At 75.2% G+C, this 57072-nt stretch carries 54 protein-coding genes and 1 pseudogene (1 of these 55 only partly in view); 11 read left to right on the top strand and 44 right to left on the bottom strand.

Annotation, left to right across the window (positions count from 1 at the left end; all coding sequences use genetic code 11):
• Positions 1–32: the final stretch of an NUDIX hydrolase gene (locus GYH36_RS06270; protein ID WP_162289398.1), read on the top strand. It extends 673 nt beyond the left edge of the window; only the last 32 of its 705 coding nucleotides appear in the window; its start codon lies beyond the left edge, outside the window; its stop codon occupies positions 30–32.
• 32 nt (positions 33–64) lie between these two features.
• On the opposite strand, the gene GYH36_RS06265 is transcribed toward GYH36_RS06270, so the two are convergent.
• The 5 genes from GYH36_RS06265 to GYH36_RS06250 all read right to left on the bottom strand — a co-directional run bounded on the left by GYH36_RS06265 (position 65) and on the right by GYH36_RS06250 (position 7635).
• The gene (locus GYH36_RS06265) at positions 65–529 is read right to left on the bottom strand and encodes a DUF1801 domain-containing protein (protein ID WP_155098933.1); all 465 of its coding nucleotides are present in this window, start codon (positions 527–529) and stop codon (positions 65–67) included.
• A 283-nt stretch (positions 530–812) separates the two neighbouring features.
• Entirely contained in the window at positions 813–3632 is a 2820-nt protein-coding gene (locus GYH36_RS06260; RefSeq protein ID WP_162289397.1) for an aconitate hydratase, read from the bottom strand.
• 269 nt (positions 3633–3901) lie between these two features.
• Complete coding sequence (locus GYH36_RS19270; protein ID WP_155098932.1) at positions 3902–4078, bottom strand: hypothetical protein; 177 nt, start codon at positions 4076–4078, stop codon at positions 3902–3904.
• 146 nt (positions 4079–4224) lie between these two features.
• The gene (locus tag GYH36_RS06255; protein WP_155098931.1) at positions 4225–5589 is read right to left on the bottom strand and encodes a class I SAM-dependent RNA methyltransferase; all 1365 of its coding nucleotides are present in this window, start codon (positions 5587–5589) and stop codon (positions 4225–4227) included.
• Between the two features lie 39 nt (positions 5590–5628).
• Positions 5629–7635: an APC family permease gene (locus tag GYH36_RS06250; protein ID WP_162289396.1), complete on the bottom strand. Its 2007-nt coding sequence runs from the start codon at positions 7633–7635 to the stop codon at positions 5629–5631.
• A gap of 94 nt (positions 7636–7729) precedes the next feature.
• Between GYH36_RS06250 and GYH36_RS06245 the strand changes: the two genes are divergently transcribed.
• On the top strand, positions 7730–8383 hold the full coding sequence (locus GYH36_RS06245; protein WP_024839526.1) for a potassium channel family protein: 654 nt from the start codon (positions 7730–7732) through the stop codon (positions 8381–8383).
• Positions 8383–9168 (top strand): potassium channel family protein, encoded by a 786-nt coding sequence (locus GYH36_RS06240; protein ID WP_162289395.1) that lies wholly within the window; start codon positions 8383–8385, stop codon positions 9166–9168. Before GYH36_RS06245 ends, GYH36_RS06240 begins: the two co-directional genes overlap by 1 nt.
• A 27-nt stretch (positions 9169–9195) precedes the next feature.
• Here the strand turns inward: GYH36_RS06240 and GYH36_RS06235 are convergent, their stop codons facing one another.
• From GYH36_RS06235 to dut, 4 genes are all read right to left on the bottom strand, one after another.
• The gene (locus tag GYH36_RS06235; RefSeq protein WP_115942458.1) at positions 9196–10104 is read right to left on the bottom strand and encodes a DUF3159 domain-containing protein; all 909 of its coding nucleotides are present in this window, start codon (positions 10102–10104) and stop codon (positions 9196–9198) included.
• A 126-nt stretch (positions 10105–10230) separates the two neighbouring features.
• Entirely contained in the window at positions 10231–10605 is a 375-nt protein-coding gene (locus GYH36_RS06230; RefSeq protein WP_024839523.1) for an OB-fold nucleic acid binding domain-containing protein, read from the bottom strand.
• A gap of 1 nt (position 10606) precedes the next feature.
• The gene (locus GYH36_RS06225) at positions 10607–11347 is read right to left on the bottom strand and encodes a DUF3710 domain-containing protein (protein WP_115942457.1); all 741 of its coding nucleotides are present in this window, start codon (positions 11345–11347) and stop codon (positions 10607–10609) included.
• Between the two features lie 106 nt (positions 11348–11453).
• Positions 11454–11930, bottom strand: a complete 477-nt coding sequence (gene dut / locus GYH36_RS06220) for a dUTP diphosphatase (RefSeq protein WP_312028526.1) — start codon at positions 11928–11930, stop codon at positions 11454–11456.
• A 76-nt stretch (positions 11931–12006) separates the two neighbouring features.
• On the opposite strand from dut, the gene GYH36_RS06215 reads away from it, so the two are divergent.
• The gene (locus tag GYH36_RS06215; RefSeq protein WP_162289394.1) at positions 12007–12519 is read left to right on the top strand and encodes a DUF3093 domain-containing protein; all 513 of its coding nucleotides are present in this window, start codon (positions 12007–12009) and stop codon (positions 12517–12519) included.
• 121 nt (positions 12520–12640) lie between these two features.
• Here GYH36_RS06215 and GYH36_RS06210 read toward each other — a convergent pair whose 3' ends face one another.
• From GYH36_RS06210 to GYH36_RS06200, 3 genes are all read right to left on the bottom strand, one after another.
• Complete coding sequence (locus GYH36_RS06210; protein WP_021483601.1) at positions 12641–12940, bottom strand: DUF4193 domain-containing protein; 300 nt, start codon at positions 12938–12940, stop codon at positions 12641–12643.
• 322 nt (positions 12941–13262) lie between these two features.
• Entirely contained in the window at positions 13263–14114 is an 852-nt protein-coding gene (locus tag GYH36_RS06205) for an inositol monophosphatase family protein (RefSeq protein WP_312028525.1), read from the bottom strand.
• 3 nt (positions 14115–14117) lie between these two features.
• Positions 14118–14771, bottom strand: coding sequence for a trimeric intracellular cation channel family protein (locus GYH36_RS06200; RefSeq protein WP_024839518.1), 654 nt, complete (start codon positions 14769–14771; stop codon positions 14118–14120).
• 228 nt (positions 14772–14999) lie between these two features.
• Here GYH36_RS06200 and sepH point away from each other — a divergent pair, with 228 nt between their 5' ends.
• Positions 15000–16115: a septation protein SepH gene (gene sepH, locus GYH36_RS06195; RefSeq protein WP_162289393.1), complete on the top strand. Its 1116-nt coding sequence runs from the start codon at positions 15000–15002 to the stop codon at positions 16113–16115.
• A gap of 77 nt (positions 16116–16192) precedes the next feature.
• Here sepH and GYH36_RS06190 read toward each other — a convergent pair whose 3' ends face one another.
• From GYH36_RS06190 to GYH36_RS06175, 4 genes are all read right to left on the bottom strand, one after another.
• Complete coding sequence (locus GYH36_RS06190) at positions 16193–16834, bottom strand: thymidine kinase (protein WP_024839516.1); 642 nt, start codon at positions 16832–16834, stop codon at positions 16193–16195.
• Positions 16835–16891: 57 nt separating this feature from the next.
• Entirely contained in the window at positions 16892–18094 is a 1203-nt protein-coding gene (locus tag GYH36_RS06185) for an alkaline phosphatase family protein (RefSeq protein ID WP_312028524.1), read from the bottom strand.
• Positions 18091–18684 carry a DUF5998 family protein gene (locus tag GYH36_RS06180; RefSeq protein WP_024839514.1) on the bottom strand — a complete coding sequence of 198 codons (594 nt, stop codon included), beginning with the start codon at positions 18682–18684 and terminating at the stop codon, positions 18091–18093. Before GYH36_RS06180 ends, GYH36_RS06185 begins: the two co-directional genes overlap by 4 nt.
• An 83-nt stretch (positions 18685–18767) precedes the next feature.
• On the bottom strand, positions 18768–21575 hold the full coding sequence (locus GYH36_RS06175) for a GNAT family N-acetyltransferase (protein WP_162289392.1): 2808 nt from the start codon (positions 21573–21575) through the stop codon (positions 18768–18770).
• A 212-nt stretch (positions 21576–21787) separates the two neighbouring features.
• Between GYH36_RS06175 and GYH36_RS06170 the strand changes: the two genes are divergently transcribed.
• Complete coding sequence (locus tag GYH36_RS06170; RefSeq protein ID WP_024839512.1) at positions 21788–24238, top strand: DNA gyrase/topoisomerase IV subunit A; 2451 nt, start codon at positions 21788–21790, stop codon at positions 24236–24238.
• A gap of 81 nt (positions 24239–24319) precedes the next feature.
• Here GYH36_RS06170 and GYH36_RS06165 read toward each other — a convergent pair whose 3' ends face one another.
• Together GYH36_RS06165 and GYH36_RS06160 are read right to left on the bottom strand one after the other, a co-directional pair.
• Positions 24320–25018, bottom strand: a complete 699-nt coding sequence (locus GYH36_RS06165) for a lysoplasmalogenase (RefSeq protein WP_162289391.1) — start codon at positions 25016–25018, stop codon at positions 24320–24322.
• Between the two features lie 251 nt (positions 25019–25269).
• Positions 25270–26034 carry an SDR family oxidoreductase gene (locus tag GYH36_RS06160; RefSeq protein WP_115942450.1) on the bottom strand — a complete coding sequence of 255 codons (765 nt, stop codon included), beginning with the start codon at positions 26032–26034 and terminating at the stop codon, positions 25270–25272.
• 177 nt (positions 26035–26211) lie between these two features.
• On the opposite strand from GYH36_RS06160, the gene GYH36_RS06155 reads away from it, so the two are divergent.
• Positions 26212–26772, top strand: coding sequence for a DinB family protein (locus GYH36_RS06155; protein WP_024839509.1), 561 nt, complete (start codon positions 26212–26214; stop codon positions 26770–26772).
• A gap of 13 nt (positions 26773–26785) precedes the next feature.
• Here GYH36_RS06155 and GYH36_RS06150 read toward each other — a convergent pair whose 3' ends face one another.
• From GYH36_RS06150 to GYH36_RS06100, 11 genes are all read right to left on the bottom strand, one after another.
• Complete coding sequence (locus tag GYH36_RS06150) at positions 26786–27460, bottom strand: lysophospholipid acyltransferase family protein (protein WP_162289390.1); 675 nt, start codon at positions 27458–27460, stop codon at positions 26786–26788.
• Positions 27450–28694, bottom strand: a complete 1245-nt coding sequence (locus tag GYH36_RS06145) for a glycosyltransferase (RefSeq protein WP_203231629.1) — start codon at positions 28692–28694, stop codon at positions 27450–27452. The genes GYH36_RS06150 and GYH36_RS06145 overlap by 11 nt, the downstream gene beginning before the upstream one ends.
• A gap of 187 nt (positions 28695–28881) precedes the next feature.
• Positions 28882–30273, bottom strand: a complete 1392-nt coding sequence (locus tag GYH36_RS06140) for a helix-turn-helix domain-containing protein (protein ID WP_155098925.1) — start codon at positions 30271–30273, stop codon at positions 28882–28884.
• A gap of 281 nt (positions 30274–30554) precedes the next feature.
• Entirely contained in the window at positions 30555–30908 is a 354-nt protein-coding gene (locus GYH36_RS06135) for a metal-sulfur cluster assembly factor (protein WP_024839505.1), read from the bottom strand.
• Positions 30905–31432: a Fe-S cluster assembly sulfur transfer protein SufU gene (gene sufU, locus GYH36_RS06130; protein WP_024839504.1), complete on the bottom strand. Its 528-nt coding sequence runs from the start codon at positions 31430–31432 to the stop codon at positions 30905–30907. The genes GYH36_RS06135 and sufU overlap by 4 nt, the downstream gene beginning before the upstream one ends.
• Positions 31433–31443: 11 nt before the next feature.
• Complete coding sequence (locus GYH36_RS06125; RefSeq protein WP_162289389.1) at positions 31444–32739, bottom strand: cysteine desulfurase; 1296 nt, start codon at positions 32737–32739, stop codon at positions 31444–31446.
• 26 nt (positions 32740–32765) lie between these two features.
• Positions 32766–33548, bottom strand: a complete 783-nt coding sequence (sufC, locus tag GYH36_RS06120) for a Fe-S cluster assembly ATPase SufC (RefSeq protein WP_024839502.1) — start codon at positions 33546–33548, stop codon at positions 32766–32768.
• 69 nt (positions 33549–33617) lie between these two features.
• A complete protein-coding gene (locus tag GYH36_RS06115) occupies positions 33618–33962 on the bottom strand; it encodes a non-heme iron oxygenase ferredoxin subunit (protein ID WP_021480875.1) in 345 nt (114 codons plus the stop codon).
• On the bottom strand, positions 33959–35212 hold the full coding sequence (sufD, locus tag GYH36_RS06110) for a Fe-S cluster assembly protein SufD (RefSeq protein ID WP_024839501.1): 1254 nt from the start codon (positions 35210–35212) through the stop codon (positions 33959–33961). Before sufD ends, GYH36_RS06115 begins: the two co-directional genes overlap by 4 nt.
• A gap of 1 nt (position 35213) precedes the next feature.
• Positions 35214–36674, bottom strand: a complete 1461-nt coding sequence (sufB, locus tag GYH36_RS06105) for a Fe-S cluster assembly protein SufB (protein ID WP_024839500.1) — start codon at positions 36672–36674, stop codon at positions 35214–35216.
• 97 nt (positions 36675–36771) lie between these two features.
• The gene (locus GYH36_RS06100; RefSeq protein WP_115942446.1) at positions 36772–37572 is read right to left on the bottom strand and encodes a helix-turn-helix transcriptional regulator; all 801 of its coding nucleotides are present in this window, start codon (positions 37570–37572) and stop codon (positions 36772–36774) included.
• 192 nt (positions 37573–37764) lie between these two features.
• Between GYH36_RS06100 and GYH36_RS06095 the strand changes: the two genes are divergently transcribed.
• From GYH36_RS06095 to GYH36_RS06085, 3 genes are all read left to right on the top strand, one after another.
• A complete protein-coding gene (locus GYH36_RS06095; protein ID WP_162289388.1) occupies positions 37765–38727 on the top strand; it encodes an ABC transporter ATP-binding protein in 963 nt (320 codons plus the stop codon).
• The gene (locus GYH36_RS06090; RefSeq protein ID WP_115942444.1) at positions 38724–39524 is read left to right on the top strand and encodes an ABC transporter permease; all 801 of its coding nucleotides are present in this window, start codon (positions 38724–38726) and stop codon (positions 39522–39524) included. The genes GYH36_RS06095 and GYH36_RS06090 overlap by 4 nt, the downstream gene beginning before the upstream one ends.
• A gap of 67 nt (positions 39525–39591) precedes the next feature.
• Positions 39592–40530 carry a COX15/CtaA family protein gene (locus tag GYH36_RS06085; RefSeq protein ID WP_162289387.1) on the top strand — a complete coding sequence of 313 codons (939 nt, stop codon included), beginning with the start codon at positions 39592–39594 and terminating at the stop codon, positions 40528–40530.
• A gap of 70 nt (positions 40531–40600) precedes the next feature.
• On the opposite strand, the gene GYH36_RS06080 is transcribed toward GYH36_RS06085, so the two are convergent.
• The 15 genes and pseudogenes from GYH36_RS06080 to GYH36_RS06010 form a co-directional block, all read right to left on the bottom strand.
• Positions 40601–41569: a patatin-like phospholipase family protein gene (locus GYH36_RS06080; protein WP_246209233.1), complete on the bottom strand. Its 969-nt coding sequence runs from the start codon at positions 41567–41569 to the stop codon at positions 40601–40603.
• A 245-nt stretch (positions 41570–41814) separates the two neighbouring features.
• Entirely contained in the window at positions 41815–42411 is a 597-nt protein-coding gene (locus GYH36_RS06075) for a formylglycine-generating enzyme family protein (protein WP_051471458.1), read from the bottom strand.
• Between the two features lie 73 nt (positions 42412–42484).
• A pseudogene (locus GYH36_RS20510) lies at positions 42485–42688 on the bottom strand (hypothetical protein); the annotation flags it as partial.
• 66 nt (positions 42689–42754) lie between these two features.
• The gene (locus GYH36_RS06065; protein ID WP_376739806.1) at positions 42755–43426 is read right to left on the bottom strand and encodes an NUDIX domain-containing protein; all 672 of its coding nucleotides are present in this window, start codon (positions 43424–43426) and stop codon (positions 42755–42757) included.
• Positions 43427–45112, bottom strand: a complete 1686-nt coding sequence (gene pyrG, locus GYH36_RS06060) for a CTP synthase (RefSeq protein ID WP_024839492.1) — start codon at positions 45110–45112, stop codon at positions 43427–43429.
• 99 nt (positions 45113–45211) lie between these two features.
• Positions 45212–46888: a murein biosynthesis integral membrane protein MurJ gene (murJ, locus tag GYH36_RS06055; RefSeq protein WP_312028523.1), complete on the bottom strand. Its 1677-nt coding sequence runs from the start codon at positions 46886–46888 to the stop codon at positions 45212–45214.
• Positions 46885–47715, bottom strand: coding sequence for a hypothetical protein (locus tag GYH36_RS06050; RefSeq protein ID WP_115943629.1), 831 nt, complete (start codon positions 47713–47715; stop codon positions 46885–46887). Before GYH36_RS06050 ends, murJ begins: the two co-directional genes overlap by 4 nt.
• Before the next feature lie 10 nt (positions 47716–47725).
• Positions 47726–48790 (bottom strand): copper transporter, encoded by a 1065-nt coding sequence (locus GYH36_RS06045; protein ID WP_162289385.1) that lies wholly within the window; start codon positions 48788–48790, stop codon positions 47726–47728.
• A gap of 118 nt (positions 48791–48908) precedes the next feature.
• Entirely contained in the window at positions 48909–50096 is a 1188-nt protein-coding gene (steA, locus tag GYH36_RS06040; protein ID WP_024839488.1) for a putative cytokinetic ring protein SteA, read from the bottom strand.
• A gap of 6 nt (positions 50097–50102) precedes the next feature.
• Positions 50103–51845 (bottom strand): DNA repair protein RecN, encoded by a 1743-nt coding sequence (gene recN / locus GYH36_RS06035; RefSeq protein WP_162289408.1) that lies wholly within the window; start codon positions 51843–51845, stop codon positions 50103–50105.
• Between the two features lie 2 nt (positions 51846–51847).
• On the bottom strand, positions 51848–52834 hold the full coding sequence (locus GYH36_RS06030; RefSeq protein WP_024839486.1) for an NAD kinase: 987 nt from the start codon (positions 52832–52834) through the stop codon (positions 51848–51850).
• Positions 52831–53856 (bottom strand): TlyA family RNA methyltransferase, encoded by a 1026-nt coding sequence (locus GYH36_RS06025; RefSeq protein WP_162289384.1) that lies wholly within the window; start codon positions 53854–53856, stop codon positions 52831–52833. The genes GYH36_RS06030 and GYH36_RS06025 overlap by 4 nt, the downstream gene beginning before the upstream one ends.
• Before the next feature lie 2 nt (positions 53857–53858).
• The gene (locus tag GYH36_RS06020) at positions 53859–54062 is read right to left on the bottom strand and encodes a hypothetical protein (RefSeq protein WP_024839484.1); all 204 of its coding nucleotides are present in this window, start codon (positions 54060–54062) and stop codon (positions 53859–53861) included.
• A gap of 136 nt (positions 54063–54198) precedes the next feature.
• Complete coding sequence (locus GYH36_RS06015; protein WP_162289383.1) at positions 54199–55221, bottom strand: HAD-IIA family hydrolase; 1023 nt, start codon at positions 55219–55221, stop codon at positions 54199–54201.
• On the bottom strand, positions 55218–55997 hold the full coding sequence (locus GYH36_RS06010; RefSeq protein ID WP_246209232.1) for a tetratricopeptide repeat protein: 780 nt from the start codon (positions 55995–55997) through the stop codon (positions 55218–55220). The genes GYH36_RS06015 and GYH36_RS06010 overlap by 4 nt, the downstream gene beginning before the upstream one ends.
• A 180-nt stretch (positions 55998–56177) precedes the next feature.
• Here GYH36_RS06010 and GYH36_RS06005 point away from each other — a divergent pair, with 180 nt between their 5' ends.
• Positions 56178–56939 (top strand): hypothetical protein, encoded by a 762-nt coding sequence (locus tag GYH36_RS06005; protein ID WP_162289382.1) that lies wholly within the window; start codon positions 56178–56180, stop codon positions 56937–56939.
• Positions 56940–57072 lie beyond the last annotated feature (133 nt).

The following is a 57072-nucleotide window of genomic DNA, read 5'->3' as shown; positions in this document are numbered from 1 at the left end:
ACCGCACGCGCACGGTCCCCGCCCCGCTCTGAGCCACCCTGCGTCGCGCCCGCGCGGCCGTGCGTCAGGAGCCGTCCGGCTCCGACCTTCCCGCGAGCCGCGTGCCGAACGCGGGCGTGCCCGTGAGCGTCGCGTACGAGCGCCGCACGACCTCCTCGAGCACGGCGAGGTCGACGGCGTCGAGGTCCTTGAGGTAGAGGCACCCCTTGCCGACCGTGTGCGGCCCGAGCCGGGCCAGCAGGTCGGTGTGGGCGTCCACGCCGTCCATGAGGTAGACCGTCGTCGCGGCCTTGCGCGGCGAGAAGCCGGCCGCCGCGGTGTCACCCTCGCGCCCGCTCGCGTAGCGGTAGTGGTACGAGCCGAACCCGACGATCGACGGCCCCCACAGGCGCGGCCGCTCTCCCGTGACGCGCGACAGCATCTCCACGAGCCGCCGGGCGTCGCGTCGGCGCACCGGGTGCTCGACCGACGCGAGGTACGCCTCCACGTCCGCGTCGGTCGGCTGGGTCTTGTTCTCGCTCGCGGCCATGGCACCAGTCTCTCGTGGCACGACGCCGTCGTGGCGAGATCGGCAGTCACATGCCGGCTCGGCACGTGCGACCGCCGATCTCGCCACGACCTGCCGATCTCGCGTCGGCCGCGCGCGGAACCCCGGAGACGACGGCGGGGCGCCCACCTCGAGAGGTGAGCGCCCCGCCGGGGCGTGCGTCCCGCTGGCTCAGGCGACGAGTCCAGCCGGTCGCCCGAGTCCTGCGTTCCGCTGCGGGCGAGTGCCTCGTTCCTCGGCCCTCACCCTGCGCTGCACTCCGGACTCAGGCGACGAGCGAGCGGAGCACGTACTGCAGGATGCCGCCGTTGCGGTAGTAGTCCGCCTCGCCGGGGGTGTCGATGCGCACGACGGCGTCGAACTCGACCGTCGTCCCGTCGCCCTTCGTCGCGGTGACCTTCACGGTCGACGGCGTGGTGCCGTCGTTGAGCGCCGTGATGCCCGCGATGTCGAACGTCTCGGTGCCGTCGAGGCCGAGCGACTCGGCGTTCTCACCCGCCGGGAACTGCAGCGGGAGCACGCCCATGCCGATGAGGTTCGAGCGGTGGATGCGCTCGAAGCTCTCGGTGATGACCGCCTTGACGCCCAGGAGCGCGGTGCCCTTGGCCGCCCAGTCGCGCGACGAGCCGGAGCCGTACTCCTTGCCGCCGAGGATGACGAGCGGGGTGCCCTGCGCGGCGTAGTCCTGCGCGGCGTCGTAGATCGTGTCCTGCGCGTTCTTCACGAAGTTGAACGTGTACCCGCCCTCGACGTTGTCGAGGAGCTGGTTGCGCAGGCGGATGTTCGCGAACGTGCCGCGGATCATGACCTCGTGGTTCCCGCGGCGCGAGCCGTAGGAGTTGAAGTCTCGGCGCGCGACGCCGTGCTCCGCGAGGTACTTGCCGGCGGGCGAGTCCACCTTGATGGCGCCCGCGGGGCTGATGTGGTCGGTCGTGACCGAGTCGCCGAGCTTGGCGAGCACGCGCGCACCCGAGATGTCCGTGACCGGCGACGGCTCCATGCCCATGCCGTCGAAGTACGGGGGCTTGCGCACGTAGGTCGACTCGGCGTCCCACGCGAACGTGTCGCCCTCGGGGGTCTCGAGCGCACGCCAGCGCTCGTCGCCCGAGAAGACGTCCGCGTAGTCCTTGGTGAACATGTCGCGGTCGATCGACGCGTCGATCGTCGCCTGCACCTCCTCCGGCGACGGCCAGATGTCCTGGAGGAACACCGGCTCGCCGTGCGGGTCCGTGCCGAGCGGCTCGCTGTCGAAGTCGAAGTCCATCGTGCCCGCGAGCGCGTACGCGATGACCAGCGGCGGCGACGCGAGGTAGTTCATCTTCACGTCGGGGTTGATGCGGCCCTCGAAGTTGCGGTTGCCCGACAGGACCGAGACGACCGACAGGTCGTGCTCGTTGACCGTCGCCGAGATCTCCTCGGCGAGCGGGCCCGAGTTGCCGATGCACGTGGCGCAGCCGTAGCCGACCAGGTGGAAGCCGAGCTTCTCGAGGTACGGCCAGAGGCCGGCCTTCTCGTAGTAGTTCGTCACGACCTGCGAGCCCGGCGCCATCGACGTCTTGACCCACGGCTTCGACGCGAGGCCGCGGTCGACGGCCTTCTTGGCGAGCAGAGCCGCCGCGAGCATGACCGACGGGTTCGACGTGTTGGTGCACGACGTGATCGAGGCGATGACGACGTGGCCGTGGTCGAGCTCGGTCTGCGTGCCGTCCTCGAGCGTCACGGGGACGACCTTGTGCGGGCGCTTCGCGCTGTCGGCGTGGCCCGGGGCGACCGGGTGGTCGGACTCGTTGTCGTGCGCGGCCGCCGCGATCGGGTCGGACGCGGGGAACGTCTCCTCGACCGACTCGTCGAGACCGGTGAACGGCGCGGCCTCGTGCGCGTCGACGTAGTCGAGGATCGCGGACGCGAACGACTCCTTCGCCTCGCCGAGCTCGATGCGGTCCTGCGGGCGCTTCGGGCCGGCGATGGACGGGACGACCGTCGACAGGTCGAGCTCGAGGTACTCCGAGAACACGGGCTCGACGTAGCCGTCGGCCTCCGGGTCGAGCCACAGGCCCTGCTCCTTGGCGTACGCCTCGACGAGCGCGAGCTGCTCGTCGCTGCGGCCCGTGAGGCGCAGGTAGTCGATCGTCACGCCGTCGATCGGGAAGATCGCGGCGGTCGAGCCGAACTCGGGGCTCATGTTGCCGATGGTCGCGCGGTTCGCGAGCGGCACCTGGGCCACGCCCGCGCCGTAGAACTCGACGAACTTCCCGACGACGCCGTGCTGGCGCAGCATCTGGGTGATGGTGAGCACGACGTCGGTCGCGGTCACGCCCGCGGGGATCGAGCCCGAGAGCTTGAAGCCGACGACGCGCGGGATGAGCATCGAGACGGGCTGGCCGAGCATGGCCGCCTCGGCCTCGATGCCGCCGACGCCCCAGCCGAGCACGCCGAGGCCGTTGACCATCGTCGTGTGCGAGTCGGTGCCGACGCACGTGTCGGGGTACGCGCGGAGCACGCCGTCGACCTCGCGGGTCATGACGGTGCGCGCGAGGTACTCGATGTTGACCTGGTGCACGATGCCGGTGCCCGGGGGGACGACCTTGAAGTCGTCGAACGCCGTCTGGCCCCAGCGCAGGAACTGGTAGCGCTCGTGGTTGCGCTGGTACTCGTACTCGACGTTGCGCTCGAACGCGTCGGCGCGGCCGGCGACGTCGATCTGGACGGAGTGGTCGATGACCATCTCGGCCGGCGCGAGCGGGTTGATGCGCGACGGGTCGCCGCCGAGCTCGGCGACGGCCTCGCGCATCGTGGCGAGGTCGACGACGCACGGGACGCCCGTGAAGTCCTGCATGATCACGCGCGCCGGCGTGAACTGGATCTCGGTGTCGGGCTGCGCGTCCGGGTCCCAGGACGCGAGCGCGCGGACGTGGTCCGCGGTGATGTTGGCGCCGTCCTCCGTGCGCAGGAGGTTCTCGGCGAGGATCTTCAGGCTGTACGGGAGGCGCTCGACACCCTCGACGGCGGAGAGGCGGAAGATCTCGTACGAGTTCTCACCGACCTCCAGCGTTCCCTTCGACCCGAACGTGTCGACGCTGCTCACTCGTAGCTCCTTCGTGGCGAGACGGTGGCACGGATGCCATGGTTCAGGGGGCTTCGCCCAGCCTACGCCGGGCCGGCGCGCCGCCCCCGCCAGGCCCCGGAGGGCTGCTGGGGCGGTGGTCGGCGGCTCGTCCACGACCCGCTGCGACCTGCACCGCGACCAGCATACCCCATATATCTTGACGTCAAGATATATGGCTCGCACCCGTGTGCACGGCCCCGCGCCGCTCGTCGGCCGGGCGCCCGCCCGGAGGCCCGGGAGCGCCGTCGTCAGAGGTCGCAGTCGCAGAGCAGGTTGAGCTCGACGACCTGCTCCCCCTCCTCCGGGCGCGCCCACGCCTCCGCCTCGGCGCGCGTCGCGAAGCTCCGTCCCGCGAGCCGTCCGTTCGCCAGCAGGACGCTCACGCCCACGACGTCCCGGACGTCGTCCGTCTCTCCCGTCGTCACCCTCGGTCCTCTCCGCCCGCCGCCCTCGCGCGGGCCACCTGGTCGTTCCGCCCCTCTCCCGGGGAACGCGCGGGGAGGCGCGTTCATGCCCGGCGCGCGCACCGCTGCGACCCGACGGACCGAGGCCCGCCGAGCCCGGGCGAGGCTCAGCGCGTGAGGACGGCGACCGCCTCGAGGTGGTGCGTCATGGGGAAGAGGTCGAACGCGCGCAGCGCGGAGAGCCCGTAGCCGTGGTCGGCGAGGTAGGCGACGTCGCGCGCGAGGGCCGCCGGGTCGCACGCCACGTACACGACGCGCGACGGGCGACGGGCGGCGATCGCCTCGACCACGGCGCGCCCGGCGCCGACGCGCGGCGGGTCCAGCACGACGACGTCGGCGTCGGCCGGCTCGTCCGCGAGGACGCGCTCGACCGGCCCGTGGTGCAGCGTGACCCGGTCGATCCCGTGCGCGTTGCGTCGTGCGTCGCGCACCGCGCGGTCGTCCCCCTCGACCGCGACGACCGAGCCCGCGCTCCCGACCGCCTCGGCGAGCGGGGTCGTGAAGAGACCGGCGCCCGAGTAGAGGTCGAGCACGCGCGCGCCGTCGACGTCGCCCACCCCGTCGAGGACCGCGCGGGTCAGCGTGGCGGGCGCCTCGCGGTGCACCTGCCAGAACCCGGCGGCCGCGACGCGGTAGACGTGCTCCTGGTCGCCGAGGGCGACGCGCTCGACGACGCTGCGGCGCGCGTTGGGTCGCTGGTCGGGCGACCCGCCGCGCCAGGGCGTGCCGTCCACGAGGAGCACGGGCGCCGAGCCGACGGGGGCGACGAGCTCGATGCGCGTGCCGGGGCGCCACGTGCGCGTGAAGACCTTCTCGTGCACGGCGAGGTCCGCGGCGTCCTCGCTCGCGAGCGGCATCGACTCGAGCGGGACGACGTCGTGCGAGCGGAAGCGGTGCATGCCGGCCCGTCCCCCGCCGTCGGCCACGAGGTCCACGCGCGTGCGGTAGGCGAGGCCGCCGCGCTCGTCGTCGCCGGGCAGACCCTCGACCTCGACCTGAGGGTGAGACTCATCGAGGTCGATCCCCGCGATCCGGCGCAGCTGCTCGGCGAGGACGTCGCGCTTCCAGCGCCGCTGCGCGGGGAGGGCCACGTGCGCGAGCTCCCCGCCGCCCACCCCGCCGGGACCGGCCTCCGGCCACACCGACGGCACCCGGTCGGCCGACGCCTCGAGGACCTCGACCGCGTCCGCGCGCCAGAACTTCGCGGCGTCGCCGCCCTCCGTGACGCGCGCGCGGACGCGCTCGCCGGGCAGCGCGTGGCGCACGAAGACGACGCGGCCGTCGTGCCGCGCGACGCAGTGCCCGCCGTGCGCGACCGGGCCGACCTCGAGCTCGACCTCGACCTCAGGTCGAGGCTCGACGCGCGGCGACCGCCGGGTCTGGCGCCCCGAGCGCCGGCCCGGACGGCGCGGGACGTGCCGGGGCTCGAACGGGTCGGAGGGCACGGCGGGACCACGCGAGGAGGACGGCATGCCCCCAGTATCCCGGACGCGGCCGTCGCTCGCCGCCCGTCAGTAGCCGGTGAAGCGCTGGCGGAACCCCTCGCCCTCGAGGCCCGTCTGGCCCTGCGACGAGGAGAGCTGCCACGGCACGGACGCCACGACGACGCCGGGCGTGAAGAGCAGGCGACCCTTGAGTCGCAGCGCGCTCTGGTTGTGCAGCAGCTGCTCCCACCAGTGCCCCACCACGTACTCGGGGATGTAGACCACCACGAGGTCGCGCGGCGACTCGCGCCGCACCGAACGCACGTAGGACAGCACGGGTCGCGTGATCTCCCGGAAGGGCGAGTCGAGCACGCGGAGCGGCACCGGGAGGTCGAGCGCCTCCCACTGGCGCATGAGCTCGTCGACGTCGTCCGGGTCGACGCCGACGGTGACGGCCTCCAGCACCGACGGGCGCGACGCGCGCGCGTACGCGAGCGCGCGCATCGTCGGCCGGTGGATCTTCGACACGAGCACGATCGCGTGCACGCGGCTCGGCAGGGCGCGCGCCGCGGTGGCCTCGTCGTCGCCGAGCGCGAGCTCGTCGCGCACCGTGTCGTAGTGCTTGCGGATCGACCGCATGAGCACGAACACGAGGCCCATGGCGAGGATCGCGATCCAGGCGCCGTGCGTGAACTTCGTGACGAGCACGATGACGAGCACCGTCGCGGTCATCGCGAGGCCGACCGCGTTCACCGCGCGCGAGCGGCGCATCCGCGAGCGCTCGCGCGGCTGGTGCTCGGTGCGCAGCGCGCGCGTCCAGTGCCGCACCATCCCGAGCTGGGAGAGCGTGAACGAGACGAACACGCCCACGATGTAGAGCTGGATGAGGCGCGTGACCTGCGCGTCGAACGCCCAGATGAGCACGATCGCGGCGACGGCGAGCGTGATGATGCCGTTCGAGAACGCGAGCCGGTCGCCGCGCGTGTGCAGCTGCCGGGGCAGGTAGCCGTCCTTGGCGAGGATCGAGCCGAGCACCGGGAAACCGTTGAACGCGGTGTTGGCCGCGAGGACGAGGATGATCCCCGTCACCGCCGAGACGACGTAGAACAGCACCGGCACGCCGCTGAACACCGTCTCCGCGAGCTGCCCGAGCACCGGGTGCTGCACGTAGTCGGCGGGCAGCGGCTCGCCGTCGAGCGCGAGCTGCGTGTGCGGGTCCTCCGCGTAGTGCACGCCCGTCGCGCGCGCGAGGAAGAGGATGGACAGCATCATCACGGCGGAGATGCCGCCGAGCAGCGCGAGCGTCGTCGCCGCGTTGCGCGACTTCGGCTTGCGGAACGCGGGGACGCCGTTGCTGATCGCCTCGACGCCCGTGAGCGCCGCGCACCCGGACGCGAACGCGCGCGCGACGAGGAACGCGCCCGCGATCCCGATCAGCCCCTGGTCGAACCCGCTCTCGGCCGTGAGCTCGAACCGCGCGCTCTCCGCCTGCCCCAGCGAGCCGGTGACGTACCGGAAGAACCCGACGACCGCCGTCGTGCCGATGGCCGCCATGAACAGGTAGACCGGCACCGCGAAGAACGTGCCGGACTCCTTGACCCCGCGCAGGTTGACGAGCGTGAGCAGCACGACGAGACCGATCGCGAACGCCGCCTCGTGGTCGCGCAGCGCGGGGATCGCGCTCGCCGCGTACTGCGCTCCCGAGGAGATCGACACGGCGACCGTGAGCACGTAGTCGACCATGAGCGCCGACGCGACGCCGACGCCCGCGGTCGGTCCGAGGTTGACCGTCGCGACCTCGTAGTCGCCGCCGCCCGACGGGTAGGCGCGCACGTTCTGGCGGTAGGACGCGACGACCGTGAGGAGCACGACCACGACGGCGAGCCCCACCCACGGGGAGATCATCGTGGCGCTGAGGCCCGCGATCGCGAGGGTCAGGAGGATCTCGTCGGGCGCGTACGCCACGGACGAGAGCGCGTCCGACGCGAAGACGGGCAGGGCCACGCGCTTGGGGAGCAGCGTGTGGCCCAGGTGCTCGCTGCGGACCGGCCGCCCGAGCAGCAGCCGCTTCGCGGCATCAGCGATCTCCGACACGAGGCCTCATGCTATGCCCGCCGTCGCCCGGCCGCGCTGGTGCGCGCCGGGCGGGCCGCCGGACGGTAGCGTTCGACTCGTGCACTTCGTGATCATGGGCTGCGGCCGGGTCGGCGCGACCCTCGCCCAGTCCCTCGAGTCGAGCGGGCACTCGGTCGCCGTCGTCGACCAGAACCCTGACGCGTTCCGCCGCCTCTCCTCCGAGTTCACCGGGAAGAAGGTCACGGGCGTCGGGTTCGACCGCGACACGCTCGTGCAGGCCGGCATCGAGGACGCGTACGCCTTCGCCGCGGTCTCCGACGGCGACAACTCGAACATCCTCTCCGCGCGCGTCGTGCGCGAGACGTTCGGCGTCGAGAAGGTCGTCGCGCGCATCTACGACCCGCAGCGCGCGGAGATCTACCAGCGCCTCGGCATCCCGACCGTCGCGACCGTGCGGTGGACCGCGGACCAGGTGCTGCGCCGCATGCTGCCGTTCGGCGCGACGGACGAGTACCGCGACCCGTCGGGCCGGGTGCGGCTCGCGCAGGTGGACTTCCACCCGGGCTGGATCGGGCGGACCGTGCGGGCCATCGAGGACGCGACCGGCGCGCGCGTCGCGTTCGTCAGCCGGTTCGGCGACGGGACCGTCGTCACCGAGCGCACCGTCCTGCAGGAGAACGACGTGCTGCACGTGATCATGGAGGACGAGCGCGCGGCCGCCGTCGAGCGCCTGCTCACCCACGCACCGAAGGTCGAGGCCGAGTGATGCGCGTCGTCATCGCGGGAGCGGGCTCGGTCGGCCGCTCGATCGCCCGGGAGCTCCTCAGCCACGACCACGAGGTCATGCTGATCGACAAGCAGCCGGCGGCGATGCGCGTCGCCCAGGTCGCCGAGGCGGACTGGCTGCTCGCGGACGCGTGCGAGCTGTCGTCGCTCGCGGACGCGAAGGTCGACGAGTGCGACGTCATCGTGGCCGCGACGGGCGACGACAAGGTCAACCTCGTCGTGTCCCTGCTCGCGAAGACGGAGTTCGGCGTGCCGCGCACGGTCGCGCGCGTCAACAACCCGAAGAACGAGTGGATGTTCGACGAGTCGTGGGGCGTGGACGTCGCCGTCTCGACGCCGCGCATCATGACGGCGATGGTCGAGGAGGCCGTCGCCGTGGGCGACCTCGTCCGCATCTTCACGTTCCACCAGTCGGGCGCGGACATCCTCGAGGTGACGCTCCCGCCGGGGTCCCCGCTCGTCGGTCGCCGCGTCGGTGCCGTCCCGTGGCCGCCGGACACCGTGCTCGCCGCGATCGTCCGCGGCGCGCGCCCCATCGCGCCCAGCCCGGACGACACGCTGGAGGTCGGCGACGAGCTCCTGCTCGTCACCGGGAGCGAGGCGGACGAGGACGCGCTGCGCCGGCTCCTCGCCGACGCGCCGGACGAGCGGACGGCGACGCCGGACGACGAGCCGCAGCAGGCCGTCGAGTCCCCGGTGCCGGCTCCCGAGGCCGACGACGACGCCCCGCTGCAGGCCCCCGAGGCGACCGACGACGCGCGGTGACGCGCCGTCCGCCGGCGGGTGGTCGCGCTACGCGGCCGGACGGTCCGCGGCGGGACGGTCCGCGACGGCGTGCGGACGACGCACGAGGACCCACGTGAGCCACAGGACGAGCGCCCACAGCGGGATGCCCATGACGAGCCGCGCCGTGCCGAGCCAGCCGACGTCGCCGTCGAGGTACAGCGGCACCTGCACGGCGAGGCGCGCCGCGAACAGGCCGATCCAGAGCCACGTCGCGGCCGTGTAGCGGCGCAGGAGCGCGCGGTCGGACCGCCACGCGCGCGCCCAGCGCGCGAACGCGCCGGGCTCCCCCGGCTCCGCGGCCGCCGTGCCGTCCGGCGACGCCGGATCGCCCGGCTCGCCCTCCGCGCGCGCGTCGTCGGCGGCCGCGGGCGACGTCGTCGCCGCCCCCGCGCCGAAGCCGCTGCGGAAGCCCTCGACGACGAGACCGACGAGCGGCCAGCGCACCAGCACCGAGACGAGGAGCGCGACGAGGTACGCCGCGTTGGTCCACAGCCCCCAGGCGAAGTAGTCCTGCGCCTCACCCGAGCGCCACGCCCAGATCACGCCGATCCCGACGCCGAGCAGCCCGCCGAAGGCCTGGGTCACGGGCGTGCGCTGGACCAGACGGGCCGCGACGGCGACGAGCGCGGCGGCCACGGACGTCCACAGCGCCCACGGAAGGTTCGTCGTCGCGACGTACACGACGACGAACACGAGCCCCGGGGCCACCGACTCGACGAGCCCGCGGACACCGCCGATCGCGTCCGCGACCGAGAACTCCTGACCGGCGAGCGCCCGGACGCCGCGCGCGCGGCCGTCCTCGGGCGCCGCGACGTCGTCGACGACGGTCTCCGCGACGTCGGCGTCGTGGGCCGCGGACGGCTCGTCGGCGTCGGGACGCTGCGCGGGGCCGCTCGGGTCGCTGCTGGGTGTCATCTCGTGGCGTCCTCGGTGGCTCGGGGTCGGTCGGCCGCGGTCCCGGCGACGGGTCCGGCGCGGCCGCGGCGGACCCGCAGGATCGTACGGCACGGCACGGCACGGTGCGGCGGGCGCCGCCGCGCGTCACTCCCCCGGCTTGGCGAGGAGCTCGTAGCGCGGGTTGAAGATGGTGCGCCGCCCGTCGACGTCGCACACGAGGCCCTCGACGAGCGCGCGGCGCCCCGGCTCGATCCCCGCGATGCGGCGACGGCCGAGCCATACGAGGTCGACGACGCCGGAGCCGTCGAACAGCTCGACCTCGACCGTCGGGACGCCCTCGCGCGGCCGCAGCACGACCGAGCGCAGGACGCCGGAGATCTTGGCGCGGCGGCGGTTGGGCAGGTCGGAGACGGCCCGGCAGCCCTTCTGCCGCGCCGCCTCGGTGCGCTCCTCGTCCGCGGCCAGCTCCTCCTGGGAGGCGAGCGCCGTGCGCCAGGCGTCGCGCAGCGTGGGGGCCATGTCAGCGGATCTCCGTGATCTCCGGCCCGCGCGTGAGGGGGTCGAACGAGGGCGTCGCAGGGGTTCCGGCGGGAGCAGGCGGCGTCGCGGCCGGGCCCTTGCCCGGCAGGTGCAGCGCGAGCAGGTCGCGCGGGGGGCGCGGGCTCTGGTCGCGGACGACGACGATGTTCGCGAACACCGACTCGAGCAGCCGCGCCTCGGCCGGGTCGACCGCGGCCTTGCCCGTGAGGACGCCGCGCAGGAACCAGCGCGGGCCGTCGACGCCGACGAAGCGCGCGGGCCGCACGCCGGGGCGACCGTCCGGCGTCTGGGCGGGGATGCGTGCGAGCAGCTCACGGCCGAACGGGCCGGGGATGTCGTCGACCGTGCCGCCCTGCTTGGTCACCGAGGCCGCGATCTCGCCCCGGATCTCGTCCCAGATGCCCTCGGTGCGCGGCGCGGCGAACGCCTGCACCTGCAGGCCCGAGCCTGCGACCGCGCACGCGACGCCCGTGATGCGCTGGGTCTTCTTGTCGACCTCCATGCGCAGCTCCATGCCCGGGACGCCCGGCAGCCACACGGCACCGAGGTCGAGGCGCGGCCCGCGCTCGGGGACCTGCGAGGAGTCGAACGGGCCGCGGGCCGGCTTCTCGTCCGCGACCGCGGGGGCGGGCGCGCCGGCGTCGACCTGCTCGGGCGCGGTGCCCGACGGCTCGGGCGACTCGGCCGGCTCGGACGACCTGGAGCGACGGAACAGACCCACGGACGAACTCCTTCACCTGCCCGGCACTCGGCCGGGACTCCTCACGGGGCGCTCGCCCCGCACTGATTCCACACTAGCCCGCGCAGCGGCGGGTCGGGAGCGCCGGTCAGGGCGCGGGCGTCCACCCGCCGCTCGACCCGAATCCGCCCTCGCCGCGGTGCGAGCCGGGCAGCCGCTCGGCCTGCACGAACCGCGCCCGCTCGACCCTCTGCACGACGAGCTGCGCGACCCGGTCGCCGCGGCGCAGCACGACGCTCTCGCGCGCGTCGGTGTTGAGCAGCGTCACCTTGATCTCGCCGCGGTACCCGGCGTCGACCGTGCCCGGGGCGTTGACGACGGTGACGCCGTGCTTCGCGGCGAGGCCCGAGCGCGGGTGCACGAACGCCGCGTACCCGTCGGGCAGCGCGATCGACACGCCCGTCGGCACCACGGCGCGCTCCCCCGGCGCGAGCTCGACGTCGACGGTGGTCACGAGGTCCGCGCCCGCGTCGCCCGGGTGGGCGTAGGCGGGCAGCGGGACGTCGTCGAGCAGCGTGATGAGGACGTCGACGTCCCCGGTCGTGGGCTGGTGGTGGTTCGGCACCCGCCAGAGCCTAGTGGTCCCGCGGAGGCCGGGCGAGCACGTCGGGCCGCTCCGCGACTGCTGGGATGATGGACCCATGACCGACGCCGCCGACCGCAGCATCCCGTCCTCGACCCCGGCCGCCGCCGGGAACGCCGGCCCGAGCGCGCCGTCGTACCAGGAACGGCTCCTGCCCGGCGTGGGCGGCTGGGCCGCGGCGCTCGGCTTCGCCGCGGTCCTCGGGATCGCGCTGTGGCCCGCGAGCCACGCGATCGCGCTCGGCGTGGGCGCGCTCGCCGCCGCGGCCGGCGTCGTGGCGCTGTGGTGGACGTCGCCGGTCGTCGCGGTCGCCGACGGCGAGCTGCGCGCCGGGCGGGCCCACATCCCCGTCAGGCTGCTCGGCCAGGTCACGACGCTCGACGCCGAGGCGATGCGCGTCCAGCTCGGACCGCGCCTCGACGCGCGCGCGTACGTGTGCCTGCGCGCGTGGGCGCGCACCGGCGTGCACGTCACGCTCGAGGACCCGCAGGACCCCACGCCGTACTGGCTCGTCTCGACGCGCCACCCGCAGCGCCTCGCCGACGCGCTGCGCGCCGCGCGCGCGGCCTGAACCGCGTCGCCCCGGTCGAGCCGCGGACGACCCCGCGGGGACGACGCCGACCGCCGCAGACGACGACGGCCGCCGCCCCGGGGAGGGGGCGACGGCCGGCAGGGTCGTCGTGCGGTGCGGCTCAGGCGGCGCACTCCGAGCAGATCTGCTGCCCGTTCTTCTCGTACGCGAGCTGGCTGCGGTGGTGCACGAGGAAGCAGCTCGCGCACGTGAACTCGTCCGCCTGACGAGGCAGGACCCGGACGGAGAGCTCCTCGCCGGACAGGTCGGCACCGGGCAGCTCGAAACCTTCCGCCGCCTCGGTCTCGTCCTCGTCAACGACGCCCGAGCTCTTGTCGGAGCGACGAGCCTGGAGCTCCTGGAGCGAGTCCTCGCTGAGCTCCTCTTCACTCTTGCGGGGGGCGTCGTAGTCTGTTGCCATCTGTGGGGTCACTCTCCGGAGTATTCGTCGATCGCGACAGTGCCCGTCCGGACCGCCGGCCAGGGGCCGGTGTGCCGGTCGGCACAGGTGCGGGGCGCGGGGGGCACCCCGTGACGTGGCGTGCGTCGAGGTCGTCGCTGCACGTGCACGCTGATCAATGCGCGGCGCACCGGAATTGTTCCCGGCGGGCCCCCGGATTCTGCACCATTTCGCGAGGCGTTGCACCCCGTACGGCGCACGTCGTGCGGTGTCGTTCGTCACGGGCGAACACGCGCCCGCTCGAGGAGGGCGGGCGGCCCTCGCCGACGCCCCCGCCGGGACCTCAGGAGTCCCTGTCGGCGTCCACGTCCTCGAGGACCCGGACCAGCCGGGCGACCGCCTCGGGCGGTCCGGCGACGACCATCTCGCGGTCCGCCGGACGCCCGCGCAGTCCGGTCACCCGCGCGCCGGCCTCCTGCGCCACGAGCGCGCCCGCCGCCATGTCCCACGGGTTGAGGCCCCGCTCGTAGTAGAGGTCGAGCTCTCCCGTCGCCACGAGGCACAGGTCGATCGCCGCCGAGCCCAGCCGGCGGATGTCGCGCACCTGCGGCAGCACGTCGACGAGCACGCGGGCCTGCGCCCGACGGCGGTCGGCGTCGTACCCGAAGCCCGTCCCGACGAGGCACTGCCCGAGGCCGGTCTCGGCGTTGACGCGCACGGGGCGGCCGTCGAGCGTCGCGCCCGCGCCGAGCCCCGCCGTCCACGTGCGGTCGTCGACGACCGAGTGCACCGCCCCGGCGAGCACCGTCCACTCGCGCGGGTCGGGCGGGCCCACGACGGCCGCGACGGACACCGCGTACGACGCGACGCCGTAGAGGTAGTTGACCGTCCCGTCGACGGGGTCGATCACCCACGTGATCCCGGACGTGCCGGACGACGAGCCCTCCTCCTCGCCGAGGATCGCGTCGTCCGGACGCGCCGCCGCGATCTCGCGCCGCAGGAGGGCCTCGGAGTCCGCGTCCATGCGCGTGACGACGTCCGTCGCGGTCGACTTGGTCGCCGCCACCTCGACCTGGTCGGGGCGGCCGGAGCGCACGAGCTCGCCCGCCTCGCGGGCGAGGCGCTCGGCGAGGTCGCGCAGGTCGGCCACGGTCACGTCGTCCGGCAGGCGGGGGTCGTCGATGAAGAGGCGCACGGCTCACATCCTGCCCGACCCGCGGCGCCCCGTGCGACCTTCCCACGGGCCGGGGGCCGCCCAGCCGAGCCGGAGCGAGAGCAGGCGGAAGCCGAGCACGAGCGCGAGGACGCCCGCCTGGGACAGCGGACCGAGCGCGCCGAGCCCCGCGAGCGCGGCGGTCAGCGCGGCGCCCGCGAGCGCCGGGATCGCGTAGAGCTGCTTGTCCTGGAACAGCAGCGGCGCCTCGTTGGTGAGCAGGTCCCGCAGGATGCCGCCACCGACGCCGGTGAGGACGCCGACGAAGACCGCCGCGAGCGGGCCGACCCCGTACTCGAGCCCCTTCATCGTGCCGGACAGGACGAAGAGCGCGAGCGCGCCGGCGTCGAGCACGATGATGCTGCGCCGCAGGCGCTCGAGCCGCGGGTGCCAGAAGAACGTCACCGCGCCGGCGAGGACCGCGGCTGCGACGAGCCGCCAGTCCGAGATCCCGACGGGCGGGATCGCGCCGATGAGGACGTCGCGCAGGAGACCTCCGCCGAGTCCCGCCGCCCACGCGAGGACGAGCACGCCGACGAGGTCGAACCGCTTGCGCACCGCGGCGAGCCCGCCCGACAGCGCCGCGAAGAAGACGCCGGCGAGCTCGAGCGCGTCGCCGGGCACCAGGTCGAGGATCACACCCCGCATCATCCCAGCCGGGCGCGCGACCGCCCGGGAGCCGCGCGCCGAGTCCGCGGCACACCGCGCGTGCTGCGCCGCTCGCGGGTGGGACGATGGCACCCTCGAGACAGCGGTGCGGCGGACGTCACGGTCCGCGGAGCCCGGCGGGCCCCCGGACGGCCCGCCCGGCGACGGGGACCTCGCGGCACCGCGAGCGCCACCGGGCGCGGCGACACGGGAGGACCCATGGACGAGCTGGAGCTGGTGAGACTGCACGAGGACGGGGAGCACCTCGTCCTGCGCGCGACGGGCGGCGCGCAGTTCACGCTGCCGATCACCGAGGCGCTGCGCGCGGCCGTGCGGCGGGACCGCCCGCACCTCGAGCACCTGCGCGCGGAGGGCGAGCGCAACCTCGCCCCGCGCGAGATCCAGGCGCGGCTGCGGGCCGGCGACACCGTCGAGGCGGTCGCCGAGGTCGCGGGACTGGCCGTCGAGCACGTGCGCCGGTTCGCCGGCCCGGTCGTCGCGGAGCAGGAGTACGTGGTGGAGCGCGTCCGCGGCTCGCGCCCCGGGCACGAGGAGGACTCGCCGACGGTCGGCGAGCTCGTCGCGCAGCGGCTCGCCGCGCGCGACGTCGACCCGGAGTCCGTGGACTGGAGCGCCGCGCGCGAGCACGGCGCGCCGTGGGTCGTGACGGCCGCGTTCGAGGTCGGCTCGGGCAGCCGCGCCGCACGCTGGTCCTACGACCCCGGCACGCGCGTGCTGCAGCCGCTCGACGACGAGGCCCGGTGGCTCGCGGGGACGGACGCCCCGCAGGACCCGACGCCGGGTGCGGTCGCCGTGTTCGACGTCGACGCGACCGGTCGCGGGCGACGCGGCGGGCCGCCGGCCGACGACGGGACGGCCGAGCTGCTCGACGACCTCAGCCAGCGCCGTGGGGTGCGCCCGCGGCGCGCGCCCGGCGGCCCGGTCGAGGTCGAGGGACAGGAGCCGTTCGAGGGCTTCGGGCCGCAGGTCGGGCGCGTGCCGGACGAGCGCGACGACTCCCCCGCGCCGTCGGGCGCGACGGTCGTCCACCTCCCGACGATCCGGCCGCTCGACGACGCCCCGACGGACGCCGCGGCGCCGTCCGGGGGCGACGCCCCGGAGGGGCGCGACGACGTGCCCGCGGAGAGCCGGCCCCGCGACGAGCACCCGTCGGCGTCACGCCCCGCGCCCGACGCCGACGCGCCGCCCGCCGCGGCCGAGCCGCCGCACGCGGGCCGCCCGCAGGGCGCGCGCGAGCCGCGCAGGGGGAAGAACCGCTCGCGTGCCAAGGTGCCGAGCTGGGACGAGATCGTGTTCGGGGCGCGCCCGGAGTAGTCGCCGGCTCGGGCCGGCGACGGCGGGCGCGAGCCGGTGACTCGCGACGACCCGGTCGACGGAGCCGTCGGGTGCGGTCAGCGCGGCAGGTCGAGCGCGAGCCCGTCCTGGGTCGCGAGGCGACGGGCGACGGTCGTCGTCATGCGGCGCATGTGGTGGCGACGGCACAGGACCTCGTAGCCGATCTCGCCCGACCCCGCGTCCACGTCCCCGACGACGACCTGGTCGCCCTCGACGACCATGCGGCCGTCCACGGTGCGGGCGTTGTGCGTCGCGCGCCGCCCGCACCAGCACAGCGACTCGACCTGCAGCACCTCGACCCGGTCGGCGAGCTCGATGAGCCGCGCCGACCCGGGGAACAGGCGCGTGCGGAAGTCGGCCGTGATCCCGAACGCGAACACGTCGATCTCGGTCTCGTCGACGAGCCGGGCGAGCTGCTCGACCTGCGCCGGGGAGTAGAACTGCGCCTCGTCGCACACCAGGTAGTCCACGGGCACGGGCTCGGCCGTGACGAGCGACCAGAAGTCGGTGTCGTCGTCGACCTCGCGCGCGACGACCTCGAGCCCGAGGCGGGACGACAGCCGGTCCGACCCCGCGCGGTCGTTGCGCGAGAAGATCAGCCCGCGGCGCCCGCGTGCCGCGTGGTTGTGGTCCAGCTGGAGCGCGAGGGTGGACTTGCCGCAGTCCATGGTCCCGGAGAAGAAGACGAGCTCGGCCATCGGGGGCGTTCCTTCGCGAGGTCGGTCGGGCGGGGTCGGACGGCGGGTCGGGCGGGCTCAGGTGGCCGCGACGAGGAGCGGCACGCGCATCTCGCGCTCGGTGAGCGAGCCGTGCACCCCGACGAGGCCGAGCGACGCGGGCGTCTGGGTGCGCGAGTCGACGACCGTCGCGCGGCCGCGCATCGCGACCACGACGTCACCGGCCGCCGCGACCGCGTCCGGGCGCGGGTCGGGCCCGAGCAGGCCGCGCGCGAGCACCTCGTCACGGCCGAGGACGAGCGCGTCCTCGCCCAGCGCGTCGCGCCAGCGCTCGGCGACGGCCTCGGCCTCCCCCGGCTCGGCGTAGACGTGCACCGCGCGCGGCTCGCCGCCCACGAGCGCCACGCCCCGCGACAGGACCGGGTCGGTCGCGACGTCGCGGCGCAACGCCGGGTCGACGTCGACCATGCCGTGGTCCGCGGTGACGAGCACGAGCGTGCCCGTCGGGACCGACCGGACGAGCCGGGCGAGCTCGCGGTCGAGCGCCTCGAGCTCGTCGCCCCACTGCCAGGACGCGCTGCCGTGGTGGTGGCCGGCCTTGTCGACCTCGCCCCAGTAGACGTACACGAGGCCGGGGCGGGCGAGCGCACGCACCGCGGCGTCGACGCGCGCAGGCAGTCCCTCGCCCGCGGCGTAGGTGCCGCCGCGCAGGGCCGCGAGCGTCATCCCGGACCCGGCGAACCGCGCCGGCCCGGTCGACGTCACGGCGAGCCCGGCCGCGGCGACGCGCTCGAGGACCGGCTGCTCGCGCTGGAGCTCCGCGGGCGGCGGGGCGCCGTCCCACGACACCATGTTCGCGAGGCCACCGGTCACGGGGTTGCGCTGGGTGTACCCGAGCATGCCCGTGCGGCCGGGCGCCGTCCCGGTGCCGAACGCGCCGATCGCGGCGGCGGTCGTGCTGGGGAACGTCGAGGTGAGGGCGCGCGCGTCGGGCAGCAGGGAGCGCAGGAACGGCGCGTGCCCGGCCCGCTCGGCGAGGTTGAGGTGCCCGAGGCCGTCGACGAGCACGACGCACACCCGCTCGGCGCGGGGCAGGTCGAGAGCCGTGCGCGCGCGCTCGCTCGCGACGCCCGTCGCCGTCGTGAAGCGCACGCCGAGCGCGCCCGCCGCGGCGGGGAGCACCGCGGCGAGCCCGCCGTCGCCGTGCTCGGGGGCGAGCAGCCCCACCGGGAGCGCCGGAGCCGCCGGCAGACCGGCCTCGTCCGCGCGTGCCTCGCTCACCGGGCGCTGTGCCTAGCCGTGGCGCGCGAGAGCGCGCGCGCGAAGTCGACCGCCGCGCGGACCGCGTCGCGACCCTCCGCCTCGGCGCTCACGCGCACGACGACGTCGTCGGGGGTGATCTGGCCGGTGAGGCCGTGGTCGGCGTCGCACGCCGGGTCGGGGCACGTGGCCGGCTCGAGGTCGACGCGCGAGACGGCGCCCCAGCCGAGCGCGAGCGTCACCTCGAGCGGCGCGGTCCCCGCGCGGTGCTCGTGCGGCTCCGCGACGACGTGCGTGAGGGACACCGAGCGCACCTCGGCCAGCGGGACCGACTCGGTCGTGGCCGCGGCGGACGCCGACGGGTTCTCGCTGTCGGCGGGGTGGTCGTCCACGTGCGCGGTGACGAGGCGCGTGGGCGTGAGGACGAGCACCGTGAGGTGGCGACGCACCTCGGCCGCGTCGAACGTCGTCTCCGGCAGCACGAGGTGCGAGACGATCTCCTCCCCCGCGACCGCGAGGTCGAGGACGTCCGCGACGAGCTCCGGGTAGTAGCCGGCGCGGTGGAGCTGGGTCGTCAGGTCGGTCCAGGCGTTCGATGTTGCTGAGGGCACCCGCGCATTCTCCCATCCGGCGCACCGCCCCGGCCACCTGCCGCGGCGGCGCTGTGGACCGCGGGACGCCGCGGACGGCGGCGTCAGCCGGGCAGCGCGCGCCGGAGCGCGTCGGCGCGCTGCGCGTCGGCGAGCGTCACGCGCGCGCTGAGCACGGCGGCGTCGTGCTCGGACACGACGACCGGGTAGAGCTCGAGGCTGCGCACCTCGGGCAGGTCGTCCGCGAGCACGGACACGCGCGCGAGGACGTCCTCGAGCGCGGCCGTCGCGACCGCGTGCGTGCCCATGTACCCGAAGAGCCGCGGCGCGGCCCGCACCGAGCGCACCATCGCCGCGACGTCGACGTCCGTGAGCGGCGGCACCCCGTACGCCACGTCGCCCAGCAGGTCGACGGCGTCGCCCGCGAGGCCGAACGACACGACCGGGCCGAACAGCTGGTCCTCGGTCGAGCGGATCACGCACGCCACGCCCGCGTCCGCCATCGCCTGGATCTCGAACGGCTCGTCCGCCGCGGCGGGCAGCACGGCCGCGAGCGCCTCGCGCATCTGGGCGACGTCGGTGCGCAGCTCGGTCTCGTCCCCGATGTCGAGCCGGACGCCGCCGAGGTCCGCGCGGTGCCGCAGCCCGGCGGCGGTGCTCTTGAGCACGACGGGCCACCCGACCTCGTGCGCGGCCGCGACGGCCTCGTCGGCGGTGCGGACGCGACGCGCCGGCCAGACCCGCACGCCGTAGCACGCGAGGAGCTCGGCGGTCGTGGCCGGGTCGAGCTCGACGGCGTCCTTGTCGCCGAGGGTGCGCTCCACGAGCGCGCGGGCGCGCGCGGCGTCGGTCCCCGCGGGGCGCACGACCGTGCCGTGGTCGGCCTCTCGCCAGCGCGCGTACCGCACGACGGCGCCGAGCGCGGCCACCGCGTCCTCGGGCGTGGAGTACGCGGGGACGCGGCGCAGCCCGTCCGGCGCCGCGTCGTCGGCGGCCGGGGCGGCGAGCTCGTCGGTGAGGCCGTGGAGCCCGAGCATGCTCGCGACCGTCGTGCGCCCCGTGCGTGCCGCCGCGGCGGCGACCGCGCGCGACACGTCCTCGCGCCGCGGCCGGGCCACGGGGACCTGGACCACGACGACGACGTCGCACGCGTCGGGCGCGTAGAGGGCGTCGACGGTCGCCGCGACGTCCTCGGCGGACGCGTCCTCGGGCAGGAAGTCGGTGCGCGCGACGACGAGCCCGGCGGACGACGACGCCTCGGCGACGAGGGCCGCGAGCGAGGCGGAGCTCGCGAGGATGCCCACGCGGCGGCCGCGCGGGAGCGGCTGGTGCGCGAGGAGCTGGGCGATGTCGATCATGTGGTGCGTGTTCTCGGCGCGGATCACGCCCGACTGGCGCAGCATCTCCTCGAGCGTGCGGCGCGGCGCGCGCGTCGAGCGCACGGCGTGCCCGGGCGGGACGACGTGCCCGGAGCGCCCGGCCGTGACGACGACGACCGGCTTGACCGACGCGAGGCGGCGCGCGATGCGGGAGAACTTGCGCGGGTTGCCGATCGACTCGAGGTACAGGCACACGACCTGGGTCGCGGCGTCGTCCTGCCAGTACTGCATGAGGTCGTTGCCGGAGACGTCGGCCCGGTGCCCTGCGGACAGGAACGACGACACGCCGAGGCCGCGCCGCGCCGTCGTCGCGAGGAGCGTCACGGCCATGGGCGCGGACTGGCTGAACAGGCCCACCACGCCGGGTGCCGGGAGGTCGTCGGCGAGGGTCGCCGCGAGCGCGGGGCGTTCGCGCGCGTCGCCCGTGCGGAGCAGGCCGTAGCTCGCGGGTCCCACGACGCGCAGCCCGGCGGTGTGCGCGACGCGCAGGAGCTCGCGCTGCAGCGCGAGGCCGTCAGGCCCCGTCTCGGCGAACCCGGCGGAGAGCACGACGACGCCGCGCACCCCGAGGCGGGCGAGCTGGCGGACCGCGTCGATCGCGTCGGGCGGGGGCAGCGCCACGACGGCGAGCTCGACCGGGCCGGGGACGTCGGCGAGGCGCGCGTGCTCGTGCGGCCCGGCGCCGTCGTGGGCCGGGAGCGGCGCGTCCGCGGCGTCCTCGTCGGGGGGCACGCCCACGACGTGCACGGTGACGTCGTGGCTGCGCACGAGCGCCGCGAGCGCGCGCCGGGCGAGGACCCGGTCGAGGGCCTCACCCGGACGGTCGGGCACGTCGCGGCGCGGCGCTCCGGGCCCGACGAGGACGACGCTCGTCGCACCGAGGAGGCCCTGCATGCTCCGGGCCTCGGCGCGGTGCTCGCGGTCCGCCATGACGGCGCGCGACCGCTCCGTGGGGTCGAGGTCGACGCTCACCTGCACGAAGCCGTCGTCCATCTGCTGGTGCACGTCGTACCCGGCCTCGCGGAACACCGCGAGCATCTTGCCGTTCTGCGGGAGCACCTCCGCGGTGAAGCGGCGGACGCCGCGCTCGCGCGCCGCGGCGGCGACGTGCTCGAGCAGCACGGACCCGAGCCCGCGGCCCTGCGCGGAGTCCGCGATGTTGAACGCGACCTCGGCCTCCGCGGGCCCGGTGCGGTCGAAGCGCGCGACGCCGATGATGTCCTCGTCCGCGTCACCGGGGGCCGCGTCGGGGGCGCCGTCGCGTGGCCGGACCGCGACGAGCGCGACGCGGTCGGCGTGGTCCACGTGCGTGAAGCGCTCGAGGTCGCGCTCGGACAGCCGCTCCATGGGGGCGAAGAAGCGCAGGTACGTCGAGCGCTCGGACTGGCCGACGTGGAAGCGCTGGAGCGCGTCGGCGTCCTCGGGGCGGATCGGGCGCACGTGGGTCGTCGTCCCGTCGCGCAGCACGACGTCGGCCTCCCACTCCACCGGGTACGTGTCCGGGCCCTGCCCGGCTGCGCCGCCGTCGCTCACGTGCCCAGGCTATGCGGTGCGACGCGCCGTGCGCCTGCGCCACCCCGCCCCGACGGGGGAGGACAATGGTCCCGGCAGCCGTGGTGAGTCGGCGTGTCGGCGCCGTGGCGTACCCTCGCGTGCGGCACGCACCCGCAGCACGTCACCGCCGGCCGCCACCGGCACGAAGCAGCGCCCTCGGGGCGCACCGAACGGCAGGAGCCCGCAGGCACATGGCGCGCAAGTCCTCGACCCCCTCGATCGACCCGGCCGAGGTGAACGAGAAGATCGTCGACGTCGACGTCCAGGCGGAGATGGAGACGTCGTTCCTCGAGTACGCCTACTCCGTCATCTACTCCCGCGCCCTGCCCGACGCGCGCGACGGCCTCAAGCCCGTCCAGCGCCGCATCCTCTACATGATGGCCGACATGGGCCTGCGCCCCGACCGCGCGCACGTGAAGTCCGCGCGCGTCGTCGGGGAGGTCATGGGCAAGCTCCACCCGCACGGCGACGCCGCGATCTACGACGCGCTCGTGCGCCTCGCGCAGGACTTCTCGCTGCGGCTGCCCCTCGTCGACGGGCACGGGAACTTCGGCACGCTCGACGACGGTCCCGCCGCCTCGCGGTACACCGAGGCGCGCCTCGCGCCGCCGTCGCTCGCGATGACCGCGGGCCTCGACGAGGACGTCGTCGACTTCGTCCCGAACTACGACAACAAGCTGCAGCAGCCGGACGTGCTGCCCGCCGCGATCCCCAACCTCCTCGTCAACGGGGCGTCGGGCATCGCCGTCGGCATGGCGACGAACATGGCGCCGCACAACCTCGTCGAGGTCGTCGCCGCGGCGCGCCACCTCGTCGCGCACCCGGACGCCGACCTCGACGCGCTCATGCGCTTCGTCCCCGGCCCGGACCTGCCCACGGGCGGCAAGATCGTCGGCCTCGACGGCGTGCGCGACGCCTACCGCACGGGCCGCGGCACGTTCCGCACGCGCGCGACCGCGCGCGTGGAGAACCTCACGCCGCGGCGCAAGGGCATCGTCATCACCGAGCTGCCGTACCTCGTCGGCCCCGAGAAGGTGATCGAGAAGATCGCCGAGGGCGTGAAGTCGAAGAAGATCCAGGGCATCACCGCCGCGACCGACCTCACGGACCGCGAGCACGGCCTGCGGATCGTCGTCGAGGTGAAGACGGGGTTCAACCCCGAGGCGGTGCTGGAGCAGCTCTACAAGTACACGCCGCTCGAGGACTCGTTCGGCATGAACAACGTCGCGCTCGTGGACGGCCAGCCGCGCACGCTCGGCCTGCGCGAGATGCTGTCCGTCTGGGTCGACCACCGGATCGACGTCGTGCGCCGCCGCTCGGCCTACCGGCTGCGCAAGCGGTCGGAGCGCCTGCACCTCGTGGACGGCCTGCTCGTCGCGATCGTCGACATCGACGAGGTCATCGAGGTCATCCGCTCGTCCGACGACGCCGCGACGGCGCGCGCCCGCCTGCAGACGGTGTTCGACCTCTCCGAGCCGCAGGCCGACTACATCCTCGAGCTGCAGCTGCGCCGCCTCACGAAGTTCTCGCGCATCGAGCTCGAGAAGGAGCAGGAGACGCTGCGCCGCGAGATCGAGGAGCTCCAGGAGATCCTCGGCAGCGACGCGCGGCTGCGGGCCGTGGTGTCCGCCGAGATGGCCGACGTCGCGAAGACGTACGGCACGCCGCGCCGCACGATCCTCCTCGAGTCGGCGGGCGCCGCCCCGACGACGACCTCGGCCGTGCCGCTCGAGGTCGCGGACACGCCGTGCTGGGCGCTGTTCTCCGCGACGGGGCTGCTCGCGCGCACGAGCGACGAGACGGAGCCCGCCCGGACCGGGCCGCGCGCCGCGCACGACGTGCTGCGCGCCGCGGTCCGCACGACGGCGCGCGGCGAGGTCGGCATCGTCACGAGCCGCGGGCGCATGGTCCGCGTGTCCGTGCTCGACCTGCCTGCGCTGCCCCCGACGGACAGCGCGCCGAGCCTGTCCGGGGGCGTCCCGCTCAGCGAGGTCGTCGCGCTCGAGCCCGGCGAGGAGGCCGTGACGATCGCGTCGATCGCCGCCGACGCTCCCCCGCTCGCGCTCGGCACCGCCCAGGGCGTCGTCAAGCGCGTGACGCCCGGCGACCCGCCCGCGAACCGTGACGACTGGGAGATCATCGGGCTCAAGGACGGCGACACGGTCGTCGGCGCGGCGCCCGCCACCGACGCGGACGAGCTCGTGTTCGTCAGCAGCGACGCGTCCCTCCTGCACTTCGACGCCTCGGCGGTGCGCCCGCAGGGCCGGCCCGCGGGCGGCATGGCGGGCATCCGCCTCGCGCCGGGTCACCGCGTGGCGTTCTTCGGGGTCGTGCCGGCGGACGTCCGTGACCTCGGGGTCGTCGTGACGATCGCCGGGTCGTCGACCGCGCTGCCCGGCACGCAGACCGGCGCCGGCAAGGTCACCCCGTACGAGCTCTACCCGGGCAAGGGTCGCGGCACCGGCGGCGTCCGGGCACAGCGGTTCCTCAAGGGCGAGGACGCGCTCATCCTCGCCTGGGTCGGCCAGGGTCCGGCGCGCGCGACGGGCTCCGGCGGCCAGGCCGTGGACCTGCCCTCGGTCGACCAGCGCCGCGACGGGTCGGGAACGCCGCTCGCCTCGCCGGTCACCGCGGTCGGCTAGCCCTCCCGCCGCCACGCACGGTCCCGCCCGCTCTCGACCCTGCGAGCCACGACCGCCCCTCCTGGACGACGCGTGCGAGCGTCACGTCGACGCCCAGGCGGGTTCTCCTTTCGCTGCGGCGACCGACTCCCGGCGCTCACGACGCAGCACTCCCAGCACGAGGAGCACCTGGCCGGCGACGTAGGTGAGCATGACCCAGAACCCGTGGGCGGGCAGGTCGTACCAGGGCGCGAAGGCGTGGAGCGCGATGAGCGCGTCCGAGACGAGGAAGACGGCGCCGCCGACGCCGGCGAGGCGGTCCACGCCGGTCGACGTGACCGCCGTCGCGACGAGAGCCACGCCGTAGACGAGCACCGGGACGAGCAGCGACCCGGCGCCCGGCGCGCACGCGACGACCAGCGCGACGAGGGCGAGCGCGTACGGCGCGAGGCCGAGCGGGCGTCGGAGCACGGAGCCTGCGCGGAACGGCCAGAACGCGAGCGTGTACGTGACCTGGGCGCAGAGGAAGAAGCCCACCATGACGAGGAACGCGGCGTCGCCGTCGGCGAGGTCGGGTGCGGCGTCCCCGAGCCACGAGAAGCCGAGCGCGACGAGTACGAGCCGGACGAGCCGCGAGCGCCGCGCACCGCCCGGGGAGGGTCGCGTCGCGAGCCACAGGCAGCCCGCGAGCAGGGGCATGAGGAACCACTGCGTCGTGTCGGCGAGCGCCGGGGCCCCGGTGAGGTGCGCGACGAGGTGGACGAGGGTGAGCAGGGCGAGCGCGCCCCACGCGGCGGGCATGGGCGTCGTGACTCCTTCGGTCGAGCGGCCGGCACCATCGCCGGCGGCCCGATCCTAGTGCGCCGCCCCGCACTCCCCAGGCCCCGGACCGTCGAGATCGTGCCCGAGACACGAGCGCACGCCGGTGCCCGCGTCCAGGGGACCTCCCTCGGGGACTGCCGAGGCTCCGTCCGGCGGTGGTCGGGGCGCGAGGAGGCCCCGGCCGCGGTCTCGTGGTCGGGGCTCCTCGGGTACCTGAGTGCGTCCGACGCTCAGCTCGCCGCCGCAGCGGCGCGCGCCTCCTTCCACGCGGAGAGCGTCGTCGGCGCGAGGATCGCGTCGTCGCCCACCGGCACGATCGTCGTCTCGTCGAGAGGCGTGCCGAAGTAGGTCGCGGCCGGGTCGGAGACCACGGTGCGCGGGTCGCCGGCCGCGGCGAGGGCGCCGCGCACGAGCTCGTCGAGGTGGAAGCGCTCGGGGCCGGCGATCTCCACGGTGGCGTTCCGCGCCGGTGCCATGGCGACGTCGGCGACCTCCGCGGCCACGTCCTGGGCGGCCATCGGCTGGATCGCTCCCGTGGACAGCGTGACCACGCCGTCCTGCGTCGCCGAGTCTGCGATGGCGGCGAGGAACTCGAAGAACTGCGTCGCGCGGACGATCGTCCACGGCACGGGCGACGCCTTGATGAGCCCCTCCTGGGCCACCTTGGCCCGCAGGTACCCGCTGCTCGGTGCACGGTCCGCACCGACGATCGAGAGCGCGACGTGGTGACCGACGCCCGCGGCCTGCTCCGCGGCGAGCACGTTCGTGGTCGACGTGGTGAAGAAGCTCAGCACGTCCGCGTCGGCGAAGGACGGGGAGTTCGACACGTCGACCACGACGTCCGCGCCCGCGAGCGCCTCGGCGAGCCCCTCGCCCGTGAGCGTGTTCACGCCCGTGTTCGGCGACGCCGGCAGCGCCTCGTGCCCCTGCTCCCGCACCCGCGAGACGACCTGCGAGCCGATCAGCCCTGTTCCCCCGATGACGACGACCTTCATGACGCACCTCCGTGACGTGGATCCGGGCGGCCCGCGGCGCGCCCCTGACTCCTGATCGACCGGCCGGGTCCGCGATCCGTGACAGCGGGCGCCGAGCACGCCGTCTCGGCGGCGCCGTCGTGACGCCGGGACGGCAAAGCCCTTGCCGCGCACGAGCCGCGCCGGGAGCATGAGGCGATGACCGAGGAGCCTGCCCGCTGGAGCCGCGCGACCGTCTACCCCGACATGTGGGTCGACCCCGACGACGACCCGCGGAACACCGACGGCGTGAGCCCCGACGGCGAGCTCGCGACCCTGCTCGACTACACGTCGAGCTATCGCATGACGCTGCTCATGAAGTGCGACGGCCTGAGCCCGGAGCAGCTCGCGCGGCGCTCCGTGCCGCCGTCGACGCTGTCGCTGCTCGGTCTCGTGCGCCACCTGGCCGAGGTCGAGCGGGAGTGGCGCGGGTGGATCTCCGACGACGGACCCGAGCCGGCGCTGTACGGCGGCGACGACGCCGACTTCGACGGCGCCGTCGCCGACCAGGCCGTGGTGGACGACGCGTACGTGAACCTGGCGCGCGAGCAGGCCGCGACCGACGCGGCGCTCGCGCTGCACCCGGACCTCGGCGAGCGCCTCGGCCCCGACCGGGTCGCGGTCCGGGAGGTCCTCGTGCACCGGATCGAGGAGTACGCCCGCCACTGCGGGCACGCCGACCTCCTGCGCGAGCGCATCGACGGTCGCGTCGGTCAGTAGGCCCCGCCGGTCCTCACCAGCGGGCGGCCACCCCGCGCCGCTCGCGGACGACCGCGTCCATGGCCGCCCGGCAGCGGGCCAGGAGCTCGGCGACGTCGGCGGGTGCCGCGCCCCGGGGTCGCTCGGGCGGCAGGATCGTCAGCCGGATCGGCGGCCGCGGACGCCACCAGGGCCGCGCGCCGTACGTGAAGACCATCGGCACGACGGGCACGCCGAGCCGGCACGCGTACGCGAACGCGCCGCGCCGGAACGGCCGCAGCGCCGTGTCGTACATGACGAGCTCGCCCTCGGGGAAGACGTGCACCCCCTGGCCCGCGTCGAGGACCCGGCGCAGCCGCTCCTCGAACGTGCGGAGCTCGCCGGGCGTGCGCGGCAGCGCCAGGGCGAGGAGGTGGGTGACGAGGAACCCGGCCACGGGGAGGCGGAAGTTCTCGGGCTGGGACGTGACGGCCGCGCGTCGGCCCCGGAACTGCCCGGCGGCCCACGGGCCGTCGAGGTAGTGCACGTGGTTCGAGACCGTCACGACGCCGCCGCCCACCGCGTCGAGGTGCTCGCGCCCCGTGACGCGCAGCCCGTGGACGACGTACCCGTACCCGCGCACGATCGCCATGGCGACGTCGAAGAAGACCGCGTCGGCGCGGCTCCAGAGTCGGGGCGTCCGGCCCTCGCGCGGGACCTCAGCGCTCATGGGAGCGCCCGTGCGTGCGGCCCTCGGTGTCCTCGTGGTCGAGCGCCGTCGGGTCCGCCGCACGGCCCTGCTCGGCCACCGCGCGGAGCAGCATCTCCTCGATCCGCGGGACGCACCGGTCGATCGCGTGCTCCGCGCCCAGCTCGGCGTAGACCGACCCCATCCGGGCACGCTCGTCGTCGTGCTCGACCCAGTAGTCGATCGCACGCGCGAGGTCCGTGGGGTCGCCCGCGCGGAAGAGGCTGCGCTCGTCGAGCGCGAACTGGCCGGTCGCCGACGCGCGGGCGTCGGCGATCACCGGGACGAGCCCGGTCGCGACGGCCTCGAGGCACCCGACGGCCTCGATCTCCGCGTCGGCCGCGTGCACGTACAGGTCGCTAGACGCGAGCACGTCGCGGAGCGCGTCCTGGGAGAGGAAGCCGATGACCGGCGGGTGCGGGAGCGACCTGCCGAGCCGCGCGTACCGCTCGGCGAGCGGCCCGCGCCCGGCGAGCACGACCTGGATGCGCTCGGCGTGCCGGGACCGGCGGACCGCCTCGAGGAGCACGTCCTGACGCTTCTCGCGGGACAGCCGGCCCGTCATGGTGATGACGAACCGTCCGGCCAGGTCGCCCCGCTTCGGCAGCCGGCGCGGGACGAAGCGCGGGTCGACGCCGTTCGACACCACGTGCAGCGACGCGCGGTACCCGTGGTTGCGCAGCTCGTCGGCGATGAACCGGCTGGGGCAGTGGACGTGGCCGAAGCGGTCGTAGAACGGCCGGAACACGGCGTACACGAGGTCGTTGAGCGGCCGCACCCGACCCAGCCCGAGGCTGTACGTGACGTTCTCCGGCTGCACGTGGAACGCGGCGGTGGCCGGGACGCCGAGAGCGCCCGCGAGCCGCTGGGCCCGGGAGCCGAGCCAGAACGGCGACATGACGTGCGCGATGTCGGCCCAGCGCAGCGCCTCGCGCAGCACGTCGTCGTCGGGCTTGGCGAGCACCCAGCCCTGGGCGGCGACGACCCGGTCGAACCCCGGGACGCCGCGCCGCCGGAGCGGGTAGCGCACGACGTCGTCGGCCGGGTGCGGGGCGTCGGATCGCTGCGTCGCGTCGTCGGCGTAGCACGCGACGCGCACCTCGTGCCCGCGCCGGCGCAGCGCGGCGGCGAAGCGCCGGGCCGAGACCGTGGTCCCGTTGGTGGGATCCTCGAACTGGTCGATGACGAGCAGGACGCGCACCCGCGGCTCCCTCACGACGCTCGGCGCACGGTCCGCGCCTGCTGACGGGATGACGTCAGGCTAGAGGACCGCCGCCGGGGGACGCCGGACGCGCCGGGAGCGTGTCGCGGTCCGCCGGGGTCCGGGCCCCGGTCCGAGCGCGCCGCCGGGCACGCTCGGACCGTCGGGCCGCAGCCGGGCGCTGCCGCGCCCGAGGTCCCGCTCAGGCGTTGGCGAGCTCGCGCTCGTCCTCCTCCGCGAGGGGCTTCTGGTCCTCGTAGCGGCGCACGACGCGGCTCACGGTCGAGCGCGACGCCGAGACCTTCTGCGCGATCTCGCGCTGGTTCATGCCCTGGCGGGCGAGCTCGACGATGCGGCGGTCGCGCTCGACGGTCGGGTCCTCCTCGCCCGGCGTCGCCTCGTCGGTCGCCGCCGCCGAGGTCTCGGCCGCCGGGCGCGCGAGGTCGAAGAGCTCGACGCGGCGCGTGTGGCCGGTCACCGTCGGCGGCTCGACGGCCGGGGCGCTCGGGGTCTCGGGGACGGGCTGCTCCCACGGGAGCGGCCGGGTGCGCCCGAACACCTCCTTGACGCGCGCCTCCAGGTCCGGCAGGGCCTCGAAGGACGTCTGGGGCACGTAGGGCTTCTCGTCCACCTCGTCCACCGCCTCGTCCGCCACGTCCACCGCGTCGGCCGTGCCGTCCTCCGCGGGCGCCTCGGTGGCGGGGAGCTCCTCGGTGATCGCGTCGTCCTGCGAGGACTCGGCCGCACGCTCCTGCGCCTCGACCACGGCCTCGGCGGCCGTCGCGCGCGCCGGCTCGGGCGCCGCGATCTCGGGAAGGGTCGAGCCCCCGAGCTCGCGGGCGTCGGCCTCGCGCGCGTCCGCCCCGCGAGCGTCCGTGACGACGGCGACCGGCGCGGCGACGACCGCGGCGACGGCCGCGACCTCGGCCGGGCCGCGCGCGGTGCCGCGCTTGACGGAGCTCGCCCCGATGAGGTCGAGCCGCGCGCCGTGACGCTCCGCCGCCTCCAGGCGCTCGACCCACACCTGCATGCGGCGCTCGAAGTCCTCGACCGTCAGGAGCTTGAGCGCGGCGTCCCGCGCGGCGCGCTGACGCTCGTGCGCGGCGCGGACCTTGCGCAGGTCCGCGGGCGAGCCGGCGCTGTCCGCGCGCGCGTCGCGCCACTGCTCCAGGGCGGAGACGTAGCCGTGGACGCGTGCCTCGCGACGACGCTCCTCGAGCGTGTGCCCCGTGACCATGTGCCGCTCCCCCACGAGCGCGAGGTGCCACATGAGCGCGGCGACCAGCGGCGGGACGAACCGGAAGATCACCATGTACGGCGTGCTCGCCGTCGGCACGGCGACCTCGTGGAGGGCCGCGAACAGGCCCGACGTGCCCGAGAGCACCCACGTGAGCGTGAGCAGGACGCCGTACGGGCGGCCTTCGAGAGCCGCGTTGCGCGCCATGAGCGCGACCGCGACGAGGCTGACCTCGAGGAAGCCCGCGAGGCCGTACGCCTCGAGCGGCGTCATGTGCGCGACCTCGAGGCCGAACAGGACCATGCCGCTGTAGGCCAGGGCGGTCGCGATGAGTGCCGCGACCACCACGGCGACCATGGGCAGATGCCTGCCGCGGTAACGCACCTGCCGCGGTGAACCGCCCGATCCGGTCTGGTCCTGCTGTGTCACGTCGTCCTCCGAGAAGTGGGGTGGGGCGCCCATATCCCAACACTCAGGACACTCCTCGTCAACGCGCCGGAACGATCCGAAACCGGATCGTGAGCAGCGGCGCGCCCGCGGGGGCCGCGACGGGCCGTCAGACCCGCGCCGGACCCTCCGGACAGCACGACGCCGCGCCCCCGTGGGGACGCGGCGTCGGTGTCGACCGGTGCTGACCGTCAGACGTTGAAGCCGAGCGCGCGGAGCTGCTCCTTGCCGTCGGTCGTGATCTTCTCCGGACCCCACGGCGGCATCCAGACCCAGTTGACGCGGAAGCCGTCGACGAGGCCCTCGAGCGCCTGGGCGGACTGGTCCTCGATGACGTCGGTCAGCGGGCAGGCCGCGGACGTGAGCGTCATGTCGATGACGGCGTGGTTGTTCTGGTCGATCTGGATCCCGTACACGAGGCCGAGGTCGACGACGTTGATGCCGAGCTCGGGGTCGATGACGTCGCGCAGCGCCTCCTCGACGTCCGCGACGTTCGGCGGGCTCGGCGTGGCGCCCTCGGCGGGCGCGCCGGTCTCGGTGGTCATCGGTTCTCCTCCGTCGTTGCCCGCGCGGCGGGCGCCGCGTCGGGGGCTGCTGCGGTCTGCGGGGCGGCGAGGGCTCCCGAGGTGACGAGCGAGTCGCGCAGCGCGGCCCACCCGAGCAGGGCGCACTTGATACGCGCAGGGTAGCGCGACACGCCCGTGAAGACGGTCGCGTCGCCGAGCTCGTCCTCGGTGGCCTCGTCGAGGCCCTTGCCGCGCGAGCCCATGAGCTCGCGGAACGCCTCGCCGAGGTGCTCGGCCTCGGTCGCGGGGCGACCGGTCACGAGGTCCGTGAGCACGGACAGCGAGGCCTGCGAGATGCTGCAGCCCTGCCCCTCCCAGCTCACGCGCTCGATGGTGTCGCCGGCGAGCTCGACGCGGAGCGTCACCTCGTCGCCGCACGTGGGGTTGACCTGGTGCGACTGGCCGCTCGTCGCGCCGTCCGTCACCTCGACCAGGCCCCGACCGTGCGGGGTCTTCGCGTGGTCGAGGATGACCTGCTGGTACATCTGCTCGATCGAGCTCATGGCGTCCTTCCTCAGTCCACCGAGAAGAACGCCCGGACCCCGGCCAATGCTTCCCGGAACGCGTCGACGTCCTCGCGCGTCGTGTACACCGACGCGGACGCGCGCGCGGTCGCGGCGATCCCGAACCGGCGGTGCAGCGGCTGCGCGCAGTGGTGGCCCACGCGCACGGCGATCCCGGCGTCGTCGAGCACCTGGCCGACGTCGTGCGCGTGCACGCCGTCCACGACGAACGACACGACGGCGAGCCGGTCCACGGGCTCGCGCGGACCGATGATCCGCACGCCCGGGATCTCCGCGATGCGCAGCAGCTCGGCCGCGAGCTCGTGCTCGTGCGCCGCGACCGCGTCCATGCCCAGCTCGTGCAGGTACTTCGCGGCGGCGCCGAACCCGACGACCTGCGCGACGGGCTGCGTGCCGGCCTCGAAGCGCTGCGGCGGGGCCATGTACGTCGACTCGGTCATCGTGACGACCTCGATCATCGACCCGCCGGTCGTCACGGGCGGCAGCGCCTCGAGCAGCTCGCGCCGCCCGTAGAGCGCGCCGACGCCCGTCGGGCCCAGCATCTTGTGGGCCGAGAACGCGGCGAAGTCGACGCCGAGCGCGGGCAGGTCCACGGGCAGGTGCGGGACGGACTGGCACGCGTCGAGCACGGTGAGCGCCCCGACCTCGCGCGCCCGCGCCACGACCGGCTCGACCGGCGTGATCGCGCCCGTCACGTTCGACACGTGCGTGAACGCCACGACGCGCGTGCGCTCCGTGATGACGCTCGCGGCGTCCTCAACGCGCACGCGGCCGTCGTCGTCCACGTCGAACCAGCGCAGGACGGCGCCCGTCCGGGCCGCGAGCTCCTGCCACGGGACGATGTTCGCGTGGTGCTCGGCCTCGGTGACGACGATCTCGTCGCCCGGGGCGAGCGCGAAGCGGCGGGCCGCCTCTCCCCCGCGCCCGAGCGTCGCGTTCGAGATCCCGTACGCGACGAGGTTGATCGCGGCCGTCGCGCCGGACGTCCACACGATCTCGCCCGGCCGCGCCCCGACGAACGCCGCGACGTCCGCACGGGCGTCCTCGAACGCCTCCGTCGCCTCCTCGGCGAGCTGGTGCGCGCCGCGGTGCACGGCCGCGTTGCGCTCCTCGTAGAAGTCGACCTCGGTGTCGAGGACGACCTGCGGCTTCTGCGACGTCGCCGCGGAGTCGAGGTAGACGAGCGGACGACCACCGCGCACGGTGCGCTCGAGCAGCGGGAAGTCCGCTCGCACGGCGGCGAGCTCGTCCGCCGTGAGGCGGGCGCTGTGCGCGGTGGTCGTCATGGCTGGCTCCTCGGGTGCGGGACGGCTCAGGCGGAGGCGGCCGAGGCGGACTCGACGGCGCCACCGAGGTAGCGGTCGTAGCCCTCCTCCTCCAGGCGCTCGGCGAGCTCCGGGCCGCCCTCCTCCGCGACCTTGCCGTCGACGAAGACGTGGACGAAGTCCGGCTTGATGTAGCGCAGGATGCGCGTGTAGTGCGTGATGAGCAGGATGCCCGCGTCGGTCTCGCCGTGGACGCGGTTCACGCCCTCGGAGACGATGCGCAGCGCGTCGACGTCGAGGCCCGAGTCGGTCTCGTCGAGCACGGCGAACTTCGGCTTGAGGAGCTCCATCTGGAGGATCTCGTGGCGCTTCTTCTCACCGCCGGAGAAGCCCTCGTTGACCGAGCGCTCGGCGAACGAGTCGTCCATGCGCAGGCGCTCCATGGCGCCCTTGACGTCCTTGACCCAGTGACGCAGCGCGGGGGCCTCGCCGTCGATCGCGGTCTTCGCGGTGCGCAGGAAGTTGGACACGGACACGCCGGGGACCTCGACCGGGTACTGCATCGCGAGGAAGAGGCCCGCGCGGGCGCGCTCGTCGACGCTCATCGCGAGGACGTCCTCGCCGTCGAGCGTCACGGTGCCGCCGGTGACCTCGTACTTGGGGTGGCCGGCGATCGAGTACGCGAGCGTCGACTTGCCGGAGCCGTTCGGGCCCATGATGGCGTGGACCTCGCCGCTGGCGATCGTCAGGTCGACGCCGCGCAGGATCGGCTTCGGCCCTTCCTTGGTCTCGACGCTGACGTGCAGGTCGCGGATCTCGAGAGTGGACATCTGGTTCTTCTCCAAGAGGTTCTGGTGAGCTGTGGGGCGCGCGCGGCGCGCCGGGTCAGTCAAGGACGGTCAGGTGGGGGCGACGACGCGGTCGACGTCGACGAGCACCTGCTCGCCGTCGACCGTCACCGGGTAGACGGGCACGGGCCGCATCGCGGGCAGCGCGGTCGGCATGCCGGTCCGCAGGTCGAACTGCGAGCCGTGCAGCCAGCACTCGACGAAGCAGCCCTCGACCTCGCCGTCCGAGAGGGACACCGCCCCGTGGGAGCAGATGTCCGAGATCGCGTGCCAACCGCCGTCGCCGTCGCGCACGACCGCGACCTCGACGACGCGCCCGTCCTCGGCCGGGAGCTCGACGCGGAGCGCCTCCTCCGGGCCGAGGTCGGACGTCGTGCAGGCGGGCTGAGCGGTCACGCCGACGCCTCGGCGGGCTCGGCGCTCCCGTCGATGATCGACATGGACTTGCTCAGCTCGCGCTCGATCGCCTCGAGCAGGCGCTCCTCGACCGACGCGACGCCGATCTCCTGGATGAGCTCGGCGAAGAAGCCGCGGACGACGAGGCGGCGCGCCTCGATCTCCGGGATGCCGCGCGCCTGCAGGTAGAACAGCTGCTCGTCGTCGAAGCGACCGGTCGCGGACGCGTGACCCGCGCCCTCGATCTCGCCCGTCTCGATCTCGAGGTTCGGCACCGAGTCCGCGCGCGCGCCGTCCGTGAGGACGAGGTTGCGGTTGAGCTCGTAGGTGTCCGTGCCCTCGGCCTCGGCCTGGATGAGCACGTCGCCGACCCACACCGCGTGCGCGCCCTCGCCCTGCAGCGCGCCCTTGTACGTCACGCGCGACTTGCAGCGCGGCACGGCGTGGTCGACGAACAGGCGGTGCTCCTGGTGCTGGTCCGCGTCCGCGAAGTAGAGGCCGACCATCTCGACGTCGCCGCCCTCGGCGGTGAACTCCGCGTCGGGGGTGATGCGCACGACGTCGCCGCCGAGCGTCACGACGACGTGCTTGAGGCGCGCGTCGCGGCCCAGGCGGGCGCGGTGCGACGACGCGTGCACGGCGCCGTCGGCCCAGTCCTGCACGGACACGACGGTGAGGTGGGCGCCGTCCTCGACGACGATCTCGACCGTCTCGTTGAGCGTCGCGGTGCCCACGTGGTCGAGCACGACGACGGCCTCGGAGTGCCGCTCGGCGCGCACGAGGACGTGGCTCGCCGTCGGCGTGCCTCCGTGGCCCTCGACCCGCACGGACGTGACGTCGGACGCCACGGCCTCCTTGGGCACGGTGACGACGGTCGACTGCTCGAACGCGTTCCACGCGGTGACGGCGGTGCGGTCGCCCGGCTTGCCGGCCGTGCCGAGGCGCTCGTCGTCGCGGCCGACGATCGCGACCTCGACCTCGGGCGCCTCGACGACCGTGACGCGCACGTCGCCGCCGCCCGTCTGGCCGACGATCTGCTCGTCGAACAGCGGCGCGAGGCGCGCGACCGGCGAGAAGCGCCACTCCTCCTCGCGCCCGGAGGGCACGGGGATGTCGGCGAGGTCGAACGACGTGAGCCGCTCGGCGCGCGAGCCCTGCGGCACGACGCCGTGGGAGTGCGCCCCGTCGGCCTGCGCGCGCGAGTGGTCGGTCGTCAGGCCGGCCTCTTCGGGAATGGTGGTGGTGGTCATATCAGCCGACGGACCCTTCCATCTGCAGCTCGATGAGGCGGTTGAGCTCGAGCGCGTACTCCATGGGCAGCTCGCGCGCGATGGGCTCGACGAACCCGCGCACGATCATGGCCATCGCCTCGGTCTCCTCCATGCCTCGGGACATGAGGTAGAACAGCTGGTCCTCGCTCACCCGCGAGACCGTCGCCTCGTGCCCCATGGACACGTCGTCCTCGCGGACGTCGACGTACGGGTAGGTGTCGGACCGGGAGATCTGGTCGACGAGCAGCGCGTCGCACAGCACGGTCGAGGCCGAGTGCGAGGCGCCCTCGAGCACCTGGACCAGGCCGCGGTAGGACGTGCGGCCACCGCCGCGCGCGACCGACTTCGAGACGATCGACGACGACGTGTGCGGCGCCGCGTGGACCATCTTGGCGCCGGCGTCCTGGTGCTGGCCCTCGCCCGCGAACGCGATCGACAGCGTCTCGCCGCGCGCGTGCTCGCCGAGGAGGTAGATCGCCGGGTACTTCATGGTGACCTTGGAGCCGATGTTGCCGTCGACCCACTCCATCGTCGCGCCCTCGGCCGCGGTCGCCCGCTTGGTCACGAGGTTGTAGACGTTGTTCGACCAGTTCTGGATCGTCGTGTAGCGCACGCGCGCGTTCTTCTTGACGACGATCTCGACGACCGCGGAGTGCAGCGAGTCGGACGAGTAGATCGGCGCGGTGCAGCCCTCGACGTAGTGCACGTACGAGCCCTCGTCCGCGATGATCAGCGTCCGCTCGAACTGGCCCATGTTCTCCGTGTTGATGCGGAAGTAGGCCTGCAGCGGGATCTCGACGTGCACGCCCGGCGGCACGTAGACGAACGACCCGCCCGACCACACGGCCGAGTTGAGCGCCGCGAACTTGTTGTCGCCCGCGGGGATGACGGTGCCGAAGTACTCCTGGAAGAGCTCGGGGTAGTCGCGCAGGCCCGTGTCGGTGTCGACGAAGATGACGCCCTGCGCCTCGAGGTCCTCACGGATCTGGTGGTAGACGACCTCGGACTCGTACTGGGCCGCGACGCCCGCGACGAGGCGCTGCTTCTCCGCCTCCGGGATGCCGAGCTTGTCGTACGTCGCCTTGATGTCCTCGGGGAGCTCGTCCCAGCTCGTCGCCTGCTTCTCCGTCGAGCGCACGAAGTACTTGATGTTGTCGAAGTCGATGCCGGAGAGGTCGGAGCCCCAGCTCGGCATGGGCTTCTTGCCGAACAGGCGCAGCGCCTTGAGGCGCTGGTTCAGCATCCACTCCGGCTCGTTCTTCAGCGCGGAGATGTTGCGCACGACGTCCTCAGAGAGGCCGCGCTGCGCGGACATGCCGGCGGCGTCGCTGTCGTGCCAGCCGTACTCGTACGCGCCGATCGAGGCGATGATCTCGTCGTCGGTCTGCTTCTCACCGGTCGGCTGGGCCGTGCCGGCGGCGTCCTGGGTGGGAGCGCTCATGGTCGTCCTTCCACTGTCCGTCGTGTGCGGGCGGGGGCAGTCGGTACTGGGGGTTCGGGGGGTGTCGTGCGGGCAGGGCGGCGAGCCGCCCTCCGGGTCACGTCTCGCCCGACGTCGGACGCCCCCGCGCCCGGACGTCGTGGTCCGCGGGCGGCCGGGCCGCACGAGGTGCGGGAACCGGGACGGCCACGCCCACGGGGACGTTGGTCGTGCACGCGTGCGCACCGGTCGCGAGGGTCGCGAGCCGCTGCACGTGCGAGCCGAGCAGCCGGGCGAAGACCTGGGCCTCCGCCTCGCACAGCTGGGGGAACTCCTCCGCGACGTGCTGCACCGGGCAGTGGCCCTGGCACAGCTGGATCGCGGAGGTGCCGGGGACGGGGCGCACGCTCGCCGCGTAGCCGTCGTCCGCGAGCGCCGCGGCGAGCTGCTCGGCGCGGCCCTCGACGTCGTCGGCGTCGAGGCGGCCGGCGTAGCGGTCGGCGAGCTCGGCGAGCCGAGCCTGCGCGAACCGCTCGACGGCGCCGTCCCCGGCGACGTCGCGCAGGTACCGCAGCGCCTGGGTCGCGAGGTCGGCGTAGGTGCCGCTCAGCGCGCCCTGTCCGGCCGGCGTCGTCACGTAGCGCCGTGCCGGGCGCCCGCGCATCCCGGTGGGGTGCCCGGCGTCGTGCACGGCGACGAGGTCGTCGTCCTCGAGGAGGGCGAGGTGACGCCGGACGGCGGCGGGGGTGAGCCCGAGCCGCGCGGCGAGGTCGGCCGCGCTGACGGGCCCCTCGCTGGCGACGAGCTCGAGCACGCGCTCGCGCGTGCGCCGGTCCGCGTCCGCGGCGGGGGTCGCGGGGGGAGCGCCGGCGGGCGCGACGGAGGCCGGTACCTGCGGCCGGACCGCTCCTGCTGTCATGCTCCCCTCCTCTCGCTCCCGGGCACGCGCGAACGCGCAGCGTCACCGATATAGACAACATGGTTGTTCCCTAATTGCTCCGGCGCAAGCAAGGGGACCCTCAGACGGGGCCAGGTGTGGCATACGCGACACCCGCGCGACGACGGTCGTGCCGGACCCGGGCGGCGCGCGCCCTCCCCCTAGAATCGCCGGGTGCCCGCCCCCGCCGTGCTCGTGCACGACCTCGTCAAGCGCTACGACGGTCGTGCCGTCGTCGACGGCGTGAGCCTCGCCGCCGAGCGCGGCGCGATCACCGCCGTGCTCGGGCCCAACGGCGCGGGCAAGACCACGACGGTCGAGTGCTGCGAGGGCCTGCGCTCCCCCGACGCGGGCAGCGTGCGCGTGCTCGGCCTCGATCCGCTGGCCGACGCGCGCGAGCTCCGCCCGCGCGTCGGCGTCATGCTCCAGGACGGCGGCCTGCCCACGGGCGTGCGCGCGCTCGAGATGCTGCGGCACGTCGCGTCCATGTACGCCCGGCCGCGCGACGTCGGCGAGCTCACCGAGCGCCTGGGGCTCGCGAGCTTCGCGCGCACCACGGTGCGGCGCCTGTCGGGCGGGCAGCGTCAGCGGCTCGCGCTCGCCGCCGCGATCGTGGGCCGGCCCGAGGTCGTGTTCCTCGACGAGCCGAGCGCGGGCATGGACCCGCAGAGCCGGCACGCCGTGTGGGAGCTCGTGCGCGAGCTGCGGGCCGAGGGCGTGGGGATCGTCCTCACGACGCACCTCATGGACGAGGCGGAGGACCTCGCCGACCAGGTCTACGTCGTCGACCACGGGAAGGTCATCGCGGCGGGAGCGACGCGCGCGCTGCTGGAGACCGGCGCCGACGGCACGGCCGACCGCACGGTCCGGTTCGAGGCGGCGGCCGGGCTCGACCTCGACGGGCTGCGCGACGCGCTCGGCGCCGGGGCCGACGTGCCCGACGGCACGCACGGCGCGTGGACGGTCGCCGAGCCGCAGCCCGGCGCGTACGCCCTCACCGGCCCGGCCGACCCCGCGACGCTCGTGACGCTGACGACGTGGCTCGCCGCGCGCGGCGTCCTCGCCTCGCGCGTCACGGTGGGCCGCCGCACGCTCGAGGACGTGTTCCTCGACCTCACGGGACGGCACCTGCGATGAGCGCGACCCCGACCACGCCGGCCGCGCCCGGCACCCAGGGCCCTGCCGCCGACCTCGCCGCGCCCGCGTGGCGCCGCGTCGTCGCGCAGACCGGGTTCGAGACGCGCATGATCCTGCGCAACGGCGAGCAGCTCCTCGTGACCGTGATCCTGCCCGTCATGCTCCTGCTCGGCCTCGTGCTGACGTCGTTCGTGGACCTCGAGACGGGCGGCGCGTCACGCGTCGACTTCGTGACGCCGGGCGTGCTCGCGCTCGCCGTGATGTCGACGGCGTTCACGTCCCAGGCGATCGCGACGGCGTTCGACCGCCGCAACGGCGTCCTGCGTCTCATGTCGACCACGCCGCTGGGGCGCGGCGGGCTGCTCGCGGGCAAGGTGCTCGGCGTCCTCGCGGTCGAGGTCGTGCAGGTCGTCGTGATCTCGGGCGTCGCGCTCGCGCTCGGGTGGCGCCCCGACCCGGCGGGCATCCCCGCGGCGCTGCTCGCCGTGCTGCTCGGCACGGCCGCGTTCACGTCGCTCGCGATGCTCCTCGCGGGCACGCTGCGCGCCGAGGGCGTCCTCGCGGTCGCGAACCTCGTGCTCGTGCTGCTCACGGTCGGTGGCGGCGTGCTCGTCCCGGCGGACCAGCTCCCCGGGCCGCTCGAGCAGGTCGCGCTCCTGCTGCCGTCCGGCGCGCTCGGCGAGGCGATGCGCGGGGCGCTGCTCGACGGCTCGGTCCCGCCGTTCTCGGTCGTCGTGCTGCTCGGCTGGACGGCCGCGCTCGGCTGGGGCGCGGGCAGGCTCTTCCGCTGGACCTGAGCCCTCCCGACGCATCTCACACCCGCAGGATTCCGGGCCGGGCGACCCGCCCGGATACCGTGGGACCGTGAGCACCCCGTCCCCCGCGCTCGACCCCGCCACCGACGACCGCACCGGCCGGCCGGACCGGCTCGCACCGCTGCGCCGCTGGACGCGGCCCGTGCTCGTGGCGAACCTCGTCGCCCAGATCGGCATCATCGTCACCGGCGGCGCGGTGCGGCTCACGGGCTCGGGCCTCGGGTGCTCGACGTGGCCGCAGTGCGAGCCCGGGCAGTTCGCCGCCCAGTTCCACCCGGAGACGACGTACCACCAGTTCGTGGAGTTCGGGAACCGCACGCTCACCGGGGTGCTGAGCGTCGTCGCGCTCGCGACCCTCGTGCTCGTGTGGACCGACCGCTCGCGCGCGCTGTCGTACCGGCTCCTCGGCGCCGTCCCGCTGCTCGGCGTGGCGGCCCAGGCGGTCATCGGCGGCGTCATCGTCCTGCTGCACCTGCACCCGGGCTGGGTGTCGCTGCACTTCGTCGTCTCCGCGGCGCTCGTCGCGGTCTCGCTGCTCCTGCTGCACCGCTCGGGCGAGGGCGACGGCGCGCCCGTCCCGGCCGTCGAGCCGCGCTCGCGCGCGCTCGCGTGGGTCCTCTACGGCCTCACGGCCCTCGTCGTGGTGCTCGGCGTGATCGTCACCGGGTCGGGGCCGCACAGCGGCGACGAGGAGGTCGGCTACCGCTTCGCCGTCGACCCGGTGCTCATGAGCAAGATCCACGCGTGGGCGGTGTGGGTGTTCGTGGCCGTCCTCGTGGCCTACCTGGTGAGCGTGCGCCGCGGACCGCGCGAGGTGCGCCGCGCCGCGTGGGTCCTCCTCGCGATCACGCTCGGGCAGGGCCTCATCGGCTACGTCCAGTACTTCACGGGCCTCCCGGAGCTGCTCGTCGGCCTCCACATGCTCGGCTCGGCCCTCCTCGTCGCGGGCTCGACGCGCGTCGTCCTCACGACCCGCACGCGCGCGTAGGGCGGGGCCACGACTCGCCCGCGCGCGTAGGGCGGGGCCCGGGCCTGCGCGGCACGGGCCCCGCGCCACGTCAGTCCCAGAACGCGGCGACGCGCTCCGCGAGCGCCGCGCCCCGGGCGTGTCCCGCCCGGGCGGCCTCCGGGCGCAGCGTCAGGTCCATGGCCTGCGGTCCGAACAGGTGGTCCGCGGCGGCACCCGGCACGACCACCTCCACCGCGCTCCCGCGGGCACGGAGCTCGTCGACCTGCGCCGCCAGGTGCAGCCCCCAGGCCCGCGGTGCGCGCGTCCTGCCCCCGAACGGCGCCAGCACGAGCACCCGCCGACTGCCTGCGGCGAGGTCGGCGTTCTCGCCGCGCCGGTAGCCGCCGTCGACGTACCACTCGTCCCCGATCCGGTAGGCGAAGGCGCTCGCGCAGCTCGCCGCGACGGCGTCGACGAGGTCGACCCCGCTGTGCCGGTCGAGGACGACCGGCTCTCCCGTCCGCGCGTCGACGACGGTGAGCAGGACGGGCCGCTGCGGCCAGGACGGGCTCGGCAGGCGCGCGGCGACGGTCGCCCGCCACCGGGCGCGCGCGGACTCGTCCGACGACGCCGGCAGCGCGAGCGCCGCCGCCCCGATCCGGCGCCGCATGTCACCCGCGTCCCGGGCACCCGCGACGAGCGCGGCCGTCCGCGCCATCTGCTCGGCCGCCTGGCGCGTCCGGTCGTCGGCCCGTCCCGGGCCGGCCGTCCGCACGGGCGGTGGGACCAGTGCCGCGGCGTACAGCTCCGCGGGCGTCGCCCCCGCGAGCTGCGCCGCCGCCGTCGACCCGGCCGACGTCCCGACCGTGAGGTCGGCGGTCACGTCGACCCCCGCGTCGGCCAGGCCGGCGACGACGCCGATCAGCCAGGCGTTGCCGGTGGACCCTCCACCCCCGAGCACGAGGGCGCGTCCGCCCGTCGTCGGGGCGGGTGCGGGAGCGGGGTCCGTCGGGCCGGGAAGCGGCCGAGACGCCGCGGAAGGTCCTGCGGGAGAAGGAGGTGTGGTGCTGGTGGTCATCGGAGTCGCCTCTCGCGATCGCGGGGCGAGCGCTCCCGATGACGACTACGGTCGTCGCGCGATCGTGGGCAGCGAGGGAGCGCCCGGTACGGACACAGCGTGCACGGGACTCACCTCCTCCGCTCGGATCACGATCGCCGTCGACGCTAGCACTGCGGCACTCGCCCGCCGCAAGGGTTTCCACCCCGAGCGACCCGGGCGGTGTGGAGGCAGCGCGGCAGCGTCCGGCTCGGGTGCCGGCGAGGTCACCGGTCCGAGGGCGTCCCGGGCTCGTCGAACGACAGCGGCGTCCACCCGAGGGGCAGGAGGCCGGGCACCCGGGCTCGGTCCCGGTCCGCGGCGTCCGACCACCCCTGCGCCGCCGGGACCCCGGCCTCTCCCACGGCGCCTCGCGCGACACGGAACCCGACGTCCTCGATCCGTGCGTCCGGCGCGCTCGCCCGACGCACCCCCGCGCGCACGCTCCACGCCCGGTCCGCCCAGCCCCCGCCGCGCAGGCTGCGGTACTCGCCGTAGCGGGCCGTGTCGGCGTAGTCCCAGCACCACTCCCAGACGTTGCCGAGCATGTCGTGGAGGCCGAACGCGTTGGGCAGGCGCTCCGCGACGGGCCGCGGCCCGTCCAGGTCGTCCTCCGCGGTCCACGCCACCGCGCCGAGCGGGCCGTGGTGCGCGCCGCGCGTCCCCGCGCGGCACGCGTGCTCCCACTCGGCCTCGGTCGCGAGGCGGTAGCCGGCCGAGCGGACGTCCCACCGCACGGTCCGGTCCTCGACGCGGTACGCGGGGTCGAGGCCCGCGACCCGGGACGCCGCGTTGCACCACCGCACCGCCTCGAACCACGTCACGGAACCACGTCACGCCGTGCACGGGGACGTCGTCCCGCTCCCGGGGCGTCCGGTCCTGGCCGGCCCCGGAGCGACCCGACCGCCCGCCGGTCGGCGGCGCGACCCGGGGGCGCGGCCGCGCCGGGTCGGCGTCGAGCACGGCCGCGTACTGCCCGGCGGTCACCGGCGTGCGGGCGACGTGGAACGACTCCAGGGTGACGCTGCGCCTCGTCCGGGTGCGCGCGTCGACGGCGTCGATCCGGCCCGCGGGGACGGGTCGGAGCTCGGGCAGGGTCACGTCCACGTCCGGGACGCTACCCGAGGGCGCGGCGGACCGATCACCGGACCCGCCCCCGCCCGGGCGTCAGCCGCCGCGGCGCTCCGGCCACGGCGCGTCGGCGGGGCGCAGCGACGCCCAGCCGTCCGCACGCGACGCCGCGGCCGCGAGGATCCCGACGACGGCCGAGGGGTTGTGCAGCTCCCCCCGCAGGACCTTGCCCACCGCCTCGTCGAGCGGCACCCAGCGCAGCTCCATGTCGAGCTCCTCGGCCTCCCGCTCGAACCGGTCCGCCTCCGGCACCGGCGAGAGATCGCGCGCGAGGAACACGCGCAGCGCCTCGTTCGAGCCGCCCGGCGTCGTGAAGTAGTCCACGAGCACGTCCCAGCGGGCCGCCCGCAGGTCCGCCTCCTCGGCGAGCTCGCGGGCCGCGGCGACCTGGCCGTCCTCGCCCACGACGTCGAGCAGGCCCGCGGGCACCTCCCACAGCTCGCGCCGGACCGGGTGCCGGTACTGGCGCAGCAGGAGCACGCGCTCGTCGTCGTCGAGCGCGACGATCGCGACCGCCCCGGGGTGGTCGAGGTACTCGCGCGTGACGGTCCCGCCGTCGCCGAGGTCGACGACGTCCGAGCGCAGGTCGAACACCCGACCGGCGTGCACGACCGCCGTCTCGACGACCGGGCGCGGCGCGAGCACGTCGACGACGGGCGCGCCCTCCGGCGCGGGGCGCGGCTCGCCCGCGCCCGGCTCGGCGGACACTCAGTCGGCCTGGTTCTCGAGCGCGGCGCCGATGAGGCCGGTGAAGAGCGGGTGCGAGCGCGTCGGGCGCGACTTGAACTCCGGGTGCGCCTGGGTGCTCACGTAGTACGGGTGGACGTCCGCGGGCAGCTCGACGAACTCGACGAGCGACGAGTCGGGCGAGGTCCCGCTGATCACGAGGCCCGCCTCCTCGAGCTGCGCGCGGTAGGCGTTGTTCACCTCGTAGCGGTGGCGGTGCCGCTCGGAGACGCGCTCCGACCCGTACGTCTTCGCGACGACCGAGCCGGGGGTCAGCGCCGCCTCGTAGGAGCCGAGGCGCATCGTGCCGCCGAGGTCGCCCTCGCCGCCCACGATCGCGAGCTGCTCCTCCATCGTCGCGATGACGGGGTGCGACGTCGACGGGTGGAACTCGGTCGACGACGCGTCCTCGATGCCGAGCACGTTGCGCGCGTACTCGATGACCATCGACTGCAGGCCGAGGCAGATGCCGAGGGTCGGCACCTTGCTCTCGCGCGCCCAGCGCAGAGCGCCGAGCTTGCCCTCGATGCCGCGCACGCCGAACCCGCCGGGCACGAGGACCGCGTCCACGCCGCTCAGCGCGTCGTCCGCGCCCTCGGGCGTCTGGCACTCGTCGGACGCGACCCAGCGGATCGTGACCTTCGCGTCGTTCGCGAACCCGCCGGCACGCAGCGCCTCCGTGACCGAGAGGTAGGCGTCGGGCAGGTCGATGTACTTGCCGACGAGCGCGACCTCGACCCGGTGGGCGGGCTGGTGCACGCGCTCGAGGAGCTGGCTCCACCCGTCCCAGTCGACGTCGTGGAACGGCAGGCCGAGGCGGCGCACGACGTAGGCGTCGAGGCCCTCGGAGTGCAGCACGCGCGGGATGTCGTAGATGCTCGGCGCGTCGACCGCGTTGACGACGGCCTCGTTGTCCACGTCGCACATGAGCGCGATCTTGCGCTTCACCGGGTCGGGCACGACGCGGTCCGCGCGCAGCACGATCGCGTCGGGCTGGATGCCGATGGAGCGCAGCGCGGCGACCGAGTGCTGCGTGGGCTTCGTCTTGAGCTCGCCCGACGGGCCGATGTACGGCACGAGCGAGACGTGCAGGAAGAACACGTCGTCGCGGCCGAGCTCGTGGCGCACCTGGCGGGCCGCCTCGAGGAACGGCTGGGACTCGATGTCGCCGACGGTGCCGCCGATCTCGGTGATGATGACGTCGACGTCCTCACCGGCCTGCGCGCGCATGCGCGCCTTGATCTCGTCGGTGATGTGCGGGATGACCTGGACCGTGTCGCCGAGGTACTCGCCGCGCCGCTCGCGTGCGATGACCTGGGAGTAGACCTGGCCGGTCGTGACGTTCGCGGAGGCCTCGAGGTCGACGTCGAGGAAGCGCTCGTAGTGGCCGATGTCGAGGTCCGTCTCGGCGCCGTCCTCGGTGACGAAGACCTCGCCGTGCTGGAACGGGTTCATCGTGCCCGGGTCCACGTTGAGGTACGGGTCGAGCTTCTGCATGGTGACGCGCAGGCCGCGCGAGCGGAGCAGACGACCGAGGCTGGACGCCGTGAGGCCCTTGCCGAGCGAGGAGGCGACGCCGCCGGTGACGAAGACGTGCGCGGTGCGGTGCTCGGAGCGAGCGCCCGAGGCGTTGAGTCGGGAGGAGGGCCGGTTCAGGTGATCTGCCACGGAACTCCATCCTAACAGCGAGCCCGCCGACGGCACGCGGGCCGCGGGGTCGGTCCGCTCACACCGGGCCCGCGACGAGCCGGCGCCCGACGGCGCGCGTCACCGGTCGGACGGCCCGTCCGGGGCGTCGTCCGTGGTGGGAGCGGGTGCCGCCCCGCCGCCCGTGGCGCCGCGGCGCAGGACGCCGAGCAGCGCGGCGCGGTCGCCCACGAGCGACACGCCGACGACGACGGCGCCCGCCACGACCGCGGCCAGCGCCCCGACGCCGACCGCCGGCAGCCAGCCCGCGTCGTCGGGCAGGAGGGCGTCCGAGAGCGCCGAGCCCGCGAGCGCGCCGAGCGCGACGCCCACGGCGACGACCGCGAGCGTGCGCGGGACGCCGTGCGTCGCCTCCGGCCCGGCGTACCGACGCGTCGCGACGAGGAGCCCCGCCCCGGCGACGGACATGCCGACGGTCGTCGCGAGCCCGAGCTGGAGCAGCACGCCGGCCTGGTCGCGGACACCGGTCACCAGGGGAAGGACGTACGCGGTCGCCGCGACGACGAGCCACCCTGCCGCGGTCACGACGACGGCGACGCGCTGGCGATCGATCGTGTACAGCGCACGCGACAGGTGGAGGATCAGCGAGAACCCGACGATGCCGACGGCCATGCCCGCGACGGCACCGCCCATGCCCGCGACCGACCCCTGGGCGATGCGGGCGAACACCACCTCGACGGCCGCCGACGCGGCGATCAGCGCCGCGGCGCCCAGGCCCGCGACGACGAGCAGCGTGCGCGTCGTGGTCGCGAGCAGGCGGCGGTACGCGTCGTGGCGCGCGTGGGCCACGTGCTCCGCGAGGCGCGGGAACGTGCTCGTCGCGAGCGGGAAGGCGAGCACCGCGTACGGCAGGAGGTACACCTGCTGCGCGTACCAGTACGTCGGGAACGTCTGCTCGGGCCCGAACCCGTAGGCGGCGCCCATGATCGCGAGGACCGAGAGCTGCTGCGCGACGAGCGCGCCGATCCCCGCGAACGCGAGGTTGCGTGCGCGCACCGCCTCGCCGCCCGGGAACCGCAGCGTGGGCCGCGGCCGCACGCCCAGCCGGCGCACGGGCAGGACGAGCGGGAGCGCGAGGACGGCGACGCCCGCGGTGGTCCCCCAGCCGAGCCACGCGATCGCCTCGCCCGAGAGCGCCGCGACGTCCTTCTGGTCCCCGTCGGCCAGGCCGGCGAACACGAGGAACACCGCGATCACGGCGAGGCTCGACAGCAGCGGCGAGAACGCCTGCCAGAAGAAGCGCTTGTGCGCCTGGAGGATGCTGCCGAGGACGACGGCGAGGCCGTAGAGCGGGACCTGGAGCGCGAAGACGCGCACGAACGTCGCGGTGACGTCGACGAGCTCGGGGTGCTTCGAGGCCATGAGCACGGTCGCGATCGGCTGGGCGAGGAGCGCGAGGAGGCCGCCCAGCGGGACGAGGACGACGAGCGTCCACCCGAGGAGCGCGGACGCGACGCGGGACACCTCGGTGCCCGCGCGCCGCGCGATGGGCCCGGCGAGGAGCGGGACGACCGACCCCGCGAGGGCACCGCCAGCGGCGACCTCGAACAGGACGTTGGGCAGGAGGTTCGCCGCGGTGAACGCGGACCCGACACCCTCCGTGCCGACCGCCGCGGACTGCACGAGCGACCGCGCGAACCCGACGAGGCGGCTCGCGATCGTCACGAGCGTGATCATCGCGGCGGCACCCGCCAGCGTGCCCGTGGCGGCGCGCAGCCGCCCGGCACGCCCGCTCACGCCGGGCGCCGGCCCCACGAGTCCACGCGCCGCAGCACGTCGTTGCCGTCGATGACCGTCGAGAAGCTCACCTTCTCGCTCGCGAGGGTCAGCCCGACGACGCCCGCGAGCGCGAGCCAGCGCACGGCACGGGGCGCGGCGAACGCGACCTGCGAGCCGAGCGCGGCGCCGAGCGCGTTGGCGCCGCAGTCGCCGAGCATGTCGCGTTCGCCCAGGTCACCCGGGGCGGCCGCGGCGGCAGCGCCGAGGACCGCGCCCGTGGCGGGAGCCGCGGACGTCGCGAGGAACGGCGCGGACGCCGCCCCCGCGGCCTTGAGCGCGCGCCCGGGGCGCAGGTCGAGAAGGTTGAGCAGGTTCGCGGTGCCGGCCACGAGCGCACCGTTGACCCCGACGTCCACGAGGTGGGCGAACGCGCCGCCCGTGCGCCGCGTGCCGATCGCGGCCGCGACGAGCGAGACGCCGCTGATCCCGAGGACCTTCATCGCGCCCGTCGTGACACGGCCCTCGGCGAGCGCACCGAGGTGGCCGCGCAGGCCCTTGGTGCGCGTCGAGGTGTCCTCCGCGAGGTCGTCGACGAGCCCGAAGGTGCCCGCGCTCGCCGTCGCGAGCGCGACGGCGCCGCGCGTCCGGGCGTCACCGCCGGTCGCGAGGGTCGCGGCGACGAGGCCCGCCGCGACGGCCGGGCCCTCCAGCAGGCTGATGGGCTCGCCCCGGTGGTTCGTGCGCGTCCACCGCGCGGCGCCGCCCGGCGGGTTCGACGCCGTGGCGCGGCGCGCCGCCGTCGTCACCGCGGCGGAGACCCCGGCGGCCAGGAGCGTGCGCAGCACGCGCGCCACGTCAGCCCTCCCCCGCGTCGGCGTCGGTCTGCTCGACGTCCGCGTCGCCCGAGGTCGGCGTGCCCGTGTCGGACGCCGTCGTGCGCGTAACGGGCGGGAGCTCGACCGCGGGCGGGAGGACCGCCGTCGCGCTCTCCTCGAAGCCGAACTGGCCGACCTCGCCCGCGACGCGGGCCGCGAGCGCGAGCGGGACGTTGATCCGGCCCGGCTCCCCCTCGACGCCGCTCACCGTCGACAGGCTCGACGCGAGGTCCTCGTTCGCGCGGATCGTCGAGACGACGTCACCGGAGACGGCGGTCGGGCCGGCGACGAGCGCGGCCTCGGCGACCTCCTGCGCGGCGACCGCGACCTGGACCTCGATGTCGACGACGTACGTGTCGGGGGCGGGAGCCTCCTCGCCCTCCTCACCGGTCGGCGCCGCCTGCTCGGGCGCCGGTCCGCCCAGGAGGAGCACGACGTCCGCCGGGAAGGTCTGCTCCGTGACGACGTCGACGAGCGCGAAGCGCTCGAGCAGGGCCTCGAGCTCGATCGCCTCCGGGCTGCGCTCCTCGGAGCTCGCGGGCGTCGAGCCCGTCAGCGCGAGCGCGAGCGCGCGCGACAGCCGCTGCTCGGGCGTCGCGTCCTGCGGCATCTCGCCCAGCTTGTCGCCGAGACCCTCGGCCACGGTCTGGCGGGCGCTCTCCTCGTCCTGGCTCGTCCACGCGTCGGTGAGGCGGACGTGCCCGACCACGGCCGCGCCGGCCGTCTCGAGCTGCTCGGTGATCGCGTCGTCCCGCTCGCGGTCGGCCCCGTCCAGGTCGACGACGGCGACGCGGCGGTCCTGCAGGGAGCCCGCGACGAGCTGCGGCCCGGCGGCCTCGATGTACCGCGCGTCGTCGCCCAGCGTGACGTTGGCCCGGTCGAGCTGGTCGCGCAGGTCGTTGCGCTCGGTGCGCAGCTGCTCGACCTGCCCCGTGAGCTGGTCGCCGATCGCGCCCTGGAGCGGCCCGGCGCCGAGGATGATGCCGACGGCGAGGGCCAGGAAGACCGAGATCAACGAGACGATGTGGTACCTGAAGTCGATCACTGTGCGGTGGTGTCCTTCGGTTCGAGCTGCTGCGTGCTGGCAAGGTCAGGGGTCCGCGACGGACGCGGGGCGGGCATGGCGGGGGGCGACCGCTCGGGCCGACGGCGGCCCGGCCCGGTCAGCCCCCGCCGGAGAAGAGCGAACCGATCCACGACCACAGGTCGTCGAACCGGGCGCCCACGATCCCGAAGAACGTCTGGCCCGCGGCCGTCGACCACAGCGCCGCGACGACGGCGAGGAGGCCCGCGAGGGACAGGAGCCAGAGCTGCAGGTTGGAGATGCGGTGCCGGTACAGGCGCGACACGCCCTTCGCGTCGACGAGCTTGCCGCCGACGCGCAGGCGCGTGAGGAACGTGCTCGCCATGCCCGCGCGGCCCTTGTCGAGGAACTCGACGAGCGTCGCGTGCGTGCCGACCGCGACGATGACCTCGGCGCCCTTGTCGTCCGCGAGGAGCATCGCGATGTCCTCGCTCGTGCCCGTCGCCGGGAAGACGACGGGCTCGACGCCGAGCGCCTGGACGCGCTCGAGGCCCGGCGCCTTGCCGTCGCGGTAGGCGTGCACGACGATCTCGGCGCCGCTGCTCAGCGCGCGGTCGGACACGGAGTCCATGTCGCCGACGATCATGTCGGGCTTCCAGCCGGCGTCGAGGATCGCGTCGGCGCCGCCGTCGACGCCGATGAGGACCGGCCGGTACTCGGTGATGTAGGGGCGCAGCGTCGCGAGGTCCTCGCGGTAGTGGTAGCCGCGCACGACGATGAGCACCTGGCGCCCGTCGATCGGGGTGCGGATGTCCGGGACGCCGACGCCGTCGAGCAGCAGGTCACGCTCGCGGCGCAGGTAGTTCATCGTGTTCTCGGCGAACGACTCGATCTCGACCGAGAGGTTGGCGCGCGCCTCCTCGAGGCTGCGCGCGACGGTCTCCTCGCTCTGCAGCACGCCCTCGGCCACGAGGTCGTCGCCGAGGTAGACCTTGCCGCCGTCGAGCCGCACGTCGCGACCCTCGGGGATCGCCATGATCGCGGGGCCGAGGTCGTCGACGAGGACGATGCCCGCCTCGACGAGCACGTCCGGACCGAGGTTCGGGTAGCGCCCCGAGACGGACTTGGCGGCGTTGAGGACGGCGGACGGCCTGGCCGCCACGAGCGCGTCGGCCGCGACGCGGTCGATGTCGACGTGGTCGATCACCGCGACGTCGCCCGGCTGCAGCCGCTTCGTGAGGGCCTTCGTGCGCGCGTCGACCTTGGCCGGGCCGAGCGTGCCGGACCCGGCCTCCGGCGGGGAGGCTTTGCGCAGAGTGAGTCTCATCGTGCCCTATCGTCCCACGACCGACGACTCCAGAAGCTCCACCGCGTGGCGGCGGGCCGCGTCGGAGTCCTCCTGGCCGGAGAGCATCCGCGCGAGCTCGCGGACTCGCTCCTCCCCCGTGACCTCGCGCACACCCGTGACCGTGACGGCGGCCGCCGGGTCGTCCACGCCGTCCGCGTCGCCCGAGGACTTCGTGACGACGAGCTGCACGTCCGCGAACGCCGCGACCTGCGCGAGGTGCGTCACGACGACCACCTGCGCGCGGCGCGCGAGCGACGCGAGCCGGCGGCCGACCTCGACCGCCGCCTTGCCCCCGACCCCGGCGTCCACCTCGTCGAACACGAACGTGGGCAGCACCTGGCCCGTCCCCTCGACGGCGGCCGTCGCGAGCGCGACCTCGATCGCGAGCATGACGCGCGAGAGCTCACCGCCCGACGCGCCCTTGCCGAGCGGCCGCGCCGGGGCGCCCGCGTGCGCGACGAGCGAGAACGTCACGACGTCGACGCCCCACGGCCCGGGCTCGTCCGCGCGCTCGACGTCGACGACGAGGCTCGCCCCGCCCATCGCGAGCCCGCGGAGCTCGTCGGTCACCGCGGCGGCGAGCTCGGCGGCGGCGCGCTCGCGCGACGCGGTGATCGCGGTCCCGAGGCGCTCGAGCTCCGCGTCGAGCTCGTCGCGGCGCGCGGTCGCGGCCTGGAGCCGCTCACCGCCGTCGTCCAGGTCGAGGAGCCGCAGCCCGGCGTCGCTCGCCCAGGCGAGGACGTCGTCGACCGTCTCGCCGTAGCTGCGCGTGAGCGTCCCGAGCTCGGCGAGGCGCGCGTGCGCGCTCTCGAGCCCGGCCGGGTCCGCGGCGAGGTCCTCGACGTAGCCCGAGATCTCCGTCGCGACGTCGGCCAGCACGTAGCCCACCTCCGCGAGCCGCTCGGCGAGCCGCCCGAGCACGGGGTCCGTCCCGGCGACCGACTCGAGCGCCCGGCGCGCGCGGTCGACCGCCACGACGGCGTTCTCCTGCGGCTCCGCGGCCTCGTCGCCCGCGACGGCGTCGTGCGCGAGCTGCGCGGCGACGCGCAGCTCCTCGACGTTCCCGAGCCGCGCCACGAGCGCGGTGAGCTCGACGTCCTCGCCCGGCTGCGGCGCCACGCGCTCGACCTCGGCGAGCCCGAGGCGCAGGAGCTCGGCCTCCCGGGCACGCTCGCCCGCGCGCGTCTCGATGTCCTCGATCTCCGCCTGGAGCGCCGACCGCTCGGTCCACGCGTCGCGGTACTGGGCGAGCAGCTCGGCGTGCTGGGGCCCCGCGAACGCGTCGAGCGCGGTGCGCTGCCGGCTCGCCGTGCGCAGGCGCAGCTGGTCCGACTGCCCGTGGACCGTGACGAGGTCGTCGGCGATCTCCGCGAGCACCCCCTGAGGGACGCTGCGCCCGCCGAGGTGCGCGCGCGAGCGGCCCTCCGCGGCGACGGTGCGCAGGATGACCACGGTGCCGTCGTCGTCCACCTGGCCGCCCGCGTCGTCGACGCGCCGGGCGACCGCGGGCCGGTCGGCGACGCGCACGCGACCCTCGACGACGGCGCTCGACGCGCCCGGCCGCACCGTGGCCGGGTCGGCCTTGCCGCCCATGAGCAGGCCGAGCCCGGTGAGGACCATCGTCTTGCCCGCGCCGGTCTCGCCCGTGATGACGGTCAGGCCCGACCCCACCGGCACCCGGGCGGACCGGATGACACCGAGGTTCTCGATCGCGATCTCCTCGAGCACGCTCACTCCTCCTCGTCCGTGGTCCCGCGGTCGTCCGGCGTCGCACCGGGCGGCGCGGACGCCGCGCGCTCCGCCGTGGTCCCGGCCGTCGCGGCGACGCTCGCCGCGCGCTCGCGCCAGCCGACGACCGGCAGCGAGAACTTCGACACCAGACGGTCGGTGAACGGCGCCGGGCTCAGACGCGCGAGCCGCAGCGGCGTGTCCGAGCGGCGCACCTCGACGCGCGAGCCGTTGGGCAGGTCGATGCGCCGGCGGCCGTCGCACGTGAGGACGCCCGGCGACGCGGAGTCCGGCAGCAGGTCGACCGTGATCGTCGAGCGCGGGCCGACCACGAGCGGCCGCGCGAACAGGGCGTGCGCCGCGAGCGGCACGACGAGCACCGCGTCGACCTCCGGCCACATGACGGGACCGCCCGCGGAGAACGCGTGCGCCGTCGACCCCGTCGCCGTCGCCGTGATGACGCCGTCGCACCCGAACGACGACAGCGGGCGGCCGTCGACGCCGATGACGACCTCGATCATGCGCTCGCGCTGCGCCTTCTCGACCGTCGCCTCGTTGAGCGCCCAGCCGACGAGCGGCTCGTCCTGCCCGGGCAGGTAGGCGCGGACCTCGACGATCGTGCGCTCCTCGACCGTGTAGTCGTACGCCGCGAGCCGGCCCACGGCCGCGCGCAGGTCCTCGCGCTCGCTCTCCGCGAGGAACCCGACGTGCCCGAGGTTCACCCCGAGCAGCGGGACGCCGGTACCGTGCGTGAGCTCGGCGGCGCGCAGGATCGTGCCGTCGCCGCCGAGCACCATGACGACCTCGGACTCCGTGACGCCCTCGCGCGCCCGCGTGCGCGCCATGTGGTCGCCGAAGGACTCCGCGAGGTCGTCGTCGTGCAGCGTCACGGTGAACCCGGCGCGCTCGAGCTCGGAGACGGCCTCGTGCAGCGCGACGACCGCCTCGGGGCGGCCGCCGTGGGTGACGATCAGCACGCGTCGCGTCACGGTGCTCCTCCAGTCAGGGGTCGGTCGGGGGTGGGGAGGGCGGGCGTCCCGGGTGCGGCGTCCCGCGGCCAGGTCGCGGGTCTGACCGGCACGACGGGTGGCGGGCCGCCGTCGGGCGACGGATGCCACGCCACGGCCGCCGCGGCGGCGTCCTCCAGCGCGGCGTCGTCGAGCACCGCGCCGTCCGCGCGCCCGGGGTCGCCCGCGCGCAGCCACCAGAAGTACTCGCGGTTCCCGCTCGGCCCCGGCAGGGGGCTCGGCACGACGGCGACGGCTCGCAGGCCGAGCACCGCGGCGTGCCGGGCGACGGCCACCACGACCTCGACGTGCAGCGCCGGGTCGCGCACGACCCCGCCGCTGCCGAGACGCTCGCGGCCCACCTCGAACTGCGGCTTGACGAGGAGCAGCAGGTCCGTGCCGGGACCGACCACGCCCACCACCGCGGGCAGCACCATCGCGAGCGAGATGAACGACAGGTCGCCGACCACGAGGTCGGGCGCCGCCCCGACGTGCTCGGGGCGCAGCTCGCGCACGTTGAGGCCCTCGTGCACGACGACGCGCGGGTCGGCGCGCAGCGCGGGGACGAGCTGGTCGTGCCCGACGTCGACCGCGACGACCTCGCGCGCGCCGCGACGCAGGAGCACGTCGGTGAACCCCCCCGTCGAGGCACCGAGGTCGAGGCACCGGGCGCCGTCGACGACCGGGACCCGCGGCAGGACGCCGTCGGGGACGGTCGGAAACCCGACGGGAGACGCCGCGCCGGACCCGGAGCCCGACCCTGCCAGGGCGTCGAGGACGCCCGCGAGCTTGAAGCCCGCGCGCGACGCGTAGCCCGGGTCGCCGGGGTCCGGAGCCACCTCGAGCACGTCGGTCGGCGCGACGGCGGTCGACGGCTTCGCCAGGACGCGACCGTCCCGCGTCACCCGACCGGCCGCCACGAGCTCCGACGCGTGCCGTCGCGACCGCGCGAGGCCACGCCGGACCAGCTCGCCGTCGAGGCGGGCGCTCTCGCGCTCGCCCACGCTCAGTCCTCGGTGCGGGCGAGCTCGGCGACCAGCGCGTCGTGCACGGCCTGCAGCACCCCCACGTGGTCGGCGGTCGCGAGCCCGTCCAGGCCGTCCAGGCGCGCGAGGACGGCCTCGAGCGTGCCGTCGCCCGCGCCTGCGTCGGCAGGAGCCGCCGGCGGTCGCGGTGGGCCGGGCACGGGACGCAGCGGACCGTCCGTCATGGCACGCCTCCTGTCTGGCTCGTCGAACTCACGCCCTGGGCTGCGCCCGGGCATCCCGGACCACGCTACCGGGTGCGACCCACGCGCCGCGGCGTCCACGCACGGGGACGCGGGCGCGTCGCGAGACGGCGACCGCTCAGTGGGTCCCGACGGGAAGGTCCGGGACGCTCGCCGGGTCGACCGGACGCCCCTCGTCCGCGGACGCCCACGCGGCCGACGCCGCGGCACGCACCGTGTCGACCGTGGCCGTGCCACGCACGTCGAGGCGCAGGGCGCCGTCGTCGACGCGGGCCGCGCTGTCGCCGCACGTCCACCAGCCGTCGGCGCTCCGCGTCGGGAGCGGGTGCGCCTCGAGGAGGCTGCGCAGGTCCTCGCCCACGTAGTGCGGGCGCAGGTGCGGCTCCGCGAGGACCGCGTCGCGCGCCGTGCTCACGCCCGTGAGGACGTGCAGGCCGGGGTACCCGCCCGCGCGCGCCCCCGCGAGATCGGTGTCGAGCCGGTCGCCGATGACGAGCGGGGCGCTCGCCCCCGCGCGGTCGATCGCGAGCCGGTACATCGTCGGCGACGGCTTGCCCGCGCTGTCGGGCTCCACGCCCGTCGCGGCGCGCACCGCGCCGACCAGCGAGCCGTTCCCCGGAGCGAACCCGCGCGCGGTCGGGAGCGACAGGTCGAGGTTGCTCGCCACGTGCCACGCACCCCGCTCGACCGCGTACGCCGCCTCGGCGAGCTGCGCCCACCCGAGCTCCGGCGCGAAGCCCTGCGCGACAGCCTCGGGCTCGTCGTCCGCGCTCTCGACGATGACGAAGCCCGCGTCGTGCACCGCGGTGACGAGGCCCGCCCCGCCCACCACGAGCACGCGCGCCCCCGGCTCGAGCCGCGTCCGCAGGAGCGCCGCGGCCGCCTGCGCCGCCGTCATGACCTCCTCGGCGCGCGTCGGGATGTCGAGGCCCGAGAGCTGCTCCGCCACCGACCCCGGCTCGCGCGACGCGTTGTTCGTGACGAACACCAGGCGCATGCCGCGCGTGCGCGCCGCCGTGAGGCCCTCGGACGCGTGCTCGATCGGCTCGTGGCCGCGGTAGGCCACGCCGTCCAGGTCGACGAGCGCGAGGTCGTACCGGTCGGCGAGCGGGACGTCGCTCCCGAGCAGCCCGGCGCTCACCGCTCGCCCTCCGCCGCCGGCTCCCCGGCGCCGGGCGCCGCGTCGACGTCGTCCTGCTCGTCGGCACCGTCGTCCTCGTCGGCCACGTCGGCACCGTCCGCCTCGGCAGGGCCCTCCGCGTCGTCGGCGTCGTCGGAGTCGTCGACGTCGGGCTCGTCGACGTCGGGCTCGTCGACGGCGGGCTCGTCGCCGTCGACCTCGGCGTCCTCCAGGTCGTCGAGCTCCTCCGTCAGGTCGTAGACCACGACGTCGTCGTCCTCGTCGCCGAGCGCCGCGGCGAGGAGGCTCGCGTCGATGCCGGCCAGGAGCTCCGCAGCCTCCTCGGTCCGACCGGCGACCTCGAGCACGGAGGCGCGCGCCTGGAGCACGCGGGCCCCGAGCTCGCCCTGCGTGCCGACGGCGGGAACCTGGTCGAGAGCGGCGAGCGCGGCGTCGAGCTCGCCGAGGTCGACGCGCGCCCCGCTCACGACGATCGCGAGCTCTGTGCGCCCGACGTCGTCGAGCGTGGCAGCCTCGTCGGACGACGCGAGCGCGAGCGCGCGCTCGGGGCGCCCGAGGCCCCGCTCGCAGTCGGCCATGATCGGCAGGTGCTCGGACGAGCCGTTGAGACGGCGCACCGTGCGCAGCTCGCGCAGCGCCTCCGCGTAGCGGCCCGTGCGGTAGGCGGTCAGGCCCGCGGCCTCGCGCGCGACGTCGACGCGGCCGGCGCGGCGCACCGCGGCCTGCGCGTGCTCGTACGCGAGCTCGGGATCGGTGTCGATGAGGCGGCCGGCCATCACGAGGTGGCGGCCGACGACCTCGGCCGTCTCCTTGCTCAGCGTCCGCAGCCGACCTCGCGCCGCACGGTCGAGCTGGGAGAACTGGACGTCCTCGGGGATCTCGGGGCCCGCCGGGTGGCGGGGCTCCGGCCGGCGGTCGAACCCGTCGCGGTCCCGGCCCGCGCCGGCGCGCGGCGCGTGCCCACGCCGGTCGCCCCCGCGACGGTCGTCGCGCGGCCCGCCCGGTCCACGACGTCGGTCCGTCGCGTCCCGGTCGAACCTCCCGCGGCCGCCCTCCCCCGAGCGCGCGGGCCGCTCCGCGTCGCGCCGCTGCCCTCCGTCGCGGTCGCCCTCGCGCGACCACCGGTCGTCCCGACGCGCGGGACGGTCGTCACGGCGCGCGGGACGGTCGCCGCGACCCGCACCCTGGTCGCGACGGGAGTACCCGCCGCCGTGCTCGCGGCGCGGGCCGTCGGTACCGTGCTCGCGGCGCGGACCGCGCCCGGCAGCATCCCGACCGGAGCCGTCACGAGTGTCGCGGGCGCGGTCACGACGGTCCGCGTCCGGGCGACCGCGGTCGGGTCGACGGTCGTCGCGACGGTCGCGCTCCGGACGGCCGCGCTCGGCACGGTCCGAACCCGGGCGTCCACGGTCGGGTCGGTCCCGGTAGCCGCCCTCCGCGCGCCCGCGCCGGTCGCCCGCGCCGCGCTGGTCACCGCCGCGGCGACGGTCACCCGACGCGTCACCGCCGGACGGCCGGCCATGTCCCCCGCCACGCTGGTCGCCGGAGCCTCGTCGACCGTCCTGGTCGCGTCGACCGCCGCGGTCGTCGCCCGACCGCGGACGGTCCGGCTCGGGCTCGTGGGAGCTGTCGTTCACGAGGGTTCCCTCTCGTTCTGGAGTTTGCGCAGGCCATCTTCCCACGCCAGCGTGCTCGGGCACGCGGCGGGGCGCCTGTGACGACGCGTGATGCGACGAACGCACCGCGGCCGACGGGGCCCTGGGTGGTTGGTCGTGGAAATGCCGAAGGCCCACCCCGTGTGGGGTGGGCCTTCGGTGAAGGGTTGTCCGGCGGCGTCCTACTCTCCCACCC

Source organism: Cellulosimicrobium composti, assembly GCF_010287905.1.
Lineage (GTDB): Bacteria > Actinomycetota > Actinomycetes > Actinomycetales > Cellulomonadaceae > Cellulosimicrobium > Cellulosimicrobium composti.
The sequence above is the reverse complement of the archived record's forward strand: the minus strand, read 5'-3'. Positions and strand labels throughout refer to the sequence as shown.

What these genes read in the sequence shown, in the direction of transcription:
- GYH36_RS06100 (WP_115942446.1), bottom strand. Translation starts at nt 37,572, where the DNA reads ATGACAGCAGGAGCGGTCCGGCCGCAGGTACCGGCCTCCGTCGCGCCC.
- GYH36_RS06170 (WP_024839512.1), top strand. Translation starts at nt 21,788, where the DNA reads ATGGCGCGCAAGTCCTCGACCCCCTCGATCGACCCGGCCGAGGTGAAC.
- GYH36_RS06080 (WP_246209233.1), bottom strand. Translation starts at nt 41,569, where the DNA reads ATGACCACCAGCACCACACCTCCTTCTCCCGCAGGACCTTCCGCGGCG.
- GYH36_RS06155 (WP_024839509.1), top strand. Translation starts at nt 26,212, where the DNA reads ATGACCGAGGAGCCTGCCCGCTGGAGCCGCGCGACCGTCTACCCCGAC.
- GYH36_RS06140 (WP_155098925.1), bottom strand. Translation starts at nt 30,273, where the DNA reads ATGGTCGCCGTGGTGGTCGCGGCACTCATCGCGACCGCCCTGGCCTAC.
- GYH36_RS06160 (WP_115942450.1), bottom strand. Translation starts at nt 26,034, where the DNA reads ATGAAGGTCGTCGTCATCGGGGGAACAGGGCTGATCGGCTCGCAGGTC.
- GYH36_RS06255 (WP_155098931.1), bottom strand. Translation starts at nt 5,589, where the DNA reads ATGCCGTCCTCCTCGCGTGGTCCCGCCGTGCCCTCCGACCCGTTCGAG.
- GYH36_RS06210 (WP_021483601.1), bottom strand. Translation starts at nt 12,940, where the DNA reads ATGGCAACAGACTACGACGCCCCCCGCAAGAGTGAAGAGGAGCTCAGC.
- GYH36_RS06135 (WP_024839505.1), bottom strand. Translation starts at nt 30,908, where the DNA reads ATGACCACCGAGACCGGCGCGCCCGCCGAGGGCGCCACGCCGAGCCCG.
- steA (WP_024839488.1), bottom strand. Translation starts at nt 50,096, where the DNA reads ATGAGACTCACTCTGCGCAAAGCCTCCCCGCCGGAGGCCGGGTCCGGC.
- GYH36_RS06265 (WP_155098933.1), bottom strand. Translation starts at nt 529, where the DNA reads ATGGCCGCGAGCGAGAACAAGACCCAGCCGACCGACGCGGACGTGGAG.
- GYH36_RS06020 (WP_024839484.1), bottom strand. Translation starts at nt 54,062, where the DNA reads ATGACGGACGGTCCGCTGCGTCCCGTGCCCGGCCCACCGCGACCGCCG.
- GYH36_RS06240 (WP_162289395.1), top strand. Translation starts at nt 8,383, where the DNA reads ATGCGCGTCGTCATCGCGGGAGCGGGCTCGGTCGGCCGCTCGATCGCC.
- GYH36_RS06125 (WP_162289389.1), bottom strand. Translation starts at nt 32,739, where the DNA reads ATGACGACCACCGCGCACAGCGCCCGCCTCACGGCGGACGAGCTCGCC.
- sepH (WP_162289393.1), top strand. Translation starts at nt 15,000, where the DNA reads ATGGACGAGCTGGAGCTGGTGAGACTGCACGAGGACGGGGAGCACCTC.
- GYH36_RS06215 (WP_162289394.1), top strand. Translation starts at nt 12,007, where the DNA reads ATGACCGACGCCGCCGACCGCAGCATCCCGTCCTCGACCCCGGCCGCC.
- sufU (WP_024839504.1), bottom strand. Translation starts at nt 31,432, where the DNA reads ATGAGCTCGATCGAGCAGATGTACCAGCAGGTCATCCTCGACCACGCG.
- sufD (WP_024839501.1), bottom strand. Translation starts at nt 35,212, where the DNA reads ATGACCACCACCACCATTCCCGAAGAGGCCGGCCTGACGACCGACCAC.
- GYH36_RS06150 (WP_162289390.1), bottom strand. Translation starts at nt 27,460, where the DNA reads ATGAGCGCTGAGGTCCCGCGCGAGGGCCGGACGCCCCGACTCTGGAGC.
- sufC (WP_024839502.1), bottom strand. Translation starts at nt 33,548, where the DNA reads ATGTCCACTCTCGAGATCCGCGACCTGCACGTCAGCGTCGAGACCAAG.
- GYH36_RS06245 (WP_024839526.1), top strand. Translation starts at nt 7,730, where the DNA reads ATGGGCTGCGGCCGGGTCGGCGCGACCCTCGCCCAGTCCCTCGAGTCG.
- GYH36_RS06230 (WP_024839523.1), bottom strand. Translation starts at nt 10,605, where the DNA reads ATGGCCCCCACGCTGCGCGACGCCTGGCGCACGGCGCTCGCCTCCCAG.
- sufB (WP_024839500.1), bottom strand. Translation starts at nt 36,674, where the DNA reads ATGAGCGCTCCCACCCAGGACGCCGCCGGCACGGCCCAGCCGACCGGT.
- GYH36_RS06010 (WP_246209232.1), bottom strand. Translation starts at nt 55,997, where the DNA reads ATGGCCGGCCGCCTCATCGACACCGATCCCGAGCTCGCGTACGAGCAC.
- GYH36_RS06190 (WP_024839516.1), bottom strand. Translation starts at nt 16,834, where the DNA reads ATGGCCGAGCTCGTCTTCTTCTCCGGGACCATGGACTGCGGCAAGTCC.
- GYH36_RS06090 (WP_115942444.1), top strand. Translation starts at nt 38,724, where the DNA reads ATGAGCGCGACCCCGACCACGCCGGCCGCGCCCGGCACCCAGGGCCCT.
- GYH36_RS06235 (WP_115942458.1), bottom strand. Translation starts at nt 10,104, where the DNA reads ATGACACCCAGCAGCGACCCGAGCGGCCCCGCGCAGCGTCCCGACGCC.
- GYH36_RS06165 (WP_162289391.1), bottom strand. Translation starts at nt 25,018, where the DNA reads ATGCCCGCCGCGTGGGGCGCGCTCGCCCTGCTCACCCTCGTCCACCTC.